The organism is Pseudomonas sp. P4_C8 (genome assembly GCF_056401975.1).
The window spans coordinates 57,672-115,342 of the sequence record NZ_JBFUIH010000008.1 but is presented as its reverse complement, the minus strand read 5'-3'; the positions used below and the strand labels follow the sequence as shown (position 1 = coordinate 115,342).

Genomic DNA, 57,671 nt, shown 5'->3' with positions numbered 1-57,671 from the left:
CATCTTCGTGGGTGACTACGTCATCGGCGTCGGCTTCCATGGCCGCTTCTATCAGCGCGTCTTCATCAACGCCTGGCGCGAAGGAAATCTGCCCTTTGCGCTCGAACAGATACGCCACGGAACCGTCGGTGCCGAGGTTGCCGCCGCATTTGCTGAACGCGTGGCGAACAGCAGCGGCAGTGCGATTACGGTTATCGGTCATGCACTCGACCATCACCGCCACACCGCCCGGGCCGTAGCCTTCATAGCTCAACTCGACCATGTCGTCGGTGTCGGCAGCACCCGCGCCGCGTGCAACCGCGCGATCAATGATGTCGCGACTCATGTTCGCGCCAAGGGCCTTGTCCAGCGCCAGACGCAGGCGCGGGTTGGAGCCCGGATCACCGCCACCCTGACGGGCAGCAACAGTCAGTTCACGAATCCACTTGGTGAAAATCTTGCCCTTCTTGGCATCCTGACGTTCTTTGCGGTGCTTGATGTTCGCCCACTTGGAATGACCCGCCATAACTCGCTCCGAATTATCTTTGAAACATTGCCCGCCCCACACAGTGTCGGCCAGCAACAAAAAATCTCGACCTAAAGAAAAGGCGCACCCAAAAGGATGCGCCTTTGCGGTCAGCCTTACTCAGCCTTTGGTGTTTCGCGCAGACGAATGTGCAGTTCGCGCAATGCCTTGGCATCCACTTGACCCGGTGCCTGCGTCATGACGTCCGCCGCGCTCTGGGTTTTCGGGAAGGCGATCACTTCACGGATCGACTGGGCGCCGGTCATCAGCATCACCAGACGATCCAGACCGAAGGCCAGACCACCGTGCGGCGGCGCGCCGTACTTCAGGGCGTCGAGCAGGAAGCCGAATTTCTCTTCCTGTTCCGCTTCGTTGATACCCAGCAGGCGGAACACAGTCTGCTGCATTTCCTTACGGTGGATACGGATCGAACCGCCACCCAGCTCGGTGCCGTTCAGCACCATGTCGTAGGCACGGGACAGAGCGGTCGCCGGGTTGGCTTCCAGTTCTTCCGGCGTGCACTTCGGCGCGGTGAACGGGTGGTGCAAGGCGCTGAAGCTGCCGTCGTCGTTCTCTTCGAACATCGGGAAGTCGACGACCCACATTGGCGCCCACTTGCAGGTCAGCAGGTCCAGGTCGTTACCCACCTTGATTCGCAACGCGCCCAGGGCTTCGCTGACGATCTTGGCTTTGTCGGCACCGAAGAACACGATGTCGCCGTCAACCGCACCAACGCGATCGAGGATTACATTGAGGTTGGCCTCAGGGATATTCTTGACGATCGGCGATTGCAGACCTTCAACGCCTTTGGCGCGCTCGTTGACCTTGATGTACGCCAGGCCCTTGGCACCGTAGATGCCGACGAACTTGGTGTAATCGTCGATCTGCTTGCGCGGCATGCTCGCCGCGCCTGGAACGCGCAAGGCAGCAATACGGCACTTCGGATCATTGGCCGGGCCGCTGAACACTTTGAAATCAACTTCTTTGAGTTGATCGGCAACGTCAACCAGCTCCAGCGGGTTACGCAGGTCCGGCTTGTCGGAACCATAACGACGCATGGCCTCTTCGAAGGTCATGTGCGGGAATTCACCGAATTCCAGATCCAGCACTTCCTTGAACAGGTTGCGGATCATGCCTTCAGTCAGGCCCATGATGTCTTTTTCATCGAGGAAGCTGGTCTCGATGTCGATCTGGGTGAACTCAGGCTGACGGTCGGCACGCAGGTCTTCGTCGCGGAAGCACTTGGCGATCTGGTAGTAACGGTCGAAGCCGGCCACCATCAGCAGTTGCTTGAACAGCTGCGGCGATTGCGGCAAGGCGAAGAACGAACCGGCGTGGGTACGGCTCGGCACCAGATAGTCGCGAGCACCTTCAGGGGTGGCGCGGGTCAGGATCGGAGTCTCGACGTCGAGGAAGCCGTTCTCGTCCAGGTAGCGACGGATGCTGGTAGTCATGCGCGAACGCAGACGCAGCTTCTCGGCCATTTCCGGGCGACGCAGGTCAAGGAAGCGATAGCGCAGGCGGGTTTCTTCGCCGACATCGGAGAACTCGTTCAGCGGGAACGGCGGGGTTTCCGACTCGTTCAGCACTTCCAGTTCGTAACCGAGGACTTCGATCATACCCGACGCCATGTTGGCGTTGGTGGCACCGGCCGGACGCAGGCGAACCTTGCCGGTGATCTTCACGACGTACTCGCTGCGCACGCGATCGGCCGCGGCGAAGGATTCAGCGCGGTCCGGGTCGAACACCACCTGGGCCAGACCGTCACGATCACGGATATCGAGGAAAATCACCCCACCGTGGTCACGGCGACGGTGAACCCAACCGCAAAGAGTAATTTCCTGGCCTTCCAGGCTTTCGTTCAGTTGGCCGCAATAATGGCTGCGCATCATGGTAGTGGTTTCACTTCTCGTAATCGAAATTCGGTTGGAGACCTGCACATCCTGCCCTTGATAAAGGTGCCGGATGATGCAAGCGCTCACGCGTGTGGTTCAACTCAGGCTCTAGTCAGCTTTGTCGCCGCCGGCCAGGTTCTTCTTCGAGCCGGTCTTGAAATCGGTTTCGTACCAGCCAGTGCCGCTGAGGCGGAAGCCTGGCATGGACAGCATCTTTTTAAGCTCTGGCGCCTGGCAGGCAGGGCAGTCGACCAGCGGTGCTGCGCTGATCTTTTGAATGGCTTCCAACTGATGACCACAGGAAGCACATTGATAGTCGTACATCGGCATGGGGGTTGTCTCGGCGATCAGATTGCTACCGCACACGCTGGGTTTTGCGGCAAAGAGCGGGATTATATCCATTAAATGCAGCCTGTGCAGCCGTAAGACTGCACAGACTGACACTCAACTCCTCACGCCGCTGCGACTAGGGCATCACAATGCAGCCCCCTTCCTTCAAGCTGCGCACGACACAGACAACCCGCACCAGCCCTGTGAAGTTCTTGACCCCGCCGTGACGCAAATGCACCTCGCGGTCCACATGGGACAGCAGCGCACTGACAGAACAGCAATTGACCTTGGCCATATCACCCAAAATATCCCAGTAGACCTGCTCAAGCCGCAAGCAGGTCGCAAAACCATTCAAACGCACCGAGCGGGATAAAGGCCGGGCCAGCCCCATATCAAATTCACTGACGAACGGATCAACCCTAATATCCTTGGTCGGACCGAGACTCCCTTCGCCCAGCCTGTCTTCGTAAACCATATCGCTGACACTCCTTTGCCATCCTTGCCTTCTATAGAGAGCTACATCTGTTGCCTTATAAAAGCGCAGGCGCAAAGGTATATCCAGATGACTTTATGACCATCCACGTAGGATAAGCCAACAGCTAAAGGGGGATCATGGAGCCCGTCCTAGGCCGGCCATTTTCCTACGCGCTCAGGCGCGTTTTACCCCGTGCAAAAGAGACCTGATGAAGTAAAAAGCCAGAAAGAGAACAAAACCCAAGGACCTGACTGCCTCCTGCCCCCTCGGCAAGCTGTTTGATCATATCTTCGGTGCCGGGCACGCCGGCTACTTCCTTACATGACCCGCAACAAGTCGAACACCAGAGCACCGCCGGACTGCCTGATTTGAGTAGCTGCAGGCTTTGCTGTTAAATAGGCAGTGTGTCGCTACCGCCTATTTTTCCGGGGGCAGCGCATAGGCTGATACCGGGTACGTGTCCAACGCCTCTTATTGTTCTGAAGCGAACCGTGCTCCATCAGCTCTTCCTTGTGATCCGTCTTAACGCGAGTTAATTAAAATGTTGAAAATCGTCCACCTGCTAACGGGCGCAGCCGCCCTGCTGCTGTCCTTCATCCCCAGCCTGCGAGCTGAAGCGGTCCCTTACCTGCAACAACCCGATGCGCTGTACCTGGCGTTTTTCGGCCTGCTGAACCTCACCCTTGCTCCTGTTATCCCTTACTGGAACAAAGGCCCGCGCCACCAACTGCAAAACCTGGTCAGCGTGCTGCTGGTTCTGGCCGTCTTCCTGCAAGTTCTGACGTTGCTCGCGCCGATGCCTGTCATCGCCGGTCAACCTGCCGTTCTCTTCAGCCTGTTAGCTGCCCTGTCCGCCGTTTTGCTGCACCTGGGCGTCAGCTTCTACAAATCTTCACCAGCCGCCGCCTCGCCAAGCTATGACATGAGCAACCGCGATACCGGCACCGTCAAGTGGTTCAACACATCCAAAGGCTTCGGCTTTATTTCCCGCGATTCCGGCGATGATATTTTCGTGCATTTCCGGGCAATTCGTGGCGAAGGTCACCGCGTTCTGGTCGAAGGCCAGCGTGTGGAGTTCTCTGTCATGAATCGTGACAAAGGCCTGCAAGCCGAAGATGTGATCGCCGCCCTGCCGCGTCGCTGATTCAAGGCTAAAAAAAACCGCGAACAGCCAGGCTGTTCGCGGTTTTTTATTGCCTACTTCTTTATCATAAAAAGTCAGTAATGCGGCGGTGGCGCTTCCTCTTCGAAGGATTCGAATTGGCCGGCCATTTCCTCCTGCCGCTTGAGCAGTGCAGCCATTTGCAGCTGCAGGCGTTCAACTGCACGCTGCTGCGTCGCCAGCACATCACTCAACGACTGAAGGGCGTCATCCTGAAACGCCAACTGGCTCTCCAGATCGGTAACGCGTTCTTCCAGGCTCATGATTCAACCCTCCAGAAACGTAAAGTCTTCGGCCAATACCAAACGCAGGCGTTCGCGAATCGCTGCGATCTGCTCCGCAGTGTAAGGCGTGGCCGCAAGCTTGCCCCAGACCGGAGCAGGCCAGGCGGCGTCATCACGCTTGCGCACAATCACATGCATGTGTAGCTGACTGACAACGTTACCCAAGGCCGCGACATTCAACTTGTCGGCGTCGAACGAATCCTTCAGCGTTTCTGCCAACGCAGTCGTCTCCTGCCACAGCTGTTGCTGCTCGGCGACACTCAACTGAAATATCTCGCTGATATCGTCACGACGAGGCACCAGGATGAACCAGGGGTAATTCGAATCGTTGGACAACAGCAACCGGCAGAGCGGGAAATCCCCGATCGGTAACGTGTCTTGTTGAAGCCGTGGATCTAAAGCGAACACTGTGCGCACTCCCGCCTGGTTCTCATTTTTCAGCTTAGCGCCCCTTCCGAAGGACGGCGCACCAAGCGACAGGACGGCAGCATACCTGCGAACGGCGCTGGCTTCACGAACAGACACACGCCCCGACATGAGGCATTTTCACCAATACGCACCACTACAGAACCAGCTTTGAGGCCAAAAACACTGAAATGACTGATTAACAACGATCTGTTCGATTCGGACAAATGACAGCACTGTATGAATTCGGTACAGCGGTTAAAATTTTCTGCACCAAAATCGCACAGTTCGTCTACGCTGAGCGCGTCAGCATCCGCCATCTACTCACTTGCAGGGTGGACCGGTAACGTTTTACATTGTTACGCCGCCGACCCGTATGCTGAAACACGATGCAAACCTTTGCGTCAAGCCTCATAAAACATGCTTGAAACGCCCGGTTTTATGAGGTTTTTACAGCGAAAGGCAGGCCAGAAGAAAAAAAGCCAACAAACTGCCAATTTGTGCACGTTTGTTGCATTCACACCCACATCACCTTGAAACCTCTGCGGGACGTGGAAGGCTCAAGGCAAATAAAAACAGCGGCAGGGTTGCCCGATGGAGATTCAAACGTTTCACCAAGGACTCTTTTTACCGAAGTTCAAGCCCTGGAAAACAACGCTAAAGTTGTCGGTCCGCTTGCATTAATGCTGTAAATTTGCGACATCTACCGACTTGTTTGCGACAGGGTCGTAAAGAAGCCGAAAGGATGGATACGCAAGTATCGCCAATAGAGTCGGCGTGATATAAGTTTGCGCCGACACAAAAAGAAAGAGCCGCCCAGATAATAAATCAGGTGGACGGCAGTACTCTTCTAAAACCAAAGGAGCAAATCACGATGCGCGTGATGAAGTGGAGCACCATCGCACTGGCAGTTGCAGCAGCAGCCAGTACTCAGTTGGCTACGGCCGCACCTTTCGTAAGTGACCAGGCTGAAGCCAAAGGTTTTGTTGAAGACAGCTCGCTGAACTTGCTGGTTCGCAACTACTACTTCAACCGTGACAACAAAAATGGCGCCAACGACCAGAAAGACTGGACCCAGGGCATCTGGGGCAACTACAGCTCCGGTTACACCAAGGGCCTGATTGGCGTTGGCGTTGATACATTCGGTTACCTGGCAATCAAACTGGATGGTGGCGACGGCACCGGTGGCACCGGCAACATGAGCCGTAGCGATACCGCTAACGCTAATGGCAATCGCCATGTCAACGACAGCCAAGGCAAAGCCGGCGGCGCCGTTAAAGTTCGCGTATCGAAAACCGAGCTGAAAGCCGGTGACATGCAGCCAAGCACTGCTCCAGTGTTCGCTGTTGGCGGTTCCCGTATCCTTCCTCAAACTGCCAGCGGTTTCCAACTGCAGAGCAGCGAATTCAACAACATTGACATGGAAGGCGGTCACTTCTACTCGGCGACCAGCCAGGACAAAAACGCCCGTGACGGCGGCCTGTTTGCAACGTACGCTGGCGTAGAAGCCGACAACATCGACTACGCAGGCATCAAATGGGGCGCCACCGATGCACTGAGCCTTTCGTTCTACGGTGCCAAGCTCGATAACATCTGGAACCAGTACTACGCCAACGCGAACTACACCCTCGCACTGGGTGGCACTCAGTCGTTGAACTTCGACGGTAACATCTACAACACTCAGGACACCGGCGACGCTAACGCAGGCGAAATCAGCAACACCGCCTTCTCGCTGGCTGCTGCTTACTCGTTCCTGAATGCGCACACCCTGACCCTGGGCTTCCAGAAGGTTAACGGCGATACTCCGTTCGACTACATCGGCGTGGGCAAGAACAACCGCGGTGGCGACTCGATTTTCCTCGCCAACTCCATCCAGTACTCCGACTTCAACGGTCCTGGCGAGAAATCGGTACAAGCCCGTTACGACCTGAAAATGGCTGAATATGGTGTACCTGGCCTGAGCTTCATGACCCGTTACGTGGATGGTTGGAACATCGACGGCACCAAGACTCCAGCGGGCAGCGCTTACGCTGGTCTGTACGGCGAAGACGGCAAACACCACGAAATCAACTTTGAAGCCAAGTACGTGGTTCAATCCGGCCCAGCCAAAGATCTGTCCTTCCGCATCCGTCAAGCATGGCACTACGCCAATGCTGACGAAGGCGAAGGCGATATCAAAGAGTTCCGCCTGATCACCGACTACCCGCTCAACATTCTGTAATTGCAGAAAGTTAGCACCCGGTAATCAAAGAAAGGCCCATCTTCGGATGGGCCTTTTTTCGTTGGCTGGAAACAATGCGTTAAAACGATCAAATCCGTGAGAAACATGCCTGACCAAATAGTCAGACATGATCAAAAAACAATCACTGCACCGCAGATTCCTGAACCACACGAATCATCCGCTGTGGCAACGGAACATCAACACCGGCAGTTTTCAAACGATCGCGGGACTGTTCGTTAAACATGAACATCACATCCCAGTAGTCGGCTGTCTTTACCCAGACCCGAAGCGAAAGAGTGATCGAACTGTCACCCAGAGTAGAAACCACCGCCTGAGGTGCCGGATCTGTCAATACACGCGGATCTTTGGCCAGCTCCAGCAAAACTTCACGGGCCTTCTGCAAGTCCGCTTCGTAGTCCACACCCACGTCAAACACCACTTTGCGCGTTGGTTGACGATTGGTATTGGTGATGATGCCGTTCGACAAGTTGCCGTTAGGCACGATGATGGTTTTGTTATCGCCGGTACGCAGTACGGTGTGGAAGATCTGAATGCTGTCGACAGTACCGGCAACACCTTGGGCTTCGATCCAGTCACCGATCCGGAACGGGCGAAACAGCAGAATCAACACGCCGCCGGCGAAGTTTGCCAGGCTGCCCTGCAAGGCCAGACCAATGGCCAGCCCCGCCGCACCGATGGCCGCGACGAACGACGTGGTTTCCACACCGATCATCGACGCTACGCTGACGATCAGCAAAACCTTGAGAATGATATTAGCCAGGCTGCTGATGAACCCTTGCAGCGCAAGGTCGGCGTTACGCAGCGCCAACAGGCCGCCGAGCTTTTCCGTCACTTTATTGATCAGCCACCAGCCGACGGCCAGGGTGATCACTGCCAGCAGTACACGACTGCCGTATTCCATGATCATCGGGATCCAGGCCTGAGAGGCCTTGACCAGATTGTCCACTTCAGTATTCAAATCCATCTACTTTCTCCTGGGTTAAGCGCAATCCGGGTGGGAGCGAGACCGGCTTGCCGGCGAAGAGGGCATATCAGTCGACATCACTTTTGAATGACACACCGCTTTCGCGAGCAGGCTCGCTCCCACAGGGTTCCCGCATTGATAAGGTCAGTCGCGGAAGTTGTTGAACTGAAGCGGCATATCGAACGTCTTGGCGCGCAGGGCCGCAATGGCTTCCTGCAAATCGTCACGTTTCTTGCCGGTAATACGCACCTGTTCACCCTGAATGGCGGCCTGGACCTTGAGCTTGGCGTCTTTGACGTGAGCGACGATTTTCTTCGCCAGCTCTTTGTCGATGCCTTCCTTGAGGACCGCTTCCTGCTTCATCAGCTTGCCCGACGCGTAGGCATCCTTGACTTCAAGGCACTGCACGTCGATTTTGCGCTTGACCAGCGCCAGCTTGAGGATCTCGATCATCGCTTCGAGCTGGAAATCGGCTTCAGCGGTCAGGTTGACGGTCAGGTCCTTTTCCTTGAACTCGAACGTGCCCTTGCCCTTCAGGTCATAACGACGATCGAGTTCCTTGACGGCGTTTTCGACCGCGTTGGTGACTTCGTGTTTGTCCAGTTCGGATACCACGTCGAACGACGGCATGTAATCTCTCCAATAAAAAGGCGCACTCGATTGCGATGGCGCGCGCTTGGCTTGCGGTTAAAATCGGGCTCATTATAACGGGTCTTTTCCAACCCATACTGCGAGCCTCACATGCCTGCCTCAAACCGAGTAAAAATCTGATGTCGACCCCTTGGCATGTATTGGGTGCCGGCAGCCTCGGCACGTTGTGGGCCACGCGCCTGGCTCGGGCCGGATTGCCGGTCAGGCTGATCGTTCGGGATGCGCAGCGCTTGCAGGCGTATCAAGCTGCGGGCGGTTTAACGCTGGTCGAGCACGGCGAAGCCAACAGCTATGACATCCCCGGCGAAACACCCGACAACCGCGAACCGATCAGACGCCTGCTGGTGGCCTGCAAGGCCTACGACGCCGAGAAAGCCGTCGCGCAACTGGCGCCACGCCTGACGCCCGACGCCGAATTGATCCTGTTGCAGAACGGCCTCGGCAGTCAGGACGCTGTCGCAGCGCAGGTGCCACAAGCCCGTTGCGTGAGTGCATCGAGTACTGAAGGTGCGTTTCGCGATGGCGACTGGCGTGTGGTATTCGCGGGTCACGGTTACACCTGGCTGGGTGATGCCGGCCATCCAGTTGCGCCGATCTGGCTGGATGACCTGACGGCCGCCGGGATTCCCCATGAATGGAGCACCGACATCCTCACACGGCTGTGGCGCAAGCTGGCGCTCAACTGTGCAATCAATCCGTTGACCGTCCTTCACAATTGCCGCAATGGCGGATTGCAGGAGCACCAGTGCGAAGTCGCTACCCTTTGCGGTGAATTGACCGAGTTGCTGGAGCGTTGTGGCCAGCCCGCGGCGGCAGAAAACCTGCAACAGGAAGTCGAACGCGTGATCCATGCCACAGCAGCCAATTACTCCTCGATGTACCAGGATGTAGCGAATATGCGCCGCACCGAAATCACCTACTTGCTGGGTTACGTCTGCAAAGTAGCCTCGCGTCACCAACTCAACCTGCCCCACCTCCATCAATTACAGCAACGGCTGATCGGCCATCTGCACAGCCTTGGATTGCCCAGCGACTGAGCAGCGGCTACGCTGGCCACTTGTTCCTTTTCAGCGACGAACCTGATGCCACTGCGCCAGCGCCTCGAAAACCTCCCCGTCGGCCAAAAGTTACTGGCTGCCCTGCTGGTGCTGTTGATCACCATACTGCTGGTCGCCAACCTGACGTTCATTAGCGCGGCGTATTACATCTCCCAGGAAAGCATGGCGCCCCAAGCCTTACAGACCATTGGCCGACTGGTGTCCAACCCCAGCATGGTGGCTGATGCCTTAAAGTCGCCACAAAACGCCGAACGCCTGCTCAACGAACTCGACAGTTACTCACCCCTGCGTGCGGCAGCCCTTTATGACGGCAAGGGCGAACGGCTGGCGCAGTTGCAGCATGGCGACAAACTGAGTCTGCCGGGGCGCTATCAGCACATTGAAGCCTGGCAAGCGACCGAGTTTCGCAGTAATCAACTGATCACCCTGCCCCGTCCCGGCACCGAGCCCGGCCATTTACTGTTGGTGGCCAGCAGCGAATTGCCAATGGCGTTCTACACCGGCACGCTGACCGCCAGCCTGGGCATTCTGATTTTCAGCGTGCTGTTGTGGCTGGTGATCGCCCGGCAAATCAAACGCCTGATCACACGGCCTATCCATGAGCTCGAAGAACTGTCCCGGCAAGTGACCCGCGAAGAGAACTACGCGCTGCGTGCCTCCCGTGGCAACCACGACGAAATCGGCAGCCTCGCCGAAGCGTTCAACACCATGCTCTCGCGGATCGAAGCCCGGGAGCAGCAACTCAAGCGTGCCCGCGACGACTCCCAGGCCGCTTATGATCAGGCCCAGGGCCTGGCCGAAGAAACGCGCCATACCAATCGCAAGCTGGAACTCGAAGTCCAGGTGCGCAGCAAGATTGAGAAAAAACTCACCGGCTTCCAGAACTACCTCAACAGCATTATCGACTCCATGCCATCGGCGCTGATCGCCCTCGACGAACAGCTTTACGTGACCCAGTGGAATCAAGAGGCCAGCGCCCTGTCCGGCACGCGCCTGGACGAAGCCTTGAACCAGCCGATCTTCCTCGCCTTCGAACCGCTGAAGCCGTTTCTGCCGCAGCTCAAGCAAACCGTCGAGCAGCACACCGTGGCCAAGATCGAGCGGGTAACGTGGTTCAAGGATGATGAGCCCAAACATTACGCCCTGACTTTTTACCCGCTGATGGGCGGCGCCGGGCGCGGCGTGGTGATCCGGATCGATGACATTACCCAGCGTCTGTCCCTGGAAGAAATGATGGTGCAGTCGGAAAAAATGCTCTCGGTCGGAGGCCTTGCCGCCGGCATGGCCCACGAAATCAATAACCCTTTGGGCGCGATCCTGCATAACGTGCAGAACATTCGCCGACGCCTGTCTCCTGATCTGCCGAAGAACATGGAGCAGGCCGAGCAGATCGGTGTCGAACTGGACACGGTCAACCGCTACCTGCAAGTGCGTGAAGTGCCGCAATTGCTGGATGGCATTCAGCAGGCTGGCGCTCGCGCGGCGAAGATTGTCACGCACATGCTCAGCTTCAGCCGCCGCAGCACCCGGCAAATGGCCCCCTGCGACCTGCCCGCGCTGATCGATCAAGCGGTGGAAATCGCCGGTAATGACTTCGACCTGGCGATCGGTTTTGACTTCAAGGGCCAGGCGATCATTCGCCATTTCGATCCGGCTCTGGGCCCGGTGCCCGGCACAGCCAACGAACTGGAACAAGTGCTGCTCAACCTGTTGAAAAACGCGGCCCAGGCCATTCACCAGCGTGAAGATGACAGCGAACCGGGGCGGATCATTCTGCGTACTCGACTGAATCCGCCATGGGCGGAAATCCAGGTCGAAGACAATGGCATCGGCATGAGCGAAAGCGTGCGCAAGCGCACGTTCGAACCGTTCTTCACCACCAAGGAAATCGGCCAGGGCACTGGCTTGGGCCTATCAGTCTCCTATTTCATCATCACCAACAATCACAAGGGGCAGATGGAAGTGCAATCGACGCCGGGCCAAGGCACCTGCTTCACCTTGCGCCTGCCCTTGTCGGGCACGACGGTCTCCTCTCAAGAACTCAATCAGCTATCGAGGTAACCCATGGGCTTTCGCTTGTCGAAGATTTACACCCGCACTGGCGACAAAGGCGAAACCGGGCTCGGAGATGGCCGCCGAGTGCCCAAGGACCACCCGCGAATCGAGGCCATTGGCGAAGTCGATTCGCTGAACAGTCAAATCGGCGTGCTGCTGGCCGGCTTGGCCGCAGAAAGCGTCACGTATCCGGGGTTGAACGAGGTGATCGAGGTTTTGGCGCCTTGTCAGCACCGGTTGTTCGACCTGGGTGGCGAGCTGGCGATGCCGGTGTACCAAGCGCTGGACGCGGCGGAAATCGAACGCCTGGAAGCGGCGATTGATCGGTGGAATGAAGAGTCGGGGCCGCTGGAGAATTTCATTTTGCCGGGCGGTTCAGCGCTGATCGCTCAGGCGCATGTGTGCAGAAGCCTGGCGCGCAGTGCAGAGCGGCGGTGCCAGCAGTTGAATGCGATCGAACCACTCGCCGGGGTTGGGTTGGCGTATATCAATCGGTTGTCGGATGTGTTGTTTGTGGTGGCGCGGTTGATTGCCAAGCGGCAGGGGGTTTCCGAGATTCTTTGGCAGGCGGCTGCTAAACCTCAGGTTTAGTCGGCGTATTCAAAGACGCCATCGCGAGCAGGCTCGCTCCCACAGTGGATCGCATTTCTTCAGGAAGAACTCGGTCAACTGTGGGAGTGAGCCTGCTCGCGATGGCGGCAGTTGCATCATCGCAAAATCAAGCCTCAGGCCAGAACGCCCGAATCCCCGCCACACCCTGCGCCCCAGCTTCCCAGGCCTTCTGCCGCTCTGCCGGACCAACACCGCCCAACAGGAACACCGGCTTGCTGAACCCCTCGATCAACACCGAAGCCTGCTCCCAACCCAACGGCTGCGCTTCTGGATGCGTCTGGGTCTTTTGCACCGGCGACAGGGTCACAAAGTCCACGCCCATCTGCTCGGCCAATGCCAGTTCTTCCGCGTTATGGCACGACGCTGCCAACCAGCGCGATGCTGGCAGTGGACGCCCCGCCGCCGCGTATTTACGCAACTGCGCCGAAGTGATGTGCCAACCCGCGGACGGAAAATCACCGAGCCATTCGAACGGCCCCTTGATCATCAGCTGCGCCTTGCCAGCACACAGCCCCGCCGCGTCCACCGCCAGATCGCGGTATTTGGGATCGTAGCCGTTGGGCGCTCGTAGCTGGATCAGTTTGATCCCCCCCGCGATGGCCTTCTGAATGCCGCGCAGCAAGGCCGGGGTTTCCAGGTCTTGCGGGGTAATCAAGTATTCGGCCGGCAAGCGTGCGGCAGCGACGATTGGCTGGTTGGCCGCCGGGAACTCGTAGTTCAACAGATCGCGCGGTGACACCCATTCCAACGGCTGGCCTTCAGCGCCGTGAGGTTCGCCGGTGAAGGCCGAGACTTCCCAGACATCCAGCAACACGTGCTTGTCCGGGTAGTCGTGATGAACCTTGATCAGCGGTCGCGCTGCGTTGACCACAATGCCCAGCTCTTCCTGAAGTTCACGGGCCAGCGCGGTTTCGACGGACTCGTCGCCCTCGACCTTGCCCCCGGGAAACTCCCACAAGCCACCCTGATGCTGAGTGTCAGCACGGCGTGCAATGAGGATCTTGCCGCTGTGATCACGGATGACGGCGGCGGCTACATGGACTCGTTTCACTGCCCAACCTCCTCCAGACCTGCTTTCTGCCAGGCCTTGAAAGCCGGCCATTGGTAAATCGTTTCGACGTAGGCCTCGTCCGCTGCCGGCAATTTCACCTGATAGGTGCGCAGGCGTACGGCAATCGGGGCGAAGAAAGCATCGGCCAGGGTCGCGCCACCGAACAGGAAAGGACCGGTGTCGGTCGCCGCCTCGCGGCATTCAGCCCACAACGCCAGCATGCGCTGGATGTCGGCCTGAACATCATCAGGCGCCTGCGACAGCGGTGCATCGCGGCTCAGGTCGAACGGCATGTTGCCACGCATGGCAAAAAAACCGGCGTGCATCTGCGCACAGGCCGAACGCGCCTGCGCACGGGCGGCGGTGTCTTTTGGCCAGAGACCCGCCTCGGGAAATTGCTCGGCCAGATACTCGGCAATCGCCAGGGAATCGGCAATGGTGCCGTGTTCGGTTTTCAGCAGCGGGACTTTACCGGTCGGCGAATGCTTGAGCAGGCGCTCACGGGTGTCCGGTTGCCCCAGCTTGATCAGTTCTTCGGTGTAGGCAGCGCCGGTCAAGTCGAGGGCCAGCGCGCCGCGCAGGGACCAGGAGGAATGCAGTTTGTCGCCGATGATCAGGTGGAGGCTCATGTTCGGGACCTTTTTGATGGGGTACAGGTCAGTCTTGTGGTGACTGAAAGACCGTCATCGCGAGCAGGCTCGCTCCCACATTGTTTCCTGCTGTACACAAAATCTGTGTTCAATGGAAATCTACTGTGGGAGCGAGCCTGCTCGCGATTGGGGCGACTCGGTCTTAAGTACGGTACTCGGCGTTGATCTTCACGTATTCGTGGGACAAGTCGGTGGTCCAGATGGTTTCGCTGCAATCGCCGCGGCCCAACTCGATACGGATGGTGATCTCTTCCTGCTGCATCACCGCAGCGCCCTGGGCTTCGGTGTAAGTCGCGGCGCGCGCGCCTTGGCTGGCAATGCACACCTCGCCGAGGAACACGTCGATCTTGCTCACGTCCAGGCTCGGTACGCCGGCACGACCGACGGCAGCCAGAATACGGCCCCAGTTCGGATCGGAGGCGAACAAGGCCGTCTTGATCAGCGGCGAGTGCGCCACGGTGTAACCGACGTCCAGGCATTCCTGGTGATTGCCGCCGCCGTTGACTTCAACGGTGACGAACTTGGTGGCGCCTTCACCGTCGCGAACGATGGCCTGAGCCACGTCCATGCACACCTCGAACACCGCTTGCTTGAGCTTGGCGAACAATTCGCCTTCGGTGCGGGTGATCTCCGGCAAGGCAGCCTGACCGGTGGCGATCAGCATGCAGCAATCGTTGGTCGAGGTGTCGCCGTCGATGGTGATGCGGTTGAACGACTTGTTGGCACCGTCCAGCAGCAGGTTTTGCAGCACGTCACGGGAGACTTTGGCGTCGGTGGCGATGTAGCCGAGCATGGTCGCCATGTTCGGACGGATCATGCCCGCGCCTTTGCTGATGCCGGTCACGGTGATGGTTACACCGTCATGCTGGAACTGGCGGCTGGCACCCTTTGGCAGGGTGTCGGTGGTCATGATGCCGGTGGCGGCAGCTTCCCAGTTGTGGATCGACAGGTCGTCGAGGGCCGCTTGCAGCGCGCCTTCGATTTTCTCGACCGGCAGCGGTTCACCGATCACACCCGTGGAGTACGGCAGCACCAGGCTGGCATCAACGCCCGTCAACTCAGCCAGTTTGGCGCACGTACGCTCGGCAGCGGCCAGGCCGGGTTCGCCGGTGCCGGCGTTGGCATTGCCAGTGTTGGTCAACAGGTAACGCACCGGGCCTTGCACACGTTGCTTGGCGAGGATCACGGGCGCGGCGCAAAAGGCGTTGAGCGTGAAGACGCCAGCGACGGTGGAACCTTCGGCACAGCGCATGACCACAACATCCTTGCGCCCCGGGCGCTTGATGCCGGCCGAGGCGATACCGAGTTCAAAACCGGCAACCGGGTGCAACGTTGGCAAAGGACCAAGACCAACAGCCATGAATGCGCTCCTTAAAAATGTAGTCATCACCGTCATACGATGAACGGCGGTGTTAAATGGCAAAACGCCGCGACGGCTGATGCCGGTCGCGGCGCGGGTATTTCAGCGTTTGAAACGGGTTTTACTGGATCTGCCCGTGGCAATGCTTGAATTTCTTGCCCGAACCGCAATAGCACAGCTCGTTACGGCCCAGCTTCTGCTCGTTGCGAACCGGTGCTACGGCGAGGGCGACATCAATTTCCTCGCCCAACGGTTCCACTTGCTCAAGACCCGGTGCTTCTTCGTGGTGGAACTGCATGCGTGCAGCCAGCGCTTCGGCTTCCTGACGCAGGCGTTGTTCTTCTTCGATCGGGTCTTCGCGGCGAACCTGAACGTGGGACAGCACACGGATCGAGTCGCGCTTGATCGAATCCAGCAGCTCGGAGAACAGCGTGAACGACTCGCGCTTGTATTCCTGCTTCGGGTTCTTCTGGGCATAGCCACGCAAGTGAATGCCGTGACGCAGGTGGTCCATGGTCGACAGGTGGTCTTTCCACAGGTCATCCAGAACGCGCAGTACGATTTGCTTCTCGAAGCTACGTAGCGCTTCGGCGCCCGCCTGGTCTTCTTTCTCGTTGTACGCCGCGATCAGCTCTTGCATCAGCTTCTCGCGCAGGGTCTCTTCGTACAGGTGATCGTCTTCGTCGAGCCATTGCTGGATCGGCAGCGCCACACCGAAGTCGCTCTGCAACGCAGCTTCCAGACCGGCCACATCCCACTGCTCAGGCAGCGACTGTGGAGGAATGTGTGCGCTGACGGTGGCGTTGAGCACGTCCTGACGGAAATCGGCGATGGTTTCACCAATGTTGTCAGCGGCCAGCAACGTGTTACGCATGTGATAAATCACTTTACGCTGTTCGTTGTTGACGTCGTCGAACTCAAGCAGTTGCTTACGAATGTCGAAGTTACGGCCTTCAACCTTGCGCTGAGCCTTCTCAATGGCGTTGGTCACCATGCGATGCTCGATCGCCTCGCCTGGCTGCATGCCCAGGGCCTTCATGAAGTTCTTCACCCGATCAGAGGCGAAGATACGCATCAGGCTGTCTTCCAGCGACAGGTAGAAGCGGCTGGAACCGGCGTCACCCTGACGACCGGCACGACCACGCAGCTGGTTGTCGATACGGCGCGATTCATGACGCTCGGAAGCGATGACCTGCAAGCCGCCCGATTCGAGCACTTGCTGGTGACGCTTCTGCCAGTCAGCCTTGATGTAGGCAATTTGCTCTGGCGTTGGATCTTCCAGGGAAGCCACTTCCACTTCCCAGTTACCGCCCAACAGAATGTCGGTACCACGACCGGCCATGTTGGTGGCGATGGTCAGTGCGCCTGGGCGACCGGCCTGGGCAATGATCTCGGCTTCTTTTTCGTGGAACTTGGCGTTCAGAACCTTGTGTTCGATGCCTTCTTTCACGAGCAGGCTGGACATGTGTTCGGAGGTTTCGATGGTCGCGGTACCCACCAGCACCGGACGGCCCGCCGCCATGCTTTCCTTGATGTCGGCCACGATGGCCGCGTACTTCTCGTCGGCCGTCAGGAACACCAGGTCGTTGTAGTCTTTACGTGCCAGCGGCTTGTTCGGCGGAATGACCATGACCTGCAGGCCATAGATCTGATGGAACTCGAACGCCTCGGTGTCGGCCGTACCGGTCATGCCGGACAGCTTGTTGTACAGGCGGAAGTAGTTCTGGAACGTGGTCGATGCCAGGGTCTGGCTCTCGGCCTGAATGTTCAGGTTTTCCTTGGCTTCGATGGCCTGGTGCAGGCCTTCGGACAAACGACGGCCCGGCATGGTACGACCGGTGTGTTCGTCGACCAGGACAACCTGACCGTCCTGCACGATGTACTCGACGTTGCGGTGGAACAGTTTGTGCGCACGCAGGCCGGCATAAACGTGGGTCAGCAGACCCAGGTTGTGTGCCGAATACAGGCTTTCGCCTTCAGCCAGCAGGCCGATGCTGGTGAGCGTTTCTTCGACGTACTGGTGACCGGCTTCGTTGAGTTCGACCTGACGGGTCTTCTCATCGACGGTGTAGTGGCCAGCCTTGGTGACTTCGCCTTCAACTTCTTCGACGTGCAGTTCCAGCTGCGGGATCAGTTTGTTGATCTCGATGTACAGCTTGGAGCTGTCCTCGGCCTGACCGGAGATGATCAGCGGAGTACGGGCTTCGTCGATGAGGATGGAGTCGACTTCGTCGATCACGGCAAAATTGAGTTCACGCTGGAATTTTTCTTCCATGCTGAACGCCATGTTGTCGCGCAGGTAATCGAAACCGAATTCGTTGTTGGTGCCGTAAGTAATGTCGGCGGCGTAAGCCAGACGTTTCTCTTCCGGCGGCTGGAAAGGCGTGACTACGCCGACCGTCATGCCGAGGAATTCGTAGAGCGGACGCATCCAGTTGGCGTCACGGCGGGCCAGGTAGTCGTTCACCGTCACAACATGCACGCCCTTGCCGGACAGTGCGTTGAGGTAAACGCCCAGTGTTGCCACCAGGGTCTTGCCTTCACCGGTACGCATTTCCGCGATCATGCCTTCATGCAAGGTCATGCCGCCGATCAGCTGGACATCGAAGTGGCGCATACCCATGACGCGCTTGCCGGCTTCGCGGGCGACCGCAAAAGCTTCTGGCAGCAGCTTGTCGAGGGATTCCCCTTTGGCGATGCGGGCCTTGAACTCATCGGTCTTGGCACGCAATTGATCGTCCGAAAGGGCCACCATTTGCTCTTCGAAGGCATTGACGAGTTGCACCGTCTTGAGCATGCGTTTGACTTCACGCTCGTTCTTGCTTCCAAAAAGTTTCTTTAACAAAGGCGCAAACATATCGGCAGGATCTTCCACACTAAAGGGATGGAGGGCGGCCCCGTGAGTCGCCCGTGCAGCCCTCATGGCCGCATGCGAACGAGCATTCTACCCGGAAACGATGGTGAGGAAAGTGGCGTTGTTCCACGATGCATGCACTGCGCTGTAACGGGGCTCACTTAAAATAAGGGCTTTTTGCTGAACTTCAAGCCATTCACGGCAGAAGTTACTCGTTGATTTAATGGGTAAAGCGCGCGCAAAGCAATGGGTCAGGTACACGTGGTGCTTTCTGCTACCATGGCGGCTCTGTTACTTCAGGTGTCTGATCATGGCATTTCGCCCTCTTACGGCCAGAGCCCCCGCCGTTCTGCTTCGCGAAGCCAAGCCGCTGAAAGCTATTTTTGGCCATGCTCAACGCCTGGGTCATTTACAACGCCTGCTCGAAAGCCAATTGCAGCCCGCCGCTCGCGAACATTGCCATGTGGCGTCGTGGCGCGAAGGCAGTTTGTTGCTGATCGTCACCGACGGACATTGGGCGACCCGCCTGCGTTATCAGCAAAAGCGTCTGCAGCGTCAGCTACAGATGTTTGATGAGTTCGCCAGTTTGACGCGGATTTTGTTCAAGGTTCAGCCACCGACCGTTCAGCAAGGGGCGGCGGGGCATACCATCAGTTTGTCGACGGATGCGGGCGCGACCATTCAGGCGACGGCCGACGGGATCACCGATCCCAATCTGCGGGCCGCGCTGGAACGCCTGGCGGCGCATGCAAAACCCAAAACCTGAGATCATCGATTTCTGTAGGAGCATGGCTTGCCCGCGATGGGAGCGACGCAGTGCAACAGATACACCGCGTTATCGTTCATCGCGGGCAAACCATGCTCCTACAGGGTTCAGCGGCTTTTTTTGCCACCGAGCAGCGACCCCATCAACCCGCGTACCAATTGTCGGCCCAATTGATTGGCCGCCTGTCGCATGGCCGATTTTAATGCCTGACCGGCTGCCGTCCCGAGAAACTCCCCAGCCTGTTCGGTAAAACTTGGCTCTTCGGGTGCAGGTTTGACTGGCGCCGCATCCGGATCGGGTGCCAGCCCCTTGCGCCCCATCAGCACTTCATAAGCCGATTCTCGATCAATCGGTTTGTCATATCGCCCCTGCAACGGCGAACCGGCGATCAGTGCCGCACGTTCGGCTTCGCTCAACGGCCCGATCCGCGACTGCGGCGGTGCAATTAATACGCGCTGGACCATCTCGGGCGTGCCTTTATCGGCCAGCGTCCCGACCAGCGCCTCGCCGATCCCCAACTCGGTCAATACCGACAAGGCATCGAACGCCGGGTTCGGCCGGAATCCTTCGGCCACGGCGCGCAAGGATTTCTGTTCCTTGGCCGTGAACGCGCGCAAACCGTGCTGGATGCGTAACCCCAACTGAGCCAGCACGTCATCCGGCAAGTCACCCGGCGATTGGGTGACGAAATACACCCCGACGCCTTTCGAACGAATCAGCCGCACCACCTGCTCCAACCGCTCCTGCAACGCCTTGGGCGTACCGGCGAACAACAAGTGCGCTTCGTCGAAAAACAACGCCAGCAGCGGTTTGTCCGCATCACCGCGCTCCGGCAATTGCTCAAACAACTCAGCGAGCAGCCAGAGCAGGAAGGTCGCGTAGACCTTCGGCGCTTCGTGAACCAGACGACTGGCATCCAGCAAGTGAATACGCCCGCGACCGTCGTCGGTCGGCTGCAAAATATCTTCGAGTTGCAGCGCCGGTTCGCCGAACAGCGCTTCGGCGCCTTGTTGTTCCAGCGTTGCCAGACGCCGCAACAGCGCCTGACTTGAGCCGGTAGTCATCAACGCGGCGTCATCCCCGAGCAATTCCGGGTTGTCACGCAGGTGATTGAGCAACGCCTTCAGATCCTTGAGATCCAGCAGCAATAGCCCTTCGCGATCCGCCACCTTGAACGCCGCGTACAGCGCCGACTGCTGGCTGTCGGTCAGCTCCAACAGACTGCCCAGCAGTAACGGGCCCATTTCACTCAAGGTAGTGCGCAATGGATGACCAGACTGGCCATGAATGTCCCACAGGGTCACCGGATACGCCTGAGGCTTGTGATTCAGCCACGGCATCCCGGCGATGCGCTCGGCGATCTTGCCTTGCGGGTTGCCGGCGGCACCGAGACCACACAGGTCGCCCTTGATATCGGCGGCAAACACCGCGACGCCCGCGTCGCTGAAAGCTTCGGCCATGCGCTGCAACGTGACGGTTTTACCCGTCCCGGTAGCGCCTGCGACCAGACCGTGACGGTTGGCCAGACGCATGGCCTGGGCGATGGACTGGCCGGCAAGGTCGGCGCCGAGAACGAGTTGCAATGAGTCAGGCATTTTGTCACCCATGGTTAATCTTTGATCCGGCGCGGCCGATACAAAAACCGAGACTGCATAGAAATCAGCGTCGGTAATTCCCTAAGGAAAGAACGGAAATATCAGCTTATTTACAACATTGCCCACTTAGCGTGTCTTTATAAAAGCACGCCCAGGACATTAAGACCTTAGCGGAACCCCAAGCCATGAACAAAAACCTGCGCTTCAGCCATAAGATTTTGCTTGCCGCCGCGCTCATTGTTATTGCCGCCTTCGCCTCGTTCACGCTGTACAACGACTATTTACAGCGTAACGCCATCCGCGAAGACCTCGACAATTACCTCAGTGAGATGGGTGACGTCACCGCCAACAACATCCAGACCTGGTTGAACGGCCGAATCCTGCTGATCGACAACCTCGCCCAAAACATCGCCATCAATCCTGAACCGTCCACGGTCGCCAGCCTGCTTGAGCAGAAAGCCCTGACGTCGACGTTCATGGCGTCCTACCTGGGCGATGCCACCGGCAGCTTCACTATTCGCCCGGACGCCAAGATGCCCGCTGGCTTCGACCCACGCGTTCGCCCTTGGTACAAAGGCGCGCAAAACAGCAGCACCGCGACCCTGACCGAACCGTACATCGACGCAGCCACCGGCCAGACCATCATTTCCATCGCCACTGCCTCGCGCAAAGCCGGACAAAGCGTCGGCGTGGTGGGCGGCGACTTGAGCCTGCAAACCCTGATCGACACCCTCAGCGCTCGCGATTTCAACGGCATGGGGTATGCCTTCCTGGTCAGCGCCGACGGAAAAATCCTGGTTCACCCGGATAAAACCCTTGTGATGAAATCACTGAGCGAGGCCTACCCGAAAAATACCCCGCGCATCGGCAACGCCTACAGTGAAGTGGAGGTCGACGGCAAGACCCGCATCGTCACCTTCACCGCGATCAAAGGCCTGCCGTCGGTCAACTGGTACATCGGTTTGTCGGTGGACAAGGACAAAGCCTTCTCGATGCTCAGCGAGTTCCGCGCTTCGGCGGTCGTCGCGACGATCATTGCGGTGGCGATCATCATCGCGCTGTTGGGCATGTTGATCCGCATCTTGATCCAACCACTGCACATCATGACCCGCGCCATGGCCGACATTGCCGACGGTGAAGGCGATCTGACCAAGCGCCTGACCATCCAGAACAACGATGAGTTCGGTATCCTCGGTACCGCGTTCAACCGTTTTGTAGAGCGTATTCACACCTCGATTCGCGAAGTGTCCTCGGCCACCGGCCAAGTCAACGAAGTGGCGCTACGTGTCGTGGCCGCCTCGAACTCCTCGATGTTCAACTCCGACCAGCAGGCCTCGCGCACCAGCAGCGTCGCCGCAGCGATCAATCAACTGGGGGCCGCCGCCCAGGAAATCGCCCGTAACGCCGCGCAAGCGTCGAGCCAGGCCAGCGATGCCCGCAGCCTGGCCGAAGACGGCCAGCAAGTGGTGGACCGCAGCATTGCCGCGATGAATCAGCTGTCGAGCATGCTCAGCGCATCGAGCACCAACATCGAATCGTTGAACAGCAAAACCGTGAACATCGGCCAGATCCTCGAAGTGATCACCAGCATTTCCCAACAAACCAACCTGCTGGCGCTCAACGCGGCCATTGAAGCGGCCCGCGCCGGTGAAGCAGGTCGCGGTTTCGCGGTGGTGGCCGATGAAGTGCGCAACCTGGCGCATCGCACGCAGGAATCGGCGCAACAGGTGCAGACCATGATCGAGGAGCTGCAAGTCGGCGCCCGCGAATCCGTCAGCACCATGAGCGACAGCCAGCGCCACAGTCAGGACAGCGTGGAAATCGCCAACCTGGCCGGCGAGCGGTTGAACAGCGTGACCTTGCGCATCGGTGAAATCGACGGGATGAACCAGTCGGTAGCCACGGCGACCGAAGAGCAGACTGCAGTGGTGGAGTCGATCAATGTCGACATTACTGAGATCAATACGCTGAACCAGGAAGGCGTTGAAAACCTGCAATCGACCTTGCGCGCATGCTCAGATCTTGAGCAGCAGGCTTCGCGTCTGAAGCAGTTGGTAGGCAGTTTCCGAATCTAGCGTCAGATAAGGCCCCATCGTCGGAACGCCGCCCGGAGCCGGCTCACTCCTACAGGTTCAGTGCAAAACCCTGTAGGAGCGAGCCTGCTCGCGATAGCGGACTACCAAACGCCCAAAAACCCCGCTGACACCCCCACCGCAAAACCCCAACCGAACATCTATCCTTCATAAAGGTCAACCAAGGGAGAACAACAGCACCGGAGGGCTGTTCATCGTGCATATCGCGGACATCACCATGTTCTACGCCCCTGCCAGCGGTGGCGTGCGCACGTATCTGGATGCCAAACACCGTCGCCTGAGCACCAAGCCGGGCATTCGCCACAGCCTGTTGATTCCGGGCGCTCACCTGAGTGAAACGGATGGCGTTTACACGGTTCCGGCCCCTGCCCTGCCCTTTGGCAAGGGTTATCGCTTCCCCCTCCGTCTCGCCCCTTGGCGAAATGTCCTGCAGGATTTACAGCCCGATCTGATCGAAGTAGGCGACCCTTATCTCACCGCATGGGCAGCACTGGATGCGCGACGCCAACTGGATGTGCCGGTCATCGGTTTTTATCACTCGGACTTGCCGCTGCTGGTCAGCAATCGGATGGGCCATTGGGTCACGCCGAACGTCGAGGCCTATGTCAGCAAGCTTTACGGCAACTTCGACCGGGTGCTGGCGCCGAGCCGGGTCATGGCCGACAAATTGAGCGGGCTGGGGGTGAAGAACGTGTTCGTCCAACCCTTGGGCGTTGACTTGCAAACCTTCAACCCCGATGCCCGAGACCCTGGCCTGCGAGCCGAATTGGGCATTGATGAAAACACTCATCTGTTGATTTTCGCCGGACGCGGCTCCAAAGAAAAAAACCTGCCGGTGCTGCTCGATTGCATGGTGCGTCTGGGGCCCCGTTATCACCTGCTGCTGGTGGGGTCGTCGATGCCGGCCGCTGTGCCGGACAACGTCACGGTGGTTGACGGGTTCTGCCCGACCACACAAGTAGCGCGATTGATGGCCAGCGCCGATGCCTTGCTGCACGCCGGCGATCAGGAAACGTTCGGACTGGTAGTACTCGAGGCCATGGCCTGCGGCATTCCGGTGGTGGCGGTGGCAGCCGGGGCCTTTCCGGAAATTGTTACCGCGCCCTGCGGCTTGCTGTGCGCGCCGAACAACTCGATGGCGATGGCCAACGCAGTGCGTGAGTTGTTCAGCCAGGACAGCGCGGCGTTGGGGAAAACTGCGCGCTGTCACGTGGAGCGACAATACAGCTGGGACACGGTGGTCAACAGTCTGCTGGGGCACTATCACGCCGTACTCGGCAGCCAATGGCCGCTGACTGCCAATGGTTAATCCGATGAGCCCTTCCTGCGTGTTACTGGTGTTGCACGACGTTACGCCGCAAACCTGGGCCGATTATCAACCCTTCGTTGAAGCGGTCGACGCATGGGGCGACGTACCGATGACATGGTTGGTGGTCCCGGATTTCCACAAACACAACAGCCTTGACGCTCACCCGGAATTTCGACGAGCGCTCACCCACCGTATCGCCCGAGGGGACGAACTGGCATTGCACGGCTACTTTCATTGCGATGAAGGACCACCGCCCGGCAACCCGCGAGACTGGTTCATGCGCCGTATCTACACCCACGAAGGCGAGTTTTACCGCCTGTCGCAACACGCCGCACTCACCCGGTTGCGCGCCGGAATTGAGGTCTTTGAGCGATACAACTGGCCGCTGGAAGGTTTCGTCGCACCGGCCTGGTTGATGAGCGAAGGCACGCGCCAGGCGTTGCGCCAATTGCCGCTGCGCTACACCAGCGACTCGCAGCATTTGTATCGACTGCCGGATTTCACCCCGATAGATGCGCCAGGGCTGGTCTGGAGCGCTCGCAGTGCCTGGCGGCGGGGCTTGTCGAAATTGCTCAGCGATCAACGCGAGCAGCATTGGCAGCACGCGCCGGTCATTCGCCTGGGCCTGCACCCAGTGGACATGCGCCATGCGTTCTCGCGCAACTACTGGTTGCAAACCCTCAAGCGCTTGCTCGACGAGGGGCGCGTGTCGATGACCAAGTCCCAATGGCTGGCTTTGCAACACGACCCGGTCGGCCGCGCAGCATGAACCGGGGGATTGTGCTGTTCATTGCCCTGCTGGCTGCGGTGCTGATCCCGCTGTTGCTGGGCGGTAACCAGACCTGGTCGCGACTGCAAAGCTTTCCATTGAACTGGCTGCTGATCATGTTCGGCATGATTCTGTTGTGTTGGGTGGTGAACACCCTGCGCTTGCGCCTGTTACTGGGCGATCAGCGCGATAAGGTCAGCCCGGTCAAAAGCCTCGGCGTGGTGATGGCCACCGAGTTCGCCTATTGCGCCACCCCCGGCGGCAGCGGCGGACCGCTGGCGCTTATGGCGTTGCTGGCGCGCAATGGCGTGCAACCGGCCAGGAGCAGCGCAGTATTCGCCATGGATCAACTGAGTGATCTGCTGTTTTTTCTCTGTGCACTGAGCGGGATTTTGATTTATGCACTGTTCCAGCACCTCAGCGAACGTATGGAATGGCTGCTGACTGTCAGCGTTATTTCGATGTTCGGCGGGTTGATTTGCTGCGTGTTGGTCGCCCGCTACCATCGGCTGCTGATTCGCCTGAGCGGCCGATTTCTGGTTCGCCTGAATGTAAAAAGCACTACGCGCCTGCGCTGGGCACGAAAACTTCTGCACTTCCTCGCCGCATTCACTGACACATTGAAGTTGCCTTTTCAGACATTGATCACGGTGTTTGCGCTGACCTGTTTACATTGGGTCCTGCGCTACAGTGTGTTGTATCTGGCAATACGCGGGCTGGGGGCGGATTTGCAATGGGCCTGGTGCTTTTTGATCCAGATGCTTTCGCTCAGTGCAGGGCAATTCAGTTTGCTACCGGGCGGTGCCGGGGCGGCAGAGTTGACGTCGGCGGCCTTGCTGGCGCCCATGGTGGGGAAGTCGACCGCTGCGGCGGCCATTTTGATCTGGCGGGCGGTGACTTATTACTTCTACCTGATAGCGGGTGGCCCCATGTTCTTGCTGATGCTCGGACGGCCGCTGCTGAGGAAGTTGATGAAGTTCAAGCAGGCTTGATCGTGTCTTCACCGTCTTGCTGTAACTGCTCCCACAACTCGGCAGCACCGGGAAACTCCGTGCCGTCTTCGGGGTTCATGTCATCCGGGTCATAGCGACTCAAACAGCCCTCGCCCACTGTTGCCGGTGCTTTAGAAGTGGCTTTGTCGAGTGGATCGGCCATGTTCAATATCCTCAGTGCAGAAACAGCGAAGGGCCTAAAGCGATTGAACGCCCAGGCCCTTCGAATTTCAACTGCATTGCGGTGTTATCAGAACACGACCGTCTTGTTGCCGTGCACCAACACCCGGTCTTCCAGGTGATAACGCAGACCGCGCGCCAATACCATCTTCTCGACATCACGGCCGAAACGCACCATGTCTTCGATGCTGTCACTGTGGCTGACACGCACCACGTCCTGCTCAATGATCGGGCCGGCGTCCAGTTCTTCGGTCACGTAGTGGCAGGTTGCGCCGATCAACTTCACACCCCGCATGGAAGCCTGGTGATACGGCTTGGCGCCGACGAACGACGGCAGGAAGCTGTGGTGAATGTTGATGACCTTGTGCGCATATTCGCTGCACAACGCCGGCGGCAGAATTTGCATGTAGCGGGCAAGTACGACCACTTCGGCATCGTGCTGTTTGACCAAACGCGAAACTTCGGCAAACGCAGGCTCTTTGTCCTGTGGATTGACCGGCACATGGTAGTAAGGAATGCCGTGCCACTCGACCATGCTGCGCAAGTCATCATGGTTGGAAATCACGCAGGAGATTTCGCAATCCAGTTCATCGCTGTGCCAGCGGTGCAGCAAGTCAGCCAGGCAGTGAGACTCGCGGCTGGCCATTAACACCACGCGTTTCTTCTGCGCTGTATCGGTGATGCGCCAGTCCATCGAGAACTCTTTGGCAATCGGCGCAAAGGCTTCGCGAAAGGCTTCAATACCGAAAGGCAGCGAGTCGGCACGAATTTCGTGACGCATGAAGAACCAACCACTGAGATTGTCCGAGTGATGGCTCGCTTCGGTGATCCAGCCGTTATGTGACGCCAGAAAGTTACTGACTTTAGCAACGATGCCGACGCGGTCCGGGCAAGCAATCACCAGCCGAAAAGTGCGCATGAGGGGGAAACTCCAGAACTTCGCAAAGGCCGCCATTCTAGCGATTGCGCAGCAAAACTACAGTATTGATGACGGCTTGCCCGGCATACCGGTCGTGGACCCGACTCTGAAAGCACCCGTTCCCCGCGCGGTGGTGATCTTTTAGTCGATATCAAGAGTCAAATTGTGAATATCTGTGTTGTCTGCTCACACTATTTAATGACCTCTTCAATTTCCACCCTGTTCCTCACAAGTAATTTAATTAAAACGTCGGTTAAATGTTTACTTGATGAAACACCCTGACTATTATTGCCACACTGTTCCCTGCCATCCAGCCTCCAACATAAGGTAGTCCTCATGTCCTTGATCAACGAATACCGTGCCACCGAAGAAGCTATCAAAGAGCTGCAAGCCCGTTTGAAGAACCTGTCCCAAGACGACAAACTGCAAACCGAGCTGGAATTCGAAGGCAAACTGCGCACCCTGATGGGCGAATACTCCAAGTCCCTGCGTGACATCATCGCGCTGCTGGATCCAGAGTCCAAAACCAAAGCACCACGCGGCGGCGCAGTAAAAACTACTGGCACCAAGCGTGCTCGCAAAGTTAAACAATACAAAAACCCGCACAACGGCGAAGTCATCGAAACCAAAGGTGGCAACCACAAAACTCTGAAAGAGTGGAAAGCCAAGTGGGGCGGCGACGTGGTTGAAGGCTGGGCTACTCTGCTGGGCTAAGCCGCAGAGCTTGTCACAGATAGAAAGGTGACAAAAAATAACGCCAGCGAATGCTGGCGTTTTTTTATGCCCGTGAGGGGGGCATGACTATTTTCGTTTTCAAAGATTCAAACGTTTTTGTAATGCCTCGACATAACATTGCCATTCATTCAGCACTGCACGCTGCAACGGTGTAGCAGTTTCGTTCATTTGGGCCGCAGCTTCTGCAAAAGTATTTAGCGTATGGGGTGCCCCCCACTCGGGCGCTGACAAACGTTTCTGACAGAATAATCGCCAGCGCTCTTGCTCCTCGGAATTCAACGTATCGGGGAAGTTGCGTGCGCGATATCGAAACAATAATTCAGGTAAACGTTCGTCATCGAAAGGCCATTGTTCTTGTGCTAACTGCGCAGGGTCCGCGGACCTGACTTGCTCGCATAGACGCCGATCCCGGTCACCGATAAAACCATCGTATAACTGTTGTTCGGGATCCTGGCTTGGCGTGAAATCTTCGTGGGTATAAATTGCCTGCACTTTATCTCGCCAAACTTGTTGTGCGTCGATTAGCCGCAGCGACCGCTCCTGATAAAGCGCCATGTCCAGCCCCAGGCGTTGCTGGTCGTCGGGGCGAAGTACCGACAAGGGTGCGACCACCGGGCACTTGTTGATGTGAATGAGTTTAAGCGGCACGGGCAGTTCGCCTTCGGCCAGATCATCGCGACGGGTGTACAGCCGCTGTCGCAAGGTCTCGGCATCCAGATCCAGCAAACCCTGGGGATCCAGGTGCAGGTCGCAGACAATCAATGCGTTCTTGTTACGCGGGTGCCAGGCCAGTGGCAGCACCACACCGACATAACTGCGGGCCGCCGAAAAGCGCCCGGAAATATGCACCATCGGTTGCAACAGGCGAACCTGGTCCATCACTTTTTGTTTGCTGCGCAACTTGAATAGCCAGTCATACAACTTTGGCTGTTTTTCACGAATCAGACGGGCCAGCGCGATGGTGGCGCGCACATCCGACAACGCTTCGTGGGCATTTCCGTGATCAATGCCATTGGCGGCGGTCAGGCGTTCGAGTTTGAGCGTCACTTGGCCCTCGTCGTCTGAGGGCCAGACGAGCCCATCCGGACGCAAGGCATACGCCGCACGCACCACATCGATCAGGTCCCAGCGACTGTTACCTCCCTGCCACTCGCGCGCATACGGGTCGAAAAAGTTTCGATACAGGCTGTAACGGGTCATCTCGTCGTCGAAACGCAACGTGTTGTAACCCGCACCGCACGTGCCAGGCGCCGCCAACTGGGCATGCACCCGGGTCATGAAATCGGCTTCGCTCAAGCCCTGTTCGGCCAGGCGGCCTGGCGTAATGCCGGTGATCGCGCAAGCGGCCGGATGCGGCAGGATGTCGTCACTGGGCTGGCAGTAAAGGTTGACCGGCTCGTCTATTTCATTGAGATCGAAGTCGGTGCGAATCCCCGCCACTTGCAGCGGACGGTCGCAGCGCGGATTGATACCAGTGGTTTCATAGTCGTACCAGAAGATGGAGGTCACGGGCTATTCCTGAACTGAAGATCGGCGAAGTCTAGGCGTTCACATCCCGCTCCGGCCAGTAATCTTGTCATTCAATCACCTCTGGCCACTCACCGTGCAATACATAGTTATGTCGTTTTCCCCCGAGAGGCTGCTAGCATCGGACAGACATCGAATCCCGAACAGGCCACACAGGTTGCCCATGCTCGAGACCACAGCACTGCCAAGGAAAGCGACGCTGTACCCGCCACTGGACACGCGGTATCAAGTCGAAACGCCCGAAGGCATCGACTTGCCACTGCGTCCCGCCGGGTTGATGGTGCGTGCGCTGGCCTTCGCCATTGACCTCGGGTTGCGCGGGCTGATCCTCGGCCTGCTGTTTATCGTGCTGGCGTTTCTCGGAAAGCTTGGCGCCGGGCTGGGCTCGCTCCTGCTGTTCGGGGTGAGCTGGTGGTACATGGTGCTGTTCGAAGTGCTCAATCAGGGCCGCTCACCCGGCAAGCAGTGGATGGGCTTGCGCGTGGTGCAGGACGACGGCACGCCGGTCGGCTGGACCGCTTCGCTGCTGCGCAACCTGCTGAGATTTGTCGACATGCTGCCCTTCGGCTACTTCCTCGGCGCCATCAGCTGCCTGCAACATCCCACCTTCAAACGCCTCGGCGACCTCGCTGCCGGCACGCTGGTGATCTACCGCGAACAACCGCTCACCCGCCCGCAACTGCCCGAAGCCCAGCCTGTGCGCCCGACTTTTGCCCTGACGCTGCCCGAACAACGCGCCATCCTCGGTTTTGCCGAACGCCAGGGTGAACTCTCCGAAGCGCGCACCCTTGAGCTCGCCTCGATTCTCGCTCAACCGCTGCAGATCGACCCGCCGCGCGCTGTGGCAGAGCTCAACGGCATTGCCCGCGGCTTGTTGGGTCCGGCATGAAGCAAAGTCTTTTCGAACAGCGCCACAAGGCCGAGTGGGAACAGTTTTCCCTGATGCTGGGTCAACTGGAGCACGGCAAGGACGCGTCCCGGACCGGCGGTTTCCCCAAGGACTATCGTCGCCTTTGCCAGCATTTGGCGCTGGCTCAGGAGCGCGGCTACAGCAGTTTTCTGATTGACTCATTGCAGCAGCTCGCGCTACGCGGGCATCAACAGCTGTATCGGCATCGCAGTCAGCTGGGCGCCAACGTGGCGGGCTTCATCCTGGCCGGTTTTCCGCGATTGGTGCGTGAACAATGGCGCTTTGTGCTCGCCGCCGGCCTGATGTTTTTTGGCAGCCTGATCGGCTTCGCACTGCTGGTGTACCTGTTCCCGGACCTGGTCTACAACCTGATTCCGGCCGAGCAGGTCGGCGAATTGCAGAGCATGTACGACCCGGTCGCCGGCCATTTGGGGCGCACAACGGAACGCGCCGCCAGTGAGAACTGGGTGATGTTCGGTTACTACATCATGCACAACATCGGCATCGCCTTTCAGACCTTCGCCAGTGGTTTGCTGCTGGGTCTGGGCAGCGCGTTTTTCCTGCTGTTCAACGGTTTGATGATCGGCGCAGTGGCCGGGCACCTGACGCACGTCGGCTACGGGCAAACGTTCTGGTCATTCGTGATCGGCCACGGCGCCTTTGAACTGACGGCCATCGCCCTGGCTGGTGCCGCCGGCCTGCAATTGGGTTGGGCACTGATCGCACCGGGACGCCTGCCGCGCGCTGAAGCATTGCGACTGGCGGCGGGCAAGAGTGTGTTGCTGATCTGCGGTGTCATGTTGTTCCTGTTGATTGCGGCGTTTATCGAAGCTTACTGGTCGTCAATGACCGCTCCGGCACCGATGACCAAATACCTGGTTGGCGCCGCGCTCTGGGCGTTTGTCGCAACGTATCTGCTGTTTGCCGGACGGGCTCGCCATGCGCCTGAGTGACGCCACGGTCGTGATCCGCCCGCGCAACACCTGGGAAGCCATGGACCTGGGCGTGCTGCTGAGCCAGCGCCATCGACGCCTGTTGATGACCAGTTGGGCCATCGTGACCTTGCCGGTCTTCGCCTTGCTGAGTGCGATGTTCTGGGATTCGCCGTCCCTGGCCGTGTTTATCTTCTGGTGGCTTAAACCGGCGTTTGAGCGCCTGCCGTTGTTCATCCTGTCCAAAAGCCTGTTCGGCGAAACACCGACATTGAAACAGGCGCTGCGCGAATGGCCACGCCTGCTCAAGCCGCAACTGCTGGCCAGCCTGACCTGGCGCCGCCTGAGCCTGAGCCGCAGTTTTGTGATGCCAGTGGTGCAACTTGAGGGCCTGAGTGGCGAGCCGCGACAACAGCGATTGCAAGTACTGCTGCGGCGCAACGCCGGTGCGGCGCAATGGCTGACGATCATCGGCGTGCATCTGGAAAGCGCGCTATGGATTGGTTTGATGGTGTTGTTCTACCTGTTCCTGCCACAGCAGGTCGAACTCGACTGGAGCTGGCAGACCCTGATCACCGCCGTCGTGCAGGACTGGCGCTGGCTGGAACACCTGACCAATGCTTTTTACGTGCTGGTGCTGATTGTCTGGGAGCCGGTCTATGTCGCCTGCGGTTTCAGTCTTTACCTGAACCGGCGCACGGTGCTGGAGGCCTGGGATATTGAACTGGTGTTTCGCCGCTTACGCCAACGCCTCAATACAACCACCCTCACCCTGATTCTGGCGGCAATCCTGTTGGTGCCTGGCGCGCAACACGTTTGGGCCGCCGAGCCTGTCATCACTCCGGACAGTCCTCGTCTGCTCAATCAACCGCTGACCAGCCAGGCTTCAAAAGACAGCATCAAAGCTCTCCTCGACAAACCACCGTTCAAGAACAAGGAAACGGTCACCCGCTATCAGTTTGGCGAGGATAAACCCGAGGCCAAAACCCCGGATGACGGCAAAACACCCGAATGGCTGAAGGCGTTGTTGGCGCTGCTCGACAGCCAGCGTTTCGGCTTCCTCGCCACCTTGATTGAACTGCTGCTGTGGAGCGCGATTATCGGCGGTATCGGCATATTGATCTGGCGTTACCGTGACTGGTTGCAGGCGTTCGTCAGCCGTCGACCCGCGTTGAAAAGTAAAGTCGCCCGGCCGTTACCGCAGCAGGCTTTCGGCCTGGACCTTAACCGCGAAACCCTGCCCGCCGACATTGCCGCCAGTGCTGAAAGTCTCTGGCAAACCAACCCGCGCGCGGCCCTCGGTTTGCTCTATCGCGCCCTGCTCAGTCACTTGCTGCACGACCACCACATGGCGCTGAAACCCTCCGATACCGAAGGCGAAGTACTCCAACGCGTCGAACAACTGCAGCAACCGGCGTTGCTGGCCTTCAGCAAAACCCTGACCGGGCACTGGCAAAACATGGCCTACGGTCACCGCCTGCCACCCGCGTACCTGCAACAAGAACTCTGTGACGGCTGGCGAACATTGTTCGGCCCGGAGGCTGACCGTTGAGCCGGCGTTCAGGGTTAGCGGTCGGTGTGCTCATCGCTGTACTGGTCGGTGCGCTGAGTATTTATCTGTACCTGAAAGCCACGCCCTATCAGGCAGAAATCGATCACGGCCCATCGCCTGAAGCGCAGGCCAACCCCTACCTCGCCGCTGAACATTTTTTGCGCAAGCAGGGCCTGACCGTCAACCATGCCAATGGTCTTGACGTGCTGCCCACCCTCGATCCCCATCAGCACAGCCTGTTGCTGCTCGGGGATCGCTACAACATGACCCCGCGTCAGATTGATCAGGTCTTGAACTGGACCCGTGCCGGCGGGCGTATTTTATTTGTGGCCCAATCCCTTTGGGATGAAAAGACCGGCCAGAGCAACGACCTGCTGCTCGACCGGGTGCAATTGCACCAGTCGCTGAGCAAAGACCTCAAGGACCCGCCACCCGACATCCTCGACGATCACTATCCCAAACTGACCAAGCTGTATCTGGAAGATGAAGAAGCACCGGCCTACGCGAATTTCGACACGGCATTCCATCTCGACGACCCGAAAAACCTCGCGCAAGCCTGGGCCAACAGCGGCAAGGCCACGCACATGATGCAGCTCAATCACGGACTCGGTTCGATCACCGTGGTCACCGATGCCGACCTGTGGAAAACCCCGGCCATCGACCAGTACGACAATGCCTGGCTGCTCTGGTATCTGACGGCGGACACGAGCGTCACGTTGCTGTTCAACACCGATCACGACAGCTTGCTGACCTTGCTTTTGCGTTATTTCCCACAGGCATTGGTGGCCTTGATTGCGCTGATCATCCTGGGATTCTGGCATGTCGGCGTGCGCCAGGGTCCGCTGCTGGAACCCGCATCGAAAGGCCGCCGCCAACTCCAGGAACACCTGCGCGCCAGTGCCGATTTCATGTTGCGCCGCAACGGCCAGCAGCACCTGCTGCAAGCCTTGCAACAAGACATCCTGCGCCGTGTGCGGCGCCGTCATCCCGGTTTTGAACAACTCGGCGTTGCCGAGCAATGGCTGGTGCTCGCACGCCTGACCGGCCAACCCACACGCGCTATCAGCCAGGCCATGAGCCCGCGACCGAAGCAGCGGCTGTCCAGCGCTCACTTCAGCCGTCTGGTCGCCCACCTGCAAACCTTGAGGAACGCTTTATGAGTGAACAGATCGAGCCCGGCTCGCCAACTCACGCCGCCCAGCAACGCCAGCGCGCCAGTCAATTGGCCCAGGCCGTGCGCGGCGAATTGCAGAAAGCCGTGATCGGTCAGAACAGCGTGATCGACGACGTCCTCACCGCTCTGATCGCCGGTGGCCATGTGCTGCTCGAAGGCGTGCCGGGGTTGGGCAAGACATTACTGGTACGCGCCCTCGCCCGCTGCTTTGGTGGCGAATTCGCGCGCATCCAGTTCACCCCGGACCTGATGCCCAGCGACGTCACCGGGCACGCGGTCTACGACCTGAACACCGAGCAGTTCAAACTGCGCAAAGGCCCGCTGTTCACCAATCTGCTGCTGGCTGACGAGATCAACCGCGCCCCGGCGAAAACCCAGGCCGCATTGCTCGAAGCCATGCAGGAACGCCAGGTCACCCTCGAAGGCCGCGCCCTGCCCATCGCGCAACCGTTCATGGTGCTCGCCACGCAAAACCCCATCGAACAGGAAGGCACCTATCCACTGCCCGAAGCCGAACTCGATCGGTTCATGCTCAAGGTGCGCATGGATTACCCCGATGCCGAGCAAGAGTTGAATATGGTCCGCCAGGTCAGCCGCTCGACCCGCGCCGACATGCTCGATGTGCAACCGTTGCGCACGGTGTTGCAGGCCAAGGACGTGCTGGCCTTGCAGCGTATTGCCAGTGATTTGCCGCTGGATGATCAGGTGCTCGATTACGCCGTTCGACTGGCCCGCAGCACCCGCAGCTGGCCGGGTTTGACCCTCGGCGCCGGGCCTCGCGCATCCATCGCTTTGGTGCGTTGCGCCCGAGCCCGTGCGTTGTTGCGCGGTGGCGACTTTGTGATTCCGGACGACATCAAAGGCTGCGCATTGGCGGTTCTGCGCCATCGAGTGCGCATCGCGCCGGAGCTGGATATTGAAGGGTTGGACGTCGATCAAGTGCTCAGGCAATTGCTCGATCAAGTGCCGGCACCGCGCCTGTGAAACCGACACGCCTGCTGCTGATCTGGCTCGCGATCCTGCTGGTCATCGGCATCGTGTTAGGCGCGTTGCGGGCGCTGGACATCGCCGTCCCATCGACTCTGTTGTCGATCAACTGGGGATTGCTACTGGCCCTGTTGTCGCTGGCCGTGCTCGACGCCATTCGCCTCAGACGCCAGCCCTCGCCGCGCCTGCGCCGACACATGCCCGGCAGTCTGGCATTGGGTCGGTGGAGTGAAGTACGGCTGGACGTTGAACATGCGTTCACTCAACCGCTGAACGTGCACCTTTTCGATCATGTGCCACCGGGACTGAGTTTCGAAAACCTCCCCTTGTCCGTCGAATTGCAACCCGGTCTACAGAGCCAGATTGGCTATCGGGTGCGTCCGCTCAAGCGTGGCCACTTCAGCTTCGAACACTGTGAAATCAGCTTGCCGAGTTCCTTGGGTTTATGGTCCGACAAACGCCTGCTGAACGTGGTCGACAGTACCCGCGTCTACCCCGACTTCGCCCGCATCTACGACGGCCAGCTGTTGGCGGTGGACAACTGGCTCAACCAACTCGGCGTGCGCCAGCGACAACGTCGCGGATTGGGTCTGGAGTTTCATCAACTGCGCGAATTTCGTGAAGGCGATAGCCTGCGCCAGATCGACTGGAAAGCCACCGCCCGCCAGCGCACGCCGATTGCCCGTGAGTATCAGGACGAGCGCGATCAACAGATCATTTTCATGCTCGACTGCGGTCGACGCATGCGCAGTCAGGATGACGAACTCGCGCATTTCGATCACGCACTCAATGCCAGCCTGTTGCTCAGCTACGTCGCCCTGCGCCAGGGTGATGCCGTGGGCCTGAGCACCTTCGCCAGCGACCGACCGCATTACCTCGCCCCGATCAAAGGCACGGGCCAGCTCAACGTGTTGCTCAACAGCGTCTACGACCTCCAGAGCACTCAACGCCCCGCCGATTACCAGGCTGCGGCCACTCAACTGCTGGCCCGACAGAAACGCCGGGCGCTAGTGGTGCTGGTGACCAACCTGCGGGATGAAGACGATGAAGAATTGCTGACTGCGGTTAAACGCTTGAGCAAGCTGCATAGGGTGTTGGTGGCGAGCCTGCGTGAGGACTTGCTCGATAATCTACGGCACGCCCCGGTGCAGACCTTGCCAGAGGCGCTGGCCTATTGCGGGACGGTGGATTATTTGAATGACAGGGCGCAGCTCCATGAGCGGTTGAAGGCTCATGGAGTGCTGGTGGTGGATGCTCGACCCCAGGAGTTAGGGGCCGAGTTGGTGACGCGGTATTTGGGGTGGAAGAAGGCGGCAGCGCTATGAGCAATTACGTCCATCAATGGACCCCTAGCGCTCCAGGAATACGATACCTGCACGTTGTTCAACGTTAACTGTACCGTCAGAGTTTAGGAACCGCATGAGTACTTCGTAATGCTGATATCGATCCGATTGATAATGTCTACTCAAGACGCCTTGATCAGCCGATTTCACATAAACATCGAATACGCCATTGTTGAAAAAGGCGACGTCTACACCTACGACACCTTCTCCAGTGGTGTTATCAACCAGCCGACAGCTGAGGCGCGCCGTTTGCCCTACATAATATTGGCCATTGCCGATGAGTTGAACAAAGGCTAGCTGCCGATCCTCAACAGTAAACATTAGCAGTGCCGTATCCCATCCCGCCTTTCCACCTCGCACAGAGGCTCCCAAAACACTCGGCATGTTCGCTGAAAGCCTGAACATCACACTCGTTTTCCCTTCTTTGTTAGTTCTCGTTGGTGCAATCGTCACGCCCGGGAAGTCCCACATTACCTCTACATCCCACAAAGGTTCGCCAGTGATAGCTGAGACAACGATAGCGTCGGCCGAGACCTCATCTCCGGGAAATCCGGCAGGATCCGGACTGGACAGAGTCTGTATTTCCCGTGGCTCATTCAGGAAATACGACAACGCAACCGACTCCCTATCCCCCACCGTTGCCGTCAACTCAGCCTCTCCAGGAGTTTCGGGAACGAAGCGAACTCTCGCCACCCCGTAATAATCAGTCACAGTGGTCACGACTCCAAGATCAGGACTACGCCACGTCACCACCCATCCCACCATCGCCTTGCCACTGATGGCCGACACTACGGTGACCTGCCCTAAAAATTCCTGCCCCCAATCCAGCGTCTGATCAACGCGGCTGTTCCCGGCGATTTTCACCACCTGCGCGCCTTCCCCCAATGACATCGCGTTCGCTGGCGAAAGACTCGCCAGCCGTTCCGATGACAATCGCAACGCAAAACTTGCGTCCTTCAGATCGCCCGCCTTGAACTGATACTGCAAATTCACCACATTGAAAAACTTGCGTGGTACCCCCAAGGCCCCCAACAAAAACCTGATTCCCAGTTCGTCAGGCCCTGTCCCCGTCATGCCGAGTGTCAAGTCACGATCAAACAACGGACTGTTCTGGGGAGCCGACACCTCAAACATGTGTTCACCTTTGCGACGCGGGAAGTAGGTCTTTTCGCCCCAGGCGTGAGCCAATCCGCCGTCAAACCTGACCGACAGCCCCTCCCACGGATCGCTCGCCAGTGCCGTAACCCCCATCACGCGTTTATCTTCAAAGCTGTCGAAAGCACTGACCACCAACGCCTGTACTTCATGTGCCCCATCGATTACCGGCGAAAAATCAATACCGGACCAACCTTCGTTATCGGTATGCACCACCCTTGGCCCCTGCGGCGTCGTCCATGTCACGGGCACCTGATTCACAGCGTGCTGGGTGAAATGAGAGAACACCTGAACCCACTGCCACGCAGGCTCCTGCCCTACCACCGGATCCACCGGCGATTCACGCCACGACTCGATCCTGATTTTGTTGTGCGCCAGCATCATCGGCTTGGCGCTGGCAACGAAGTTCAACTGAGGCAGTGCCAACGCCAAGGCGAACTGGCCGGGTTGCTGACTGGCGGTGAAGTCCAATGACCAGATAGCACCGCCGTCGGTGATCGTTTGAGGCAGGTTCAAAGTGGGTTGAACCGTTGCCCCTAACTGATCGGCCGGCGTCCCCGACCACGCCAGCGAGGAATCCAGTCCCACCAACGGGCTCAGCGCATTAGGCAAAACGTTGAAGCGATGAATCGCACCCAGGCACGGATAGAACGATCGACCGACCAACGTTGCCGAAATCTGATCCAGCATCAGGCTCACTTCTTCCGTCAGATCCCCGGACATCAAGCGCCCGGATAGCTCTCGAACGGTTAATTCGCCTTCAAGGTGTAGCTCCAGTTCAAACAGACTGCTGAGGCTGTCATTCGCTTGTGAGACGAGTTTCCATTCCACGCCGTCTGCTACCAAAGCCTTGGGCGTTCCGAGGTCAGCAGGCACTAATCCGATATCCGGGGCTGCACCTCGCCAGTGCAAACTGATGTTTTTTCCAACCCACGAACTGCCGGCGACCGGAACAACTTTCAAGGTATGTGTCTGGCCACGCCGACACAGCACGCCGAGCGTATTGCGTTCGACCTCCACCTCATCCAGCAGGATCTTGACTTCACGCTTCCAGGGACTGGTCGCAATCGCCTTCACATCAAAAAGCTGTTCAATCGCAACGGCCTCTTCATGGGCCTTGATGCTGGCCTCGACGACCTGATCCCCAGCGACTTTCGGCGTATACAACACACTGGCCCAGCCACCGGCACCGGATCGGGTCGCAATCGTGCCTTCAGGGGTTATCCAGTCGACCCACGCGTTGTTCACCGGATCACCGTCGCCACTGGCCACGACATGCACCACCTGCACCCGCAACAGCACGCTTTCGTTTTCATCCACCACCGGAAACTTGTTGGCCTCACGCACCTCGCCGACCTTGACCAGATTGCGCGCCAGCGACATGGTTTTTTTCGGTGAAGGAGACAACAGCTTCGAGCAGACCAGCTCCAGATAAAACCGACCGTCAAGACGATCCTCGCTCGTCAGGGTCCAGGCCATATCGCGACCGATGACCGGCACCGATTCCTCAAGCGGCGGGCTGACACCAACCCCCAATTGTTCATGGGAATCACCGCTCCAGTGCAACGACAGTTCCGTGCCCAACAACGGGTTGTCCGCAGGCAGTTTCACCGTCACCGGATAATCCGAGCCCCGATTGGGATAGCCGGTTTTTTCCTCCCAACGCTTCTCATCGCCCTCGACGACCGCCAATACTTCCTTCCACGGATCCGTCGCCAATACCCGAACTTCCAACGCCTGAGTGACCACACCAGCGGCGTAATAGGGGCTGTCGACAGAGGCCTGAATGACAACGTTACCCGCTGCCACCGGTTCAAAATCGAAGTAAGCCCAGCCTTGATCATTCGTGACGCCAGTGCCTTTCACCCCTTGTCCTTCAAGCGTCCAGATCACCGTTCGCCCGCTGAGGGACTGGCCGGTGTAATACGACGCCACTTGCACACCCAGACGCACACGCTGCCCGTACTCAAGCACCGGGTAATACGCCGCCTCAAGCACCTCACGAAACACCAAACGATGATGCCCCAGCGACACATTCACCGGGTAAGGCTCAGCCGTGTACTGGTTAACCAGGTTCATCGAGAACAGGTAGGGCTCTTCATCGCCGATCAACGGGCAATCAAGCTGCCATGGATCCTCTAACGGATGATCCACGCCCCATTCCGGCACTGCGACAACCGCGCCAAACGGATTGTCGTCACTGCTCAACGCTGCGCGGGTGTCCCGCCAGGCATTGTCTGGCGCGGGCAGGAATTTCAACCGGTGAGCCTCGCTCGCGGAGGCCCCCAGGCACAGGTACAGCGTCGCAGCAGGTGACACCGGTTCTTCATCCAGCATCAGCCCTTGCATCACCGCTGGCTCCAGATGCAATTGGAGATTGATTCGGGTGATGCAGATGCCCGAAATGGGGTCATTGGGGGCATTGGCCGGGCTGGACACGTCGACGGTGAGCGTGTCCCCGGCACTGAATGGCAGCGCCAGTTCAACTTCGTACTTGATCGGCTTGAACTCCAGCGGCTGACCGTTCCTCATCCGCGCCTGATCCTCCTCCACATCCCGAGATGCACCCGGCGGCAACGGGATTACCAAAGTCTCTTGCTGCCCATCAATACTGATCTTCAGCGTGCCCGCTTCGGTGTGCCGTGTCTCGCACCAGAAACCGAGGACATAGCGCGCTTGCTCAATGGGATCCTTTGGGACCTCCAACCGCTGACTGACCGAAGACTTGTTTCCAGACTTCAGAAAACGAATAAATTCGCCTTCATGGATTTCACGCGCGGTACTCAACCAGCCTGGATTATTCGAACCTTTCTTCCAATCGGAAAACCCCTGCTTGAAATCGCCATTGCGGATCAGACTTTGATTGGCCTGGATGATCGGTTCATTCATGACGGACGGCTCCTTCGACGGTTGGGTTTTGCTCCGGGTTTTCAGCTTGGGTTACCAGGTCTTCGACGGTTCGCGCGAAGGTTGGCTTGCCGGCTTTGGCTGTGAAACGGATCCGCAGAATGATGTCCGTCAACGACAGCAGCATGGCGTGCTGCGACGTTTTTGTCGGCCGTGGAAAGTTCAACGTCCAGCGCGACACTGCCCCGGTGTTTTCGAAGGGGTTGAGCAACCCTTCATCAGGTTTCATGGCCGTCATGCCGTTATCGGCAATCCCCATCGACAAGACGATTTGTTGACCACTGCGCAGGTTGACCTGCACGTCGGAGGGGCCTGTGGCACCGTCCGGGTTGTGCAAATACCTCACAGACTGACTCGATGCCTTGGTCGCGATCATGCTGGTGATCTGCAACAAGGTTGCTCGTACATTTTCGTAAGGGCCGGTCAGCACCGGCAGATCGACCTCGATCGAGCTGATTTGTCGGCAGTAATGCCCCGGATGATCGCGATCGAACAGCAGCTGGGTAAGCTTGAATTCCAGTGTCCCCCGGTCCTGCAACTGCTGCAGCGCAGACGTCCAGTTGTCGATCCCTACTTGCGGTTCGACCTTGTCGTCAAACAATTGCCGCAAGGATACGGTTTTGACCAGTTCCAGCCGTCGCTCATGGCGTTGCAGGTATTCACGCTCCATGCGCAACAAATGCCCGCGTAAGTGTTCGCCTGCGGTCAAGCCGTGACGGTTATCCAGCCAGACCTGAGGCAAGGGAAGATTCGCGTCGTAATCGCCGGTTTCCGCGTTCAACGAAGCCTGAGCGTTGAGGCACAAACTGACGACCGCATCGTACGCCTGATAATGCAGGGCCTTGAACTGGCCCAGCAACCAGCCGAACAGTTCGGCATTGGTCGCACGCTTCTTGAGGAAGTTGTAAACCGTCAGCGCTTGGCTGTTGGCCGTGAGGGTCTGCTGCAGGCTGGTTTTGGCCGCCTCGACGGCATGCCTTTGAGCACCGATCTGCTCATCGATCGCCCGGATCTCCGCTGTCGCTTGATTACGTTGCATCTCCCATTCGTTGCGACGACGACGATAGGCTTCGGTGGTGGCTTGTTTGTCCGCGTCCAGTTGCTTGACCGCCGAAGCGATGTCCAGTCCAAAGCACACGGCATTGATGGCTTCGTCGACACGAAACCCACCATTGGCCAAACCGAACACATTGGGCAGTGCAGCCAGCACCCCGGCTGCTGGCTTGATGCTTGAGGACACCAGTGACAGTTTTTTTGACTCCTGCAGACTTTCCATGACCTCGTATTCAACCGCCGACACATTTTCGTCATAGAGTGCCGCATAGGCATCGGCCCGTTCCGCCGCCACGGCTCGGCTTTGCTCCAGCGCGACCACATTCGCCTTTAACTGGTCGATGGCATATTCCTGCACGGTCTGGGCATAGGTGCCCAGTTTCACCAGATGGTCTTGCTGCATTTCTTCCTGCTCGATCCGATCCCGCTGCTCAAGCAAGCGCAGCACCTGGTTGCCGTATTCCTGCAGGGTTTGCACGGCACGCAACGCCGCCTCGAAAATCACGCGCCAACGGAAAGCACCGACCACCAGACGCCCGCCCATGGGTCTTGGCGCGCCAATGCCCCCGGCCGCCAGGTCTTGCAACAATTGATTGGGATCGGTGGGAGGGCTGAAAAGCGGGATCTCCATCGACTTGCCGTCAAGGGTGAGATTATTGCGCAGGTTATGCAGGCGTTGGCCGGGCAAGTCGTACATCGCGAGCAACTGATCATTGATCGGGAGTTTGAAAGGATTGTTCGCCAGCAACCCGAGCTCGGGCGGTTCGTCGGCGCCGACAGGAAAGTCCGCCAGGCTGAACCCGAGGGTTTGTTCAAATTGCTCAAGCGCCGGTCGCGACAGGCTCTTGGCCAAAAGGCCCTCCACCGTGTCGATTTCCCAACGGTTCACTGTGCGCACCGTAGGGGCCTTACCCATGAAGAACTCGGCCTGGACGTAACACAACTTGGCCGCCACCAGGCTGTCACGGGTGAGCTGGCGGTAATACCAATCGCCCCAGGCGACCAGGTTCTTGACGTATTCAGTAAACACCAGGATCTGGAAATGGTAGGGCGCGGAATAGCCGATGGCGTCCGGATCGGTCGGTGCGCGGGTTTCAAAGCCCACATTGCCTTTGACGACGTTCAATGGCCGGCAGCGCCAGTAAAGCGGTTTAGGATTTACTGCTTTTGTAATGTCCGCCGGCGCCTGCGGATCAAACAGATAATGCAGCCATTTTTGCGCCTCCAGAAAACGATCTTCCGTGCGCAGGCGCGTTGATACCAGATGAGGCAAATGAAAAAACAGCTCCCAGAAAAACAAGCCATTGGCGCCGTTGAATGCACCGTTCGGCTCGCTGATCGTTGCAGAACCGGGGGGCGGTTCCGACAGAAACTGGGTGTCCCAATCAAGTACGGCATCCACGGAAACATTGGAGCGTTGCACCAGCTCGGGGCCGAACAGCGAATTCAGACGGGTAAATTTAAGCGTCCAGTCTGGCTGGTTGAAAGCAATAAACTGCGCCGCATTGGAAGTGTTTTTGAGCAATGCCGACGGGTTGAAGTCCGTTACGTTGGCAATCGTCAATGCAAATTCTTTAAGTCCATATCCACCCGTGGCACTGCCAAAAGTAAAGGTCGGCGTCCCCCATGCACCTTTCCCCCGCTTGAAGACTTGCCATTCGGTGCCCCAGCCACCGGCAATTGGCTTGGAGGTTTTAATCGGTGCCGGGTCGCCTTCGGCTGGGTTTTTCAATGTCAATTCCAATTCAACGTTATCGGTACGGGTTTCTCCCGTGGGCCTCAAAAGTCCCTGGACAATCAGCACATCCTCTTCACCGACCCGAAACGCCACGGCCTGCACATCCAGGTAAGGCGCCAAGGTCCCTGGCGTGGCCACAGCGGCAGCGATGGTCGGCTGGTTCAGCAACGGATGCTGCACCGTTTCGGCGGCGACAAAGCGTTTGTCCGCAGCGTGCTTCAGCCAGCCGCCATCGTCTTCGGGCAAGGGACGGAAAAGCACATCGCGTACCGCTGTCACATTCAGACCGGCCTCACTCCCGTCCCCTTTGCGGTTCGTCAACAACACCCCCAACTTGCCCTTGGGGTTGTGATGATCGGCCCACACGGTCGCAATCAGTCGAACGTTTTTGTCCTGGGAGTGATCTGCCATCTGCGCGGAGCTGTGCATGTTCAGCGGTGCCGACCACTGGCCGTTTTGACTCATGAACGCCAGATTGATGTCCAGCCACGGCGGTATGCTCTTGCCATCCGCTCCCTCGACCTTGTCCCGCCACTCGGCCCACACCAGGCACAACCGCCCGCTCCAGAACACCGGGCGAATGTCCAACACCTTGGCTCCGGCCGGAATATCCACCGGCTGCCATTCATTCCACACCGCGGGATTGAGGGCGACATCGGCTGGCGAGAGTTCCACCTCAGCCTTGCGCCAGAAATACTGAAAAGGCGGCACCCGCTGGCGACCGACAAAGTAATAATCGGCGCGTGCCGGCGAGGCACCGTCCATGTAGCTGCTGATCACGTCCAGGTTGCAGGTCTGCTCGAACGTTTTCAGGTAATCCTGCAGGGCTGCCTGTACCGAATCGCTGTTCAGGCGGGTCTGATTGAGATTGTTTTCCAGGGTTTTGAACAGGCTGGTCTTGCGCTGTCGCACAAAGGGGGTCATGAAATTTTCCGGGTAAATCGCGATCAGTTGCCGCGCGGCCCAATCCGGGTAATTGCTGTAAAGCTCCCAAGTCGCCAGATCTCTTTTATCGAACTCGATCGTCGCATAGCCCGGCTCCAGCTTGCGGTACGCGGCATGGATAAACTGCTGGGCGCAGCTCGTCGCTTCGGCCACCCGGGAACTCTGAACCGGGTAGTTGTCCAGGGGATCCATGCGCAGCAGTTCGAACAGGTCTGCCGGGGTTTTCAGGAAGCTGTACTTTGGCGATTCTCCGCTCCCGAACTTCCCGATGCAGAACTCGACCAGTGCATTACGGCGCTTTTCGAGCAGGCCAGCCATATTGTTCAGTGCCATAGTCCTTTCTCCTGAGGGTGTGAGCCGGGAACGCAGGTCCAGTCAGCGATGGCAATCATTGGCCTGCCTCCTCGCCGTCGAACGTGATGGGTTCGAAATGAGCCTCGGTTTCTCCTGCTTCGGACAAAACGCGGATCTCAAACTTTCCGCCGGTAGGGCTGGAGGCAAACACTCGCGTCAACCCCTCCTGGTTGGTGTAGGTCTGCTCCGGCCGGATAACCAGCAAAGGCGTTTTGGTATCGCCCACAACCTCGTAGCTCCATCGCACGAGGCTGTTTTTCCCGAGGTTTAGATGCTGGTCCATCAACGTGGCGTAGAGTTCGACTTCCTGACCGTGGGGCACGGTGCCCAACGGCACCGGCGACATGAGCGAAGGCGGAAACTGCAGTGACTGCGCGTCAGCGACAACATGGATGGTGGGGGCGTACTGCGGCTCGAACAGATCCAGCCAGAACTGCGGGGTGTCCGTGCCCATGACCTTGCCGGGCAAGAACTCTGCCTTGACCACGCCATCGACGTCCGTTTTCCCGGTGGCAATACTGCCCAGCGTGGCAAGCCAGTGAACCTTGACGCCGCTCAACGGCTTTGCGTCGATATCCTTGAGGGTCACGGTGAAGGTGATTTTCTCGCCGGGCTTGCTGGCCACCACTTCGGTCTTGTCCGGCACACAGGTCAAGGTAACGAGCTGCTGCAAATCCTCCGTGAACGCCATCTGAGGCACAGGGGATCCGGACAGGCTCAGCAACGCATGCTCGGCAGCATCCTTGTACTTCGACTTGTCCACGGCCTCTGGCAGGGTGCCGATCAAAAAAATCGTCAAGGCATCCATGCCGGTCTTCGTCGCCATGACCCGAATGCGCATCAACAGATCCAGTTGGGTCAGGTTTTTCAGGATCTTGAGTGCCGGGTCGATGCGACTGACACACTCGCGCACCTCTTGAACACTCCAGTCGAAAAACTCCGCCAGACGAATCGTAGCCGCTTGCTGGGCCAGACGCTCAGCATCAACGCTCAGGTTGTCAGGCAAGGCATTGACCTCACGCAGATAATCGAGCAGTTTCTGCGCAGGCTTCTCGCTCAACTCAAACGCCCGGGTGAGCACCGTCAGGTAGTAAAGCGTCCTCACCGTGAACGCATGTTTGTCCTCCTGATCGAGCCAGGCCTTGTGGCCGTAATCCAGGTAGTCCTGCAACAGCTGGGCGCCGAGATCGAGTTTCGCCACCACCGCACTGCGACGGCGTACATCGGCCAACAGTACAAGCAGCGGGTCAGGCTGCTCGTTGCGTCCCCGCAAGGAGTCTTCCCGATCCGACAGGGTGCGTTCGAACACCTGACGCAACAATTGGTGCACCGTTGCATTGGCCCAGGCCAGCACTTGAAACGCCTGCTCGGCGTTGACGCCCGCATAAACTGCCAGCGACTCCTTGATCACCGACGCCTGAGCCTCCTGGGCCTGCAAAAGCACGGCGAGCATTTTCTCGACAATGGCAGCGCGTGCGACTTCATCGCTCTCACCGAGGCCATCCTTCACCGCCCCGTCGAGCGCCTGCCGGGCAAAGGCCAGGTACTCGGCTTGCGTACCCGCATACGCCAGGACCAGCCCGTCAGCATCGACCAGCATCGTCAGCAAATCCAGCCAGCTTGCGTTCGCCAGCGGTGGCACACCTGCCATCAGTAACGCCGAGTGGGTGAGCTGAGCGCCTGACAACAGGCTGCGCACTTTTTCAAACAACTGGCGCTCATCGTCAGAATCGGTGGCCAATGCCTGAGGTTGTGAGATGTGCTGCAACATCCAGAGCACCGCAAGTTTGCGGTCTGCGCACCACCCCACACAGGAATGCAGGGCGTAAATGAGGTTCAGCACATCGGGTGTGTCAACTTGGGTCGAATGGATCCGGGGAGTACCCGCCAGACCGTAGAGCCATTCTTCCCCACCCAATAACGTCAGCATCAGGACGCCTTCGACCGGCGTCATGCCCAACAGACGGGGCAGCTTCACCAGGCGATAAAAACTGGAGATGACCGCAGCGGTACGCTTGAGTTTGTTGTCGGTGACGCCATGCGCACCGGCAATCGCCATGGCCAGGTATCGGTAGGTCTGCAGATCGATCCCCAACGCACTGCACAACTGGGTGATCGTCAATTCGGAATCGCCCTGGATGGGCAACACCGAGAACTCACCGTCATCGAGCAACATCGGTTGGCGGTAGTCGCCCTGGCCATTGAAGACTTGATCAAACTGCGAGAGCGCTTCACCGCGACCGTAAATCGACAACTCGTTGATAAACGCGGCAAAGTCTGGCGCCGTACACCCGTAGCGCTCGCGTAACGACTGAAACAACCCCAGCGCATGCACGACTTTTTCCGTGATCAACCAGGCATTGTCTGATGCGCTACTGCGCGATTCAGCCCTGATGGCCGCCACCAACAACGCATCCACCTGATCGCTGGGCAGCTCCAGCCACTGATCCAGACGCAACTTGCGGTTCATTCGGTCGTATCGCTCAAGCCCATTTTCGTCGGTTGGATCCGCTGATAATTTATGCAGGAATGAAGGGCCGGTTCCGCTACCCGTAATGCTGACCGCGGGGTCGCTATTGGCATTGAGGTAAACCGAACCGGAGCGCCAGCTTTCCGGCTCAACAGGCTTGTTTTGCGGGTACGTCACGTTGGCAGAGCGCACGGGGGCGAAACCTCGTACCGACAGCAAGGCCTCCAGCCCCAGGGTGTCGAGTTTGGTTCGCTCACCAAAGAATGGCACCTGGTTAAGGTTCTGCCACGCCACGCCCCCGGCACCGAAGTTCTGTAAATAAAAAGCGTCGCGACTTTCAGAGTCTGCAGGCTCCTCGGTCAGCAACCGTCGCTGATAAGGCCCCAGCCGTGATGCGTGAGCCAGGGCACGCCCCGCGTCGGCATCCCACGCCTGGCGTTGCAAAAAATAAGGGGCAGAGATGTCCACCAGGTGCGCAAAATTGCCGACCGAAAGGCCTTGGTGACGGGCGACCGCATCCAGGGTCACCCAGTGCTGATAATAGGGCAGCCCATTGGGATATCGCGCCTCGATCATCGCGTCTTCAATATCCAGTCTGGCATCGTGCTCGGCGATGAAGGTTTCCAGCACCGGGACGATGATGTCGACCGCAGACACCGATCGATACACCGCATTGAAATCGACCGACAGCGGTTTCAGGTCCTTGCGTCGCTCATGCAGCGGCAGCTTTTCGTTGCTGCTCGAAACGGACTCGATACGCTGCTCGATCCACCTCAACAGCTCGATCAGATACGCCACTGGCGAAGCGAGAGATTCCAGAGCTTGCGACGGGCAAAAACTGGCGAACTCAGGCCTGAACAGCGTTTCGAAACTGGGTCCCGAAACCATCGACAACAAACCACTGGTCGCCCCAGCCTCATCTGTTTCATGACCGCGCAAGCTGTGCTCGATGAATTGTCGGCGCACATAAATGGCCATGCTGTTGGCCCGCCGCAAAAATCGGCGGGCGTCATCGGGGCTCACGTTGTATTCCTTCACCAGCCCCTGCACACCCTTTTCCACCAGAGGAAAAATCGAACCACCGTCTTCGATGTAAGTGTTGAGAGCAGCGTACTGTGCGCGTTGTTCTTCACTGAAGACCTGGTTCAGCAATTGCGAGACGGGGCGGGAGTCAGCCATGGTCAGGTTCCTTGAGCCGATAACGGTCCTGAACAGCCTGACAAGCCTGTCAGGCCGTGCGATTGATTGAAGAGATTTGGCGCCTGAAACCGACCACCGTCTACTGTCATAACTGACAGTACCGGCGACCGTTCATCGAGAAGTTGATTCAGGCTTTGGGGGACGCCGGCAGGATTTCGAAGCGTTGGCTGTCCACCCAATCGGACACCGTCGCGCCATCCCCATCGTCAGTGAGGGTCTGCCTGAACCGGCACCAATTGCCGCCGTCGGGCAGCGGCTGCTCCGCACTGCCCTGCCAGCCACTGGTGCTGACGGCAATATTCGGCGCCCACACCTGCTCAGGGTTGAACCAGCTCATGACGCGCCCGACTCCCGGTTTACCCTGACCTTCAAAGTGAACCGGATCACTGACCCAACATCCCGCCGCCGGCACATTAATGGACGGCACAAACGTACCCAGCACGACCGGTCGTTCAGGGGATTCGGCCGATTCGAAACCGTCGCACGACGCCACAGCCACCAGGCCATAGCGACCGCCAGGCTGATCGAGCATCAGCGTCACCGACCAGGTGCGATCCTCCAGCACCGGACTCTGCCCCAGCACCGTCAACGCAGCGTCCCTCAGTTTCACCGTCACGGTATCCCCTGGCACGCCAAAACCTGACACCACCACCCGCCGACCGAGCTGTTCGTCCAGTGCCGGGGTTTCGATATACGGGGCCGCCGGCACGACGTTGTAGTTCAACGGGCGACTATCCCGGGATGTCCGTTCTTCAAAGGTTTGCCTGGCCCGGATGATTTTGGCCCCCACCGGCAAGGTCACCTCGGCCTTCCAGCGGCCATCCGTGCCCACGGGAATATCCTTCAACAAAGGCTCGGCAGCACCATCGAGCCAAACCTCGACCCGCGCACCCGATGTGGCCCACCCCTCAAGCGTCGCGGTTCGTGGCAGATCGCCGTTTTCCGTTGGCTGTGTAAAGACCGGTGGCAGCAGCACCACCTCAAAATCGACCATGTCGCTGCGGGGGGATGGCCGCTCATAGCGCGTTTGTAGCGCATCGATGGTGTACTTTCGAAAGCTCAGACCGGTGAGTTCGATTGACCACTCACCGTCGGCTGTCAGCAGCTTGGGGTCTCCCAGATCCCGCCCGGATTGAGCATCGCGCAGCTGCATCGTGGCCCCGGCCATGCCGTCCCGACCCTCGACCGTCATGTCGCGACCGACCTCAGAGTCGGGCTCGGGTTTAGTGAACAGCGGTTGGGGAATGGGCGTGTAGACCTTGAAGGTTTCAGACGCAGCGGGCGATGTTTGCGAGGCAGCCGTCTGGGTTACGGTGACGGTGTGAGTGACAACATCCGGCTCAAACCCAGTCCCGCGCTGAAAGGTCCAGTTTGGGCCGGTAACGATGGCAGGATGCTTGATGGTGGGGGCATCGCTGAACGTGAGTTCAACGACTGCATTTGACCAGCAGGTGCCGGAGAATTTTGGAGAGAAACCGTCCTCTACCACCAGGCCAATGATAGGTGCCAATGGTGGGATGGTGACTATGAGGGGGACCCAGGTCGGCGACTGCTGACTATCCAGAAATTGCCTGACATGAACATCCCGCTTGAATGTCGGCCCCCACACCTGGGATGCCTGGCTCGACCACTTGCCTGCGGACACGAGCGCGTTAGGGGCGGGGAAGGTTCTGCCACCGGGATCAGCGATCTTCACCGTAGCGTTGTTGGTGCCATTGCCGGAGAAGGTCGGCCGGTATTCCGTCGTGCACTTTATGTCGCTCGGATCCGGCAGCACCCGGTTGACGGTAAATGCGTAAGGCTGTGACTCAATCCAGCCATTGGCATTGTCCGAGACTTTCTGAATCGCCCTCAGGCTGTAGGTGCCAAACGGCCAGTTGGTCGCGGTGGTTTCCCACCGGCCACCTGTCACTGTGACAGCGGACGGCGGCGTCCCTCCCGGCCCGCTGACGACAGTGATCTCGACCGTTGCGCCGGTGTGGCCAGTGCCTGAGAACTTGAGCGAGGTTTCGGTTGGATATGAAATGGTGACGGCGGTCAGTGCTGGGGGACGGACTTTGAACGACCGGGCTGCGCTCTCATCAGAAGGCACACCTCCGACAATTTGTCGCGCGACAATCGAAAACGGACCGGGGGGCATATCCCTGTCGAATCTTGTTATGGTCCACTGCCCCTGCGGACCTGCGATCCCCTCCCCGATCTTGAACGAATGATCAAGGTCCTTAAGTACTTCGACAATGGCATTTGCAACAGCACCTGTTCCGGATATTGGCCCTCGCATATCAGTGATAGCACCGGTGCCAGGCATGTAAATGTCAGGCACTGAAGGTACTGGAGGCACCACAATAAAACTTCGGTGAGACCATGCTTCATTACCCGACAGCAAATGCCGAGCCGCAATAGTTACCTTTCCTGTTCTGTCACTCAAATCAATGGGTATTGTCCACATTCCTCCAACGTCGACAATACCCCGACCCAATTCTTTACTTCCGCCCTCATTGACGATTTGGATGACTTGACCAACTGCTCCTTGACTACCAGTGATTACTATATTTTTTGACGCGACCACGTCCGCATTTTCGAGGGGGGTTAAGAAGCTTGGTGATTTTAGGTAAGTTATGTTTTTTACAGCGGATTTCCGAGAGTCAAAGTTTGGAACGGATTGCTCGACGTATATTTCATACGTTCCTGAATTGCCATTTAATGTAGTCGACCATCTACCGTTACTTGACTGAAAATCCCCACTGATTGGACGCCCGCCAACCGAACAAATCCTGAGGGTAGTGGCATCGCCGCCCGTTCCTGTAATGACATTTGTAAACGTTGCAGCATTGTCAATTTTGGGCAAGGTACTCATATAAAGATCAATGGTGTGCCAGCCTGAATTCTGACTCCCGTACTGCCAATAATGATTCAGTTTTAAAGGACCTGAATTGTTTTTGTAACTGAATCGGCTAGAGTGCCATGCATTTCCTGCGGTCCATTTGCCGTGAGAAAACCAATCCTCTATGTCATTTATCATGACCTGAAGCCAAACCTGGTGATTACCATCGACGTCTATGCGGTACTCAAACGACTCATCCTGGCTCACTATTAACCCATCATAGATATAGGGAAATCTGACCGGATTAATAGCTACGCGGGTATCCGGGTTTTCCATGTCGGTCGACGGCAAAGTCTCCCCTTCACTGACATCTTCAACGCGACTGCGCTCAGTCTCACGGAACTTGCTTTCATCTTCGGACATGATCTCACTCCTTCGCAGCCTGCTGTGGAAAGCCCAAGGCTTTCTTTCTAACTGCGAACCCAGAAGTTGCCAACCTGTAAAATCTGACAGTTCCGACGAGCGGCACCCTCCTGCTTTGCGCGATCAAGGCCGCGCCTTCGCCCTTCGGCTCATTGACTACACAACCTTGCGCAACGGACTACACATCCGCCAGAATCCGCCGGCTTGTGCACCTTGGCCCTGCCCCGTAACTTGATCCGTGTCGCTGCCAATCAGCGATCGGGTTTAGTCGCCCGGTGTTTGTACGATGTGCATAGGCGTCATCCAGTCGGGTTTTCCCTATCCCCCGCACTTGATGGTGGCTGTTCGCAGGGCGCTCTCGGGCGCGCCGGTTCTCGTACTCACCGGTCGACTAACCTGCTTACAGCCGCCACCCCTCGTTTAGTCGCGAGGTCGAGGCAGCCCCAATCGAGTACGAAAATATGTTCAAACCAACACCCAATCCACCCCCCGAAACCGACCCGGTTTCCCCCTACGCCACCCTCGATTCAAGAAAGCTCCACGCTGCCGCAGACAAGGCGCTCGACCATTACCTCAAACCCGACGTCGAATCCCTTCGCACTTCCCAGGACCGCGCCATGAAAATGTTCACCGTTGTCCCGGATGCCAACCCCGAAGCCCTGACCATCCAGACCTACGAGACCTTTTCGTCGGTCAGCATTCTGCTGCTCGACCTGGCCGAAAGCCTGGAGGACAGGCCACGGCATCTGGCGATGGTGATTTATCAGATGAGTGAGTTGGGGTTGATGCTGGTGGAGCGGTCGCTGGATAACGAGCGGGCGATCAAGACGAAGTAGCCGTTGCCGGTCATTCTTTGTTGTTTGTAATGACGCCATCGCGAGCAGGCTCGCTCCCACAAAGGATTTGTGAACACAGGAGATTCAGTGTGGGAGCGAGCCTGCTCGCGATGGCAATAGTGAGAGCGCCGCTAAACTCAGGCAGACGCCGGCAACGGCTGAAAACTGAAGTACTGCCTCAACGCCTCCACCAATTGCCCATACTCCGGCGGTGCCCGTTGCAGGCTGAACCCGGAGTCGTAGTGCTGCGGCGTTTCGTCTTCATGGCACCACAGGCAACTCGCCGCCAGGTCGATGACCTGCAGGCAACCATTGGTGGCGGGGATTTTCAGACGCAGGTCGAAGTCGACGCCCACCATCATGGGCAACTGGCTGATCAGCATCAGCCCGTCTTCAGACACGTTGCCGAGAAAGCCTATGGGTTTGTCGGTGACGCTGTTGAATACTTTCAGGAAATACGGCAGTTGATGCCGCGTGATCCGGCGGTTGGTAAACATGCGCAAATGGCCCAGCAAGACCCTTAAGCAGGGCCGCACTACTGCTTCGGAACGGGTCTTCCTCTTTATTGATAGAAGTGAAGGCGCGTTCTCCCTGATCCCGGTGCGACAGTCCATGCAACCGCTGACGCTTACTCCTGCCGATCACAGGTATGCACTCGGGTTTAGAAGCAAAGCTCTAAAACCGATCTCTTGGACTATAGCTCACCACCGCCAGTGAGCCAGCCCTTGCGTGACGACTGCAATCAGTACTGCTTCGGGGGCACGGCTGCGGCGCTTCGCAGCGGGTAACGGCCCTGGCTCTCCAGGGTTTCCAGACGCGCGCGGGCGCGGTAGGCGTATTCGCTGTGCGGGTACGTCTCGATGATGTACTGGTAAGTCTGCGCCGCATCGATAAACAGCATCTGCTTTTCGAGGCACTGGCCGCGCATCATCGACACTTCCGGCCACACATAAGGCCGCGCACGGCTGGAGCGCTCGACTTTTGAAAGTTCGAGTATCACCTGCTCGCAATTGCCACGGTCGTAGGCGCTGTAGGCGAGATTCAAATGATGGTTCATCGACCAACGGGCGCAGCCCGTCACACTGAGGGCAAGGACGGCAATGAGCGCGAATCGCATGGGGGTTCTCCTGTCTTGAGCTCTGTATCGACCCGTTGTGCTAAATCTTCAGGCTGCTGGTCACTATCGTTTAAAGATAAAAGCTAATAAGTAGTGCATTCGAACAATGACTACACCCCAAGAGCATAGTAGCCTCACTCAGCGCTTGAACTCAGGAGTCTTTGCATGTCCGTCCGTCGTACCAAAATCGTCGCTACCCTTGGCCCGGCCAGTAACTCGCCGGAAGTTCTCGAACAGCTGATTCTGGCTGGCCTGGACGTCGCCCGCCTGAACTTCTCCCACGGCACCCCCGACGAGCACAAGGCTCGCGCGAAGCTGGTGCGTGACCTCGCCGCCAAGCACGGCCGCTTCGTCGCCCTGCTGGGTGACCTGCAAGGCCCGAAAATCCGTATCGCCAAATTCGCCAACAAGAAGATCGAGCTGAAGATCGGTGATCAATTCACCTTCTCCACCAGCCATCCTCTGACCGAAGGCACCCAGCAGGTAGTCGGTATCGACTACCCCGACCTGGTCAAGGATTGCGGCGTAGGCGACGAGCTGCTGCTCGACGACGGCCGCGTGGTGATGCGCGTGGATACCGCCACCGCCACCGAACTGAACTGCACCGTGCTGATCGGCGGTCCGCTGTCCGACCATAAAGGCATCAACCGTCGTGGTGGTGGTCTGACGGCTCCTGCCCTGACCGAAAAAGACAAGGCCGACATCAAGCTTGCCGCCGAGATGGAAGTCGATTACCTCGCCGTGTCCTTCCCGCGTGACGCCGCCGACATGGAATACGCCCGTCAACTGCGCGACGAGGCCGGCGGTACTGCCTGGCTGGTGGCGAAGATCGAACGCGCTGAAGCCGTGGCTGACGACGACACCCTCGACGCACTGATCAAGGCGTCCGACGCGGTGATGGTTGCCCGTGGTGACCTGGGTGTGGAAATCGGCGACGCTGAGCTGGTGGGCATTCAGAAGAAAATCATTCTGCACGCACGCCGCCACAACAAGGCCGTGATCGTCGCGACTCAGATGATGGAGTCGATGATCCAGAACCCGATGCCGACCCGTGCCGAAGTGTCCGACGTGGCCAACGCCGTGCTCGACTACACCGACGCCGTGATGCTCTCGGCGGAAAGTGCTGCCGGTTTGTATCCGCTGGAAGCCGTTCAGGCCATGGCACGCATCTGCATCGGCGCTGAAAAGCACCCGACCAGCAAGACCTCCAGCCACCGTATCGGCAAGGTCTTCGAAAGCTGCGACCAGAGCATCGCGCTGGCGGCCATGTACACCGCCAACCACTTCCCGGGTGTAAAGGCGATCATCGCCCTGACCGAAAGTGGCTACACGCCGTTGATCATGTCGCGCATCCGTTCGTCGGTGCCGATCTACGCGTTCTCCCCGCACCGCGAAACCCAGGCCCGCGCGGCCATGTTCCGTGGCGTCTACACCGTCCCGTTCGACCCGGCGTCCCTGCCGCCTGAGCAAGTCAGCCAGGCTGCGATCGACGAGTTGCTCAAACTGGGCGTTGTGGCGAAAGGCGACTGGGTCATCCTGACCAAGGGCGACAGCTACCACACCATCGGCGGCACCAACGGCATGAAAATCCTGCACGTTGGCGACCCGATGGTCTGAGTGACCGACCGCTGAAAAACAAAAGCCCCGCCATGTGAATGGCGGGGCTTTTTGGTTTCTGATCCAACAACTGTGTTGTCTGGTCGGGCCCCATCGCGGGCAAGCCCGGCTCCTACAGGGGTTGGCGGTGTCCACAAATCCAGCGTTCAACTCAAAACCTGTGGGAGCTGGGCTTGCCCGCGATGAGGCCCGTCCAGTCACCGAAAATTCAATGCCGCTTGATAAACCCGGTCAACGCCGCCAACGCTTCCGGCGACCGCAACCGCTGGGTGAACAACGCGCCCTCTTCTTCGATCACCTTGCGCAGCAATTCCCGGTCCGGCGCTTTCATCAATTGCTTGCTGATACGCACCGCTTCCGGCGGCAACGATTCAAAGCGCAAAGCCATCTCCCGCGCCTTGGCCAACGTTGCTTCGCCACTGCCCAACGCTTCAGTGGCAATGCCCCACTCTGCCGCCTGTTCACCACTGAAACCTTCACCCAGCAGCAACAACTCCGCTGCTTTGGCATGCCCAAGCAAGCGCGGCAGGATCAGGCTGGAGCCGAACTCCGGGCATAAGCCGAGATTGACGAAAGGCATGCGCAGGCGAGCATCACGGCTGACGTAAACCAGGTCGCAATGCAGCAACATTGTCGTGCCGATCCCCACCGCTGCACCGGCCACAGCGGCGATTACCGGTTTGCGGCACTCCAGCAAATTGAGCATGAAGTGGAACACCGGGCTATCGAGGCTACCCGGCGGTTGTTGGATGAAATCGGCGATGTCGTTGCCGGCAGTGAAGCATTCAGCGCTGCCGGTGATCAGCACGGCGTTGATTTCAGGGTTGGTATCGGCCTGCTTCAGCGCCTCGGCCATATGGCTGTACATGGCGCGGGTCAGGGCGTTTTTCTTCTCGGGGCGATTGAGGCGCAGCGTCAGCAAACCGCATTCGCGCTCGATCTGGATGGTTTCGGTCATGGGGGTCTCGCGTCTGAAAAAATCAGCGCTCAACCACGAGGCAGGAACACATCGGCCAGCAGTTGATTGCGCGGCAATCCCGCGAGGTACAGGCGCCGGGAAAAGGCGTCGACACTGTCGGGGGCTCCGCAGACTAAGGCCAGGGTTTGCCGGGAGACAAGCCGCAGTTGCGCCAATGCCTGCGGCAACTCGGCCGAAGTCCAGCACTCGACACTCAGGTTATCGCGGCCATCGGCCATGGCGTGCAAGGGTTTGGCCAGGTAATGCTCGTCGGCGTCATGGGCCAGGTGAATGACGCGAATGGCGCCCTGGTGATCCTGACGCAGCGCTTCGCGCAATACGCCAAACAGCGGACCTAAACCGGTGCCGGCGGCCAACAGCCACAGCGGCCGGGTGTGCCAGTCCGGGTCGTAATGCAGAGCGCCGCCGCGCAGTTCGCCGAGGCGGATCGAATCGCCGATCTTCAGCTGACGGGCCGCGTCGCTAAATTGCCCCGGCTGACGACAATCAAGGTGAAACTCCAGAAAGCGGTCTTCTTGCGGCAGGCTGGCCAACGAATAAGGACGTGCCACATTGCCCGCCCACAACACCAGATGTTGCCCGGCGTTGTAGCGCAACGGGCGTTGCGGCGTCAGGCGCAGGCGCAGCACGCTGGCGCTCAACCAATCGACGGCGGCAACCTCGGCCGGAAGACCATCGAACTGGGGATCGAAGGTATGCACTTGCAAATCCTCGACCACCTGGCACTGGCACGCCAGGCGCCAGCCTTGTTGGCGTTGCTCTGCGCTCAAGGCATCGGGGCGGCTGTCGCTCGGTAACCCCTGCACACATTGGACCAGGCAGGCATGGCAACTGCCGGCGCGGCAACTGTAGGGGACGGCCACACCGTTTTGATTCAAGGCATCGAGCAGGTTGCTGCCCGGTACCACCGACCAGCGGCGCTCGCCAACCCGCAACTCAGGCATCGACGCTCTCCCAGGCCGCCGCACAACGGTTGCGACCGTCACGTTTGGCGCGGTAAAGCGCCTGATCGGCGCGCTGCAAGGCGTCGTCGAGATCGTCGCCCGGCTCCAGCAAGGTCAGACCCGCCGACAAACTGAGATGGGCGACGTTGAGGCCGATCAGCTCGACACCGGTGAAGGCGATGCGCAACCGCTCACAGCACGCGGTCAGACGTTCGGCATCGCAATCGGACACCATCACCACGAATTCTTCGCCGCCATAACGCGCCAGCACATCGCCGTCGCGCAGGCACGCGGTCGCGACACCGGCAAAGGCTTGCAGAACCTGGTCGCCCGCCGCATGGCCGTGCACATCGTTGATGCGTTTGAAGTGGTCAAGGTCGATCAGCGCCAGCCCATGCATCACGCCAGCGTCCATGGCGTTCAGTTCGCGGGAGGCCAGGCGCAGGAAATGGCGGCGGTTGAACAGCCCGGTGAGTTCGTCGGTGGCGACCAGGTCTTCGAGCTGGCGCATCATGCCGCGCAGGGTGTCCTGGTGCGCTTGCAAAGCGAAGCGCCGCTGGCGCATGCGCTGACGCGTAGCCTGGACATAGCGGGCGTAGAGCACCAGCCAGATCAACACAATAAGCAACACGCACACTTGCAACCCGGCCAGCGCCGGGTCGTGGAGCTGAAAGTGGTAGCCCTCCCACAGCGTGATCGCACTGAAACTGAAAAACACCAACAGCGCACACCGCACCAGCGCTCGGCGCGAGAGATGGAACAGTCCGAAAAGC

General features: G+C 58.5%; 44 protein-coding genes and 1 pseudogene (2 of these 45 cut by a window edge). 20 read left to right on the top strand and 25 right to left on the bottom strand.

Features of this window, described 5'->3' with window-relative positions; translation table 11 throughout:
- The 4 genes from AC1DWM_RS07210 to AC1DWM_RS07195 form a co-directional block, all read right to left on the bottom strand.
- Positions 1–505 carry the 5' portion of a YebC/PmpR family DNA-binding transcriptional regulator gene (locus AC1DWM_RS07210; protein ID WP_223511841.1) on the bottom strand. Its footprint begins 242 nt before the window's first position, so only the first 505 of its 747 coding nucleotides appear in the window; the start codon lies at positions 503–505; its stop codon lies off the left edge, out of view.
- Between the two features lie 116 nt (positions 506–621).
- Positions 622–2,397, bottom strand: coding sequence for an aspartate--tRNA ligase (gene aspS / locus AC1DWM_RS07205; protein ID WP_477794900.1), 1,776 nt, complete (start codon positions 2,395–2,397; stop codon positions 622–624).
- A 111-nt stretch (positions 2,398–2,508) separates the two neighbouring features.
- Positions 2,509–2,730 carry an FmdB family zinc ribbon protein gene (locus tag AC1DWM_RS07200; RefSeq protein ID WP_010457489.1) on the bottom strand — a complete coding sequence of 74 codons (222 nt, stop codon included), beginning with the start codon at positions 2,728–2,730 and terminating at the stop codon, positions 2,509–2,511.
- 136 nt (positions 2,731–2,866) lie between these two features.
- Complete coding sequence (locus AC1DWM_RS07195) at positions 2,867–3,205, bottom strand: ribbon-helix-helix domain-containing protein (RefSeq protein WP_223511839.1); 339 nt, start codon at positions 3,203–3,205, stop codon at positions 2,867–2,869.
- 541 nt (positions 3,206–3,746) lie between these two features.
- Between AC1DWM_RS07195 and AC1DWM_RS07190 the strand changes: the two genes are divergently transcribed.
- Positions 3,747–4,349 (top strand): cold shock domain-containing protein membrane protein, encoded by a 603-nt coding sequence (locus AC1DWM_RS07190; protein WP_317849322.1) that lies wholly within the window; start codon positions 3,747–3,749, stop codon positions 4,347–4,349.
- A 74-nt stretch (positions 4,350–4,423) separates the two neighbouring features.
- On the opposite strand, the gene AC1DWM_RS07185 is transcribed toward AC1DWM_RS07190, so the two are convergent.
- Together AC1DWM_RS07185 and AC1DWM_RS07180 are read right to left on the bottom strand one after the other, a co-directional pair.
- Positions 4,424–4,630, bottom strand: coding sequence for a SlyX family protein (locus AC1DWM_RS07185; RefSeq protein WP_223511838.1), 207 nt, complete (start codon positions 4,628–4,630; stop codon positions 4,424–4,426).
- 3 nt (positions 4,631–4,633) lie between these two features.
- Positions 4,634–5,059 (bottom strand): HIT family protein, encoded by a 426-nt coding sequence (locus AC1DWM_RS07180; protein WP_223511837.1) that lies wholly within the window; start codon positions 5,057–5,059, stop codon positions 4,634–4,636.
- A gap of 871 nt (positions 5,060–5,930) precedes the next feature.
- On the opposite strand from AC1DWM_RS07180, the gene AC1DWM_RS07175 reads away from it, so the two are divergent.
- A complete protein-coding gene (locus tag AC1DWM_RS07175; protein WP_223511836.1) occupies positions 5,931–7,277 on the top strand; it encodes an OprD family porin in 1,347 nt (448 codons plus the stop codon).
- Positions 7,278–7,419: 142 nt separating this feature from the next.
- Here AC1DWM_RS07175 and AC1DWM_RS07170 read toward each other — a convergent pair whose 3' ends face one another.
- Both AC1DWM_RS07170 and AC1DWM_RS07165 read right to left on the bottom strand, forming a co-directional pair.
- The gene (locus AC1DWM_RS07170) at positions 7,420–8,262 is read right to left on the bottom strand and encodes a mechanosensitive ion channel family protein (protein ID WP_223511835.1); all 843 of its coding nucleotides are present in this window, start codon (positions 8,260–8,262) and stop codon (positions 7,420–7,422) included.
- Positions 8,263–8,406: 144 nt separating this feature from the next.
- Entirely contained in the window at positions 8,407–8,892 is a 486-nt protein-coding gene (locus AC1DWM_RS07165) for a YajQ family cyclic di-GMP-binding protein (protein ID WP_007906601.1), read from the bottom strand.
- A gap of 140 nt (positions 8,893–9,032) precedes the next feature.
- On the opposite strand from AC1DWM_RS07165, the gene AC1DWM_RS07160 reads away from it, so the two are divergent.
- The 3 genes from AC1DWM_RS07160 to AC1DWM_RS07150 are packed head-to-tail and all read left to right on the top strand — an operon-like array spanning position 9,033 to position 12,617.
- On the top strand, positions 9,033–9,950 hold the full coding sequence (locus AC1DWM_RS07160) for a putative 2-dehydropantoate 2-reductase (RefSeq protein ID WP_223511834.1): 918 nt from the start codon (positions 9,033–9,035) through the stop codon (positions 9,948–9,950).
- Positions 9,951–9,995: 45 nt separating this feature from the next.
- Positions 9,996–12,032 (top strand): sensor histidine kinase, encoded by a 2,037-nt coding sequence (locus tag AC1DWM_RS07155; RefSeq protein ID WP_223511832.1) that lies wholly within the window; start codon positions 9,996–9,998, stop codon positions 12,030–12,032.
- A gap of 3 nt (positions 12,033–12,035) precedes the next feature.
- Complete coding sequence (locus AC1DWM_RS07150; protein WP_477794899.1) at positions 12,036–12,617, top strand: cob(I)yrinic acid a,c-diamide adenosyltransferase; 582 nt, start codon at positions 12,036–12,038, stop codon at positions 12,615–12,617.
- A 127-nt stretch (positions 12,618–12,744) separates the two neighbouring features.
- On the opposite strand, the gene AC1DWM_RS07145 is transcribed toward AC1DWM_RS07150, so the two are convergent.
- The 4 genes from AC1DWM_RS07145 to secA all read right to left on the bottom strand — a co-directional run bounded on the left by AC1DWM_RS07145 (position 12,745) and on the right by secA (position 18,556).
- Positions 12,745–13,689: a Nudix family hydrolase gene (locus AC1DWM_RS07145; protein WP_477794898.1), complete on the bottom strand. Its 945-nt coding sequence runs from the start codon at positions 13,687–13,689 to the stop codon at positions 12,745–12,747.
- Positions 13,686–14,318 carry a glutathione S-transferase family protein gene (locus AC1DWM_RS07140; RefSeq protein WP_223511828.1) on the bottom strand — a complete coding sequence of 211 codons (633 nt, stop codon included), beginning with the start codon at positions 14,316–14,318 and terminating at the stop codon, positions 13,686–13,688. Before AC1DWM_RS07140 ends, AC1DWM_RS07145 begins: the two co-directional genes overlap by 4 nt.
- 163 nt (positions 14,319–14,481) lie before the next feature.
- A complete protein-coding gene (argJ, locus tag AC1DWM_RS07135; protein WP_477794897.1) occupies positions 14,482–15,699 on the bottom strand; it encodes a bifunctional glutamate N-acetyltransferase/amino-acid acetyltransferase ArgJ in 1,218 nt (405 codons plus the stop codon).
- A 121-nt stretch (positions 15,700–15,820) separates the two neighbouring features.
- Positions 15,821–18,556, bottom strand: a complete 2,736-nt coding sequence (secA, locus tag AC1DWM_RS07130) for a preprotein translocase subunit SecA (RefSeq protein WP_223511826.1) — start codon at positions 18,554–18,556, stop codon at positions 15,821–15,823.
- A gap of 307 nt (positions 18,557–18,863) precedes the next feature.
- On the opposite strand from secA, the gene AC1DWM_RS07125 reads away from it, so the two are divergent.
- Positions 18,864–19,319, top strand: a complete 456-nt coding sequence (locus AC1DWM_RS07125; protein ID WP_223511825.1) for a DUF721 domain-containing protein — start codon at positions 18,864–18,866, stop codon at positions 19,317–19,319.
- A gap of 107 nt (positions 19,320–19,426) precedes the next feature.
- Here AC1DWM_RS07125 and AC1DWM_RS07120 read toward each other — a convergent pair whose 3' ends face one another.
- Positions 19,427–20,914: a helicase HerA-like domain-containing protein gene (locus AC1DWM_RS07120; RefSeq protein ID WP_223511824.1), complete on the bottom strand. Its 1,488-nt coding sequence runs from the start codon at positions 20,912–20,914 to the stop codon at positions 19,427–19,429.
- Between the two features lie 185 nt (positions 20,915–21,099).
- On the opposite strand from AC1DWM_RS07120, the pseudogene AC1DWM_RS07115 reads away from it, so the two are divergent.
- The 5 genes and pseudogenes from AC1DWM_RS07115 to AC1DWM_RS07095 form a co-directional block, all read left to right on the top strand.
- Positions 21,100–22,131, top strand: a pseudogene (locus tag AC1DWM_RS07115) (HAMP domain-containing protein); the annotation flags it as partial.
- A gap of 93 nt (positions 22,132–22,224) precedes the next feature.
- Entirely contained in the window at positions 22,225–22,989 is a 765-nt protein-coding gene (locus AC1DWM_RS07110; RefSeq protein ID WP_411736823.1) for a methyl-accepting chemotaxis protein, read from the top strand.
- Between the two features lie 205 nt (positions 22,990–23,194).
- On the top strand, positions 23,195–24,316 hold the full coding sequence (locus AC1DWM_RS07105) for a glycosyltransferase family 4 protein (RefSeq protein ID WP_477794917.1): 1,122 nt from the start codon (positions 23,195–23,197) through the stop codon (positions 24,314–24,316).
- On the top strand, positions 24,309–25,085 hold the full coding sequence (locus tag AC1DWM_RS07100; RefSeq protein ID WP_477794896.1) for a DUF2334 domain-containing protein: 777 nt from the start codon (positions 24,309–24,311) through the stop codon (positions 25,083–25,085). The genes AC1DWM_RS07105 and AC1DWM_RS07100 overlap by 8 nt, the downstream gene beginning before the upstream one ends.
- Positions 25,082–26,077: a lysylphosphatidylglycerol synthase transmembrane domain-containing protein gene (locus AC1DWM_RS07095; RefSeq protein ID WP_477794895.1), complete on the top strand. Its 996-nt coding sequence runs from the start codon at positions 25,082–25,084 to the stop codon at positions 26,075–26,077. Before AC1DWM_RS07100 ends, AC1DWM_RS07095 begins: the two co-directional genes overlap by 4 nt.
- Here AC1DWM_RS07095 and AC1DWM_RS07090 read toward each other — a convergent pair.
- On the bottom strand, positions 26,064–26,240 hold the full coding sequence (locus AC1DWM_RS07090) for a hypothetical protein (protein ID WP_477794894.1): 177 nt from the start codon (positions 26,238–26,240) through the stop codon (positions 26,064–26,066). The genes AC1DWM_RS07095 and AC1DWM_RS07090 overlap by 14 nt on opposite strands.
- A gap of 87 nt (positions 26,241–26,327) precedes the next feature.
- Positions 26,328–27,176 carry a formyltetrahydrofolate deformylase gene (gene purU, locus AC1DWM_RS07085; protein ID WP_007945871.1) on the bottom strand — a complete coding sequence of 283 codons (849 nt, stop codon included), beginning with the start codon at positions 27,174–27,176 and terminating at the stop codon, positions 26,328–26,330.
- A 336-nt stretch (positions 27,177–27,512) separates the two neighbouring features.
- Here purU and mvaT point away from each other — a divergent pair, with 336 nt between their 5' ends.
- A complete protein-coding gene (mvaT, locus tag AC1DWM_RS07080) occupies positions 27,513–27,890 on the top strand; it encodes a histone-like nucleoid-structuring protein MvaT (protein WP_007933316.1) in 378 nt (125 codons plus the stop codon).
- A gap of 99 nt (positions 27,891–27,989) precedes the next feature.
- On the opposite strand, the gene sbcB is transcribed toward mvaT, so the two are convergent.
- Positions 27,990–29,420, bottom strand: coding sequence for an exodeoxyribonuclease I (gene sbcB, locus AC1DWM_RS07075; RefSeq protein ID WP_477794893.1), 1,431 nt, complete (start codon positions 29,418–29,420; stop codon positions 27,990–27,992).
- Between the two features lie 181 nt (positions 29,421–29,601).
- Between sbcB and AC1DWM_RS07070 the strand changes: the two genes are divergently transcribed.
- Genes AC1DWM_RS07070 through AC1DWM_RS07045 form a run of 6 tightly spaced genes read left to right on the top strand, consistent with a single transcriptional unit; the run spans position 29,602 to position 36,318 of the window.
- The gene (locus AC1DWM_RS07070) at positions 29,602–30,327 is read left to right on the top strand and encodes an RDD family protein (RefSeq protein WP_223511815.1); all 726 of its coding nucleotides are present in this window, start codon (positions 29,602–29,604) and stop codon (positions 30,325–30,327) included.
- Positions 30,324–31,301: a stage II sporulation protein M gene (locus tag AC1DWM_RS07065; RefSeq protein ID WP_477794892.1), complete on the top strand. Its 978-nt coding sequence runs from the start codon at positions 30,324–30,326 to the stop codon at positions 31,299–31,301. Before AC1DWM_RS07070 ends, AC1DWM_RS07065 begins: the two co-directional genes overlap by 4 nt.
- Complete coding sequence (locus AC1DWM_RS07060; RefSeq protein ID WP_477794891.1) at positions 31,288–32,832, top strand: DUF4129 domain-containing protein; 1,545 nt, start codon at positions 31,288–31,290, stop codon at positions 32,830–32,832. Before AC1DWM_RS07065 ends, AC1DWM_RS07060 begins: the two co-directional genes overlap by 14 nt.
- Positions 32,829–33,992: a DUF4350 domain-containing protein gene (locus AC1DWM_RS07055; RefSeq protein WP_477794890.1), complete on the top strand. Its 1,164-nt coding sequence runs from the start codon at positions 32,829–32,831 to the stop codon at positions 33,990–33,992. The genes AC1DWM_RS07060 and AC1DWM_RS07055 overlap by 4 nt, the downstream gene beginning before the upstream one ends.
- Positions 33,989–34,990: an AAA family ATPase gene (locus tag AC1DWM_RS07050; protein WP_477794889.1), complete on the top strand. Its 1,002-nt coding sequence runs from the start codon at positions 33,989–33,991 to the stop codon at positions 34,988–34,990. Before AC1DWM_RS07055 ends, AC1DWM_RS07050 begins: the two co-directional genes overlap by 4 nt.
- Positions 34,987–36,318, top strand: a complete 1,332-nt coding sequence (locus AC1DWM_RS07045; protein WP_223511810.1) for a DUF58 domain-containing protein — start codon at positions 34,987–34,989, stop codon at positions 36,316–36,318. Before AC1DWM_RS07050 ends, AC1DWM_RS07045 begins: the two co-directional genes overlap by 4 nt.
- A 24-nt stretch (positions 36,319–36,342) precedes the next feature.
- Here AC1DWM_RS07045 and AC1DWM_RS07040 read toward each other — a convergent pair whose 3' ends face one another.
- The 4 genes from AC1DWM_RS07040 to AC1DWM_RS07025 form a co-directional block, all read right to left on the bottom strand.
- Positions 36,343–40,380, bottom strand: coding sequence for an Ig-like domain-containing protein (locus AC1DWM_RS07040; RefSeq protein ID WP_477794888.1), 4,038 nt, complete (start codon positions 40,378–40,380; stop codon positions 36,343–36,345).
- Complete coding sequence (locus AC1DWM_RS07035) at positions 40,373–44,467, bottom strand: Tc toxin subunit A-related protein (protein ID WP_477794887.1); 4,095 nt, start codon at positions 44,465–44,467, stop codon at positions 40,373–40,375. Before AC1DWM_RS07035 ends, AC1DWM_RS07040 begins: the two co-directional genes overlap by 8 nt.
- A gap of 55 nt (positions 44,468–44,522) precedes the next feature.
- On the bottom strand, positions 44,523–48,137 hold the full coding sequence (locus tag AC1DWM_RS07030) for a Tc toxin subunit A (protein WP_477794886.1): 3,615 nt from the start codon (positions 48,135–48,137) through the stop codon (positions 44,523–44,525).
- 148 nt (positions 48,138–48,285) lie between these two features.
- Entirely contained in the window at positions 48,286–51,405 is a 3,120-nt protein-coding gene (locus tag AC1DWM_RS07025; RefSeq protein WP_477794885.1) for an Ig-like domain-containing protein, read from the bottom strand.
- Between the two features lie 461 nt (positions 51,406–51,866).
- On the opposite strand from AC1DWM_RS07025, the gene AC1DWM_RS07020 reads away from it, so the two are divergent.
- Positions 51,867–52,241, top strand: coding sequence for a DUF6124 family protein (locus AC1DWM_RS07020; protein ID WP_223511804.1), 375 nt, complete (start codon positions 51,867–51,869; stop codon positions 52,239–52,241).
- A gap of 137 nt (positions 52,242–52,378) precedes the next feature.
- On the opposite strand, the gene AC1DWM_RS07015 is transcribed toward AC1DWM_RS07020, so the two are convergent.
- Positions 52,379–52,738 (bottom strand): PilZ domain-containing protein, encoded by a 360-nt coding sequence (locus AC1DWM_RS07015; protein ID WP_223511802.1) that lies wholly within the window; start codon positions 52,736–52,738, stop codon positions 52,379–52,381.
- 245 nt (positions 52,739–52,983) lie between these two features.
- Positions 52,984–53,358, bottom strand: a complete 375-nt coding sequence (locus AC1DWM_RS07010) for a tetratricopeptide repeat protein (protein WP_223511801.1) — start codon at positions 53,356–53,358, stop codon at positions 52,984–52,986.
- A gap of 165 nt (positions 53,359–53,523) precedes the next feature.
- On the opposite strand from AC1DWM_RS07010, the gene pyk reads away from it, so the two are divergent.
- A complete protein-coding gene (gene pyk / locus AC1DWM_RS07005; protein ID WP_223511800.1) occupies positions 53,524–54,975 on the top strand; it encodes a pyruvate kinase in 1,452 nt (483 codons plus the stop codon).
- Positions 54,976–55,183: 208 nt separating this feature from the next.
- Here the strand turns inward: pyk and AC1DWM_RS07000 are convergent, their stop codons facing one another.
- The 3 genes in view from AC1DWM_RS07000 to AC1DWM_RS06990 are tightly spaced (at most 29 nt apart) and all read right to left on the bottom strand, a layout consistent with a single transcriptional unit that may run on beyond the window.
- Positions 55,184–55,933, bottom strand: a complete 750-nt coding sequence (locus AC1DWM_RS07000) for an enoyl-CoA hydratase-related protein (protein ID WP_477794884.1) — start codon at positions 55,931–55,933, stop codon at positions 55,184–55,186.
- 29 nt (positions 55,934–55,962) lie between these two features.
- On the bottom strand, positions 55,963–56,898 hold the full coding sequence (locus tag AC1DWM_RS06995; RefSeq protein ID WP_477794883.1) for an iron-sulfur-binding ferredoxin reductase: 936 nt from the start codon (positions 56,896–56,898) through the stop codon (positions 55,963–55,965).
- Positions 56,891–57,671 carry the 3' portion of a GGDEF domain-containing protein gene (locus tag AC1DWM_RS06990; protein ID WP_477794882.1) on the bottom strand. The gene runs 326 nt beyond the window's last position, so only the last 781 of its 1,107 coding nucleotides appear in the window; its start codon lies off the right edge, out of view; its stop codon occupies positions 56,891–56,893. Before AC1DWM_RS06990 ends, AC1DWM_RS06995 begins: the two co-directional genes overlap by 8 nt.

What these genes read in the sequence shown, in the direction of transcription:
- AC1DWM_RS07100 (WP_477794896.1), top strand. Translation starts at nt 24,309, where the DNA reads ATGGTTAATCCGATGAGCCCTTCCTGCGTGTTACTGGTGTTGCACGAC.
- AC1DWM_RS07095 (WP_477794895.1), top strand. Translation starts at nt 25,082, where the DNA reads ATGAACCGGGGGATTGTGCTGTTCATTGCCCTGCTGGCTGCGGTGCTG.
- AC1DWM_RS07200 (WP_010457489.1), bottom strand. Translation starts at nt 2,730, where the DNA reads ATGCCGATGTACGACTATCAATGTGCTTCCTGTGGTCATCAGTTGGAA.
- AC1DWM_RS07120 (WP_223511824.1), bottom strand. Translation starts at nt 20,914, where the DNA reads ATGCCTGACTCATTGCAACTCGTTCTCGGCGCCGACCTTGCCGGCCAG.
- AC1DWM_RS07110 (WP_411736823.1), top strand. Translation starts at nt 22,225, where the DNA reads ATGTTCAACTCCGACCAGCAGGCCTCGCGCACCAGCAGCGTCGCCGCA.
- mvaT (WP_007933316.1), top strand. Translation starts at nt 27,513, where the DNA reads ATGTCCTTGATCAACGAATACCGTGCCACCGAAGAAGCTATCAAAGAG.
- AC1DWM_RS07165 (WP_007906601.1), bottom strand. Translation starts at nt 8,892, where the DNA reads ATGCCGTCGTTCGACGTGGTATCCGAACTGGACAAACACGAAGTCACC.
- purU (WP_007945871.1), bottom strand. Translation starts at nt 27,176, where the DNA reads ATGCGCACTTTTCGGCTGGTGATTGCTTGCCCGGACCGCGTCGGCATC.
- AC1DWM_RS07025 (WP_477794885.1), bottom strand. Translation starts at nt 51,405, where the DNA reads ATGTCCGAAGATGAAAGCAAGTTCCGTGAGACTGAGCGCAGTCGCGTT.
- AC1DWM_RS07160 (WP_223511834.1), top strand. Translation starts at nt 9,033, where the DNA reads ATGTCGACCCCTTGGCATGTATTGGGTGCCGGCAGCCTCGGCACGTTG.
- AC1DWM_RS07155 (WP_223511832.1), top strand. Translation starts at nt 9,996, where the DNA reads ATGCCACTGCGCCAGCGCCTCGAAAACCTCCCCGTCGGCCAAAAGTTA.
- AC1DWM_RS07185 (WP_223511838.1), bottom strand. Translation starts at nt 4,630, where the DNA reads ATGAGCCTGGAAGAACGCGTTACCGATCTGGAGAGCCAGTTGGCGTTT.
- AC1DWM_RS07020 (WP_223511804.1), top strand. Translation starts at nt 51,867, where the DNA reads ATGTTCAAACCAACACCCAATCCACCCCCCGAAACCGACCCGGTTTCC.
- AC1DWM_RS07190 (WP_317849322.1), top strand. Translation starts at nt 3,747, where the DNA reads ATGTTGAAAATCGTCCACCTGCTAACGGGCGCAGCCGCCCTGCTGCTG.
- AC1DWM_RS07030 (WP_477794886.1), bottom strand. Translation starts at nt 48,137, where the DNA reads ATGGCTGACTCCCGCCCCGTCTCGCAATTGCTGAACCAGGTCTTCAGT.
- AC1DWM_RS07150 (WP_477794899.1), top strand. Translation starts at nt 12,036, where the DNA reads ATGGGCTTTCGCTTGTCGAAGATTTACACCCGCACTGGCGACAAAGGC.
- AC1DWM_RS07040 (WP_477794888.1), bottom strand. Translation starts at nt 40,380, where the DNA reads ATGAATGAACCGATCATCCAGGCCAATCAAAGTCTGATCCGCAATGGC.
- AC1DWM_RS07035 (WP_477794887.1), bottom strand. Translation starts at nt 44,467, where the DNA reads ATGGCACTGAACAATATGGCTGGCCTGCTCGAAAAGCGCCGTAATGCA.
- AC1DWM_RS07175 (WP_223511836.1), top strand. Translation starts at nt 5,931, where the DNA reads ATGCGCGTGATGAAGTGGAGCACCATCGCACTGGCAGTTGCAGCAGCA.
- AC1DWM_RS06995 (WP_477794883.1), bottom strand. Translation starts at nt 56,898, where the DNA reads ATGCCTGAGTTGCGGGTTGGCGAGCGCCGCTGGTCGGTGGTACCGGGC.
- aspS (WP_477794900.1), bottom strand. Translation starts at nt 2,397, where the DNA reads ATGATGCGCAGCCATTATTGCGGCCAACTGAACGAAAGCCTGGAAGGC.
- AC1DWM_RS07125 (WP_223511825.1), top strand. Translation starts at nt 18,864, where the DNA reads ATGGCATTTCGCCCTCTTACGGCCAGAGCCCCCGCCGTTCTGCTTCGC.
- pyk (WP_223511800.1), top strand. Translation starts at nt 53,524, where the DNA reads ATGTCCGTCCGTCGTACCAAAATCGTCGCTACCCTTGGCCCGGCCAGT.
- secA (WP_223511826.1), bottom strand. Translation starts at nt 18,556, where the DNA reads ATGTTTGCGCCTTTGTTAAAGAAACTTTTTGGAAGCAAGAACGAGCGT.
- AC1DWM_RS07090 (WP_477794894.1), bottom strand. Translation starts at nt 26,240, where the DNA reads ATGGCCGATCCACTCGACAAAGCCACTTCTAAAGCACCGGCAACAGTG.
- AC1DWM_RS07060 (WP_477794891.1), top strand. Translation starts at nt 31,288, where the DNA reads ATGCGCCTGAGTGACGCCACGGTCGTGATCCGCCCGCGCAACACCTGG.
- AC1DWM_RS07195 (WP_223511839.1), bottom strand. Translation starts at nt 3,205, where the DNA reads ATGGTTTACGAAGACAGGCTGGGCGAAGGGAGTCTCGGTCCGACCAAG.
- AC1DWM_RS07070 (WP_223511815.1), top strand. Translation starts at nt 29,602, where the DNA reads ATGCTCGAGACCACAGCACTGCCAAGGAAAGCGACGCTGTACCCGCCA.
- argJ (WP_477794897.1), bottom strand. Translation starts at nt 15,699, where the DNA reads ATGGCTGTTGGTCTTGGTCCTTTGCCAACGTTGCACCCGGTTGCCGGT.
- AC1DWM_RS07140 (WP_223511828.1), bottom strand. Translation starts at nt 14,318, where the DNA reads ATGAGCCTCCACCTGATCATCGGCGACAAACTGCATTCCTCCTGGTCC.
- AC1DWM_RS07170 (WP_223511835.1), bottom strand. Translation starts at nt 8,262, where the DNA reads ATGGATTTGAATACTGAAGTGGACAATCTGGTCAAGGCCTCTCAGGCC.
- AC1DWM_RS07000 (WP_477794884.1), bottom strand. Translation starts at nt 55,933, where the DNA reads ATGACCGAAACCATCCAGATCGAGCGCGAATGCGGTTTGCTGACGCTG.
- AC1DWM_RS07015 (WP_223511802.1), bottom strand. Translation starts at nt 52,738, where the DNA reads ATGTTTACCAACCGCCGGATCACGCGGCATCAACTGCCGTATTTCCTG.
- AC1DWM_RS07010 (WP_223511801.1), bottom strand. Translation starts at nt 53,358, where the DNA reads ATGCGATTCGCGCTCATTGCCGTCCTTGCCCTCAGTGTGACGGGCTGC.
- AC1DWM_RS07065 (WP_477794892.1), top strand. Translation starts at nt 30,324, where the DNA reads ATGAAGCAAAGTCTTTTCGAACAGCGCCACAAGGCCGAGTGGGAACAG.
- AC1DWM_RS07050 (WP_477794889.1), top strand. Translation starts at nt 33,989, where the DNA reads ATGAGTGAACAGATCGAGCCCGGCTCGCCAACTCACGCCGCCCAGCAA.